Genomic DNA, 57671 nt, shown 5'->3' with positions numbered 1-57671 from the left:
CACGTACGGGCCCTACCAGAAGACGGGCATGGCCGGCGGCGTCGTGTCCATCTTCACGAACCGCGACATCCAGGGAGAGCCGCTGAAGATCTTCGGCGACGGAACCCAGACACGGGACCTGCTGTACGCGACGGACTGCGCCCGGTTCATCGTGGAGGGAACTTTCTCTGACGAGGCCGTTGGCGAGGTCCTCAACGCCGGTACCGGGACCGACATCTCCATCAACGAGCTCGCAGAGGCGATCGCGACTGGGGACACCGAGATCACCCACGTCGAGCACCACCACCCCCAGAGCGAGGTCCAGAAGCTCCAGTGTGATCCCACCAAAGCAAAGCGGGTGCTCGGCTGGGAACCCGAGGTTTCGCTCGAGGAGGGAATCGGTCGACTTCGCGAGTGGCTTCGAGACGAGGCCGACGCCTGATGTCACGCACACCGGCACACTACGGAGGCGAACCGATCCGCGACGAGGTGCTCGGGTACGGAAGCCAGAGCATCACCGACCGCGAGAAGGACGCCGTCGTCGAGGCGCTGGCCGGCGACTACATCACTCGGGGGCCGACCGTCGACGAGTTCGAGGAGCGTGTCGCGGAGTTAGTCGGCGTCGATCACGCCGTCGCGACGACGTCGGGGACTACGGCGTTGCAGCTGGCCGGTGACGCGGCCGGCTTCGGCCCTGGCGACGAGGTGATCACGACACCGCTAACGTTCGTCGCGACGGCGTACGCAGCGACGCACAACGACGCGACGCCGGTGTTCACGGACGTCGATCCTCACCGGCGAACGCTGGATCCCGACGCGGTTCGCGAGCAGGTAACGGAGGATACGGCCGGACTCGTGCCGATGCACTACGCCGGCCATCCGGCCGATATCGAGGGGCTGCTCGAGGTTGCCGACGAACACGATCTGACGGTGATATGGGACGCCTGTCACGCGTTCGGTGGTTCGTGGCGCGGCGAGGCGATCGGTGCCCAGCGGGACATGGCGGTCTTCAGTTTCCATCCCGTGAAGAACGTCACGACGGGCGAGGGCGGCATGGTCGTGACCGACGACGACGAGCTGGCCCAGCGGCTTCGTCGACTGCGGTCGTTCGACATGGATTACGATCCCGACAGTCACGAGGACGAACCCTGGTACCAGGTGGCCGAGGGGCCGGGGTACAACTACAACGTCACCGACCTTCAGGCGGCGCTCGGCCTGGCGCAGCTGGATCGTCTCGAGGAGTTCAAACGGCGGCGGGACGAGGTCGCCGAACGGTACGACGAAGCGTTCGCGGAGATCGACGGGTTTCGGACGCCACCGGAGCCGCTCGAGTCGGATCCGACGTACCACCTCTACGCGATCGAGGTCGACGAGTCGTTCGGATGCGGACGACAGGAGTTCGTGAACGCGATGCACGACGAGAACATCGGCGTGCAGGTGCACTACGTTCCACTGCACTTCCACCCCTACTTTCAGGAGGAGTTCGGATACGAACGGGGGCAGTTCTCCGCAACCGAGGACGTGTACGAAGGCTTGGTGAGTCTGCCGCTCCACGCCGAGATGAATGACGGCGACATCGACGACGTGATCACTGCTGTGCGGTCTTTGGTTCGACACCACCGAGAGTAGGTAGCTTTATCCTAATCGGACGATCCCAATTGCATATGGAGCCGTTCGACATCGGGGATCGGTCGGTCGGGCCCGGCGAATCTACCTACGTCATTGCCGAGGCCGGGTCGAATCACAACGGGGATCTCGATATTGCGAAAGAACTCATTGATGTCGCTGCCGAAGCTGGCGCCGACGCGGTGAAGTTCCAGACGTTTCGAGCCGAGGATCTGTACGTAGAGGAGAGCGGCGAAGTCGAATACCTCGACGACGAGCGGACGATTTACGAGATTATCGAGTCGATGGAGATGCCCTACGAGTGGATTCCAGAGCTATACGAGTACTGCCACGATCGGGGTGTGGATTTCATGTCTACCCCGTTCGACGAACGGTCGGCATCTGAGTTAGATGAGTACGTGCCAGCGTGGAAAATTGCGTCTTACACGAGTAGCCATCTCCCGTTTCTCAAACACCTAGCCACGACCGGGAAGCCGATCCTCATGTCGACAGGCGCCCACGAACTCGACGAGATTTCCGAATCAGTCTCTGCGCTCCGTGATTCCGGTGTTTCCGATCTGGCACTGTTGCAGTGTGTCGCAGCGTATCCCACCCCGCTGTCAGAGATCAACGTTCGTGTCGTCGAGACGCTTGAAGAGGAATTTGGTGTGGTCACGGGGCTGTCCGACCATACGCTCGATCCGACTACTGCGCCAAGTGCCGCCGTCGCATTAGGGGCGAGCGTCGTCGAGAAGCATTTCACCTTAGACAACTCGATGGAGGGCCCCGATCATGAGTTTGCTCTCGAACCCGACGAGCTGGACCGGATGGTCTCCGCGATTCGAAATACAGAGGCTGCGCTTGGAACGACGGAAAAACGCGTTCTCGATGTCGAAGAGGAACTCTACCAGAAGGCTCGTCGTTCTATTCACGCTGTTACCGATATCGAGGTCGGCGACGAATTCACGCCGGATAACGTCAAAGTTCTTCGTCCCGGTGAACAGGACGCTGGGTTGCCTCCAAAGTTCCTGGAGGATGTTATCGGCGAACGTGCTTCACGAAGGGTCGCACAGGGCGACGGGATCCAGTGGGACGACGTGGAGAAGTAGTTACTCTCGCGTAACGTCGACTTCGACATAGTACGTCTCCCCATCGAGTTCTATTCTGGCATTGTCGTACGGCGGAAACGTGAGGGCCCGAAGTCGATCCAGGAACTCTTTGACCTCGACGGTCTCGTCAGGATCCAGTTCACACAGATCCTCAAAGTCGGATGTCCGATGATAGGTACCGTCGTCCTCTCCCTGTTCTGTAATGGTGTAGCTATCGGTCAAAATCTCGGGCCACGTCTCTTTGAAGAGCCTGACTTGCGCATCCTCCAGACGCTCGTAGAGGTCTTTTCCACTATCGGAGAAGTCGACGGGCACCTTTCGACGGGCGACGATATCCCCCGTATCGATACCCGTGTCCATGAAGTGCAGGGTCACACCGGCGGGTGTCCCTTCGACGATACTCCACACGTTCGGGTTCGCACCCCGGTTGTACGGTAAATAGGAGGGGTGCAAGTTGAGGCACCCCTCGTTTGGAATTTCGAGAATAGCCTCGGGGACGATATGTCTAAACCCACACGAAAGAACGTAATCTGGCTGAAGTTCTTCGACAGTACTCAGTTGTTCCTCGGACGTGAGCATCGCTTGAACGAACGTATCGTCACGCTCGCAAAGCCACTCGTACACGCGCATTCCCGCGTCGTTGATGCCGAGAAAGACGACGTCCGTAGCTTCGCTCATGTAGTACTCCCTCCGCCGGCCAGTGATAATATTTTTTCACTGATTCGGTTCGCTCCTTCCGCGTCAATCAGCTCTTGGCCGTACTCCCGCTTTGCTCGTCGATCCGCTGTACTCTGGACGTACGTCTCGATCGCTCGCCGAAATTGCGCTTCAGTGGCCGCTCGCTCGAGTACGATCCCAGCATCACGTTCACGTAGTTCAGCTGCAATCGGTTCTTGATTGTCGACGATTGGAAGGCTGATTATCGGTGTTCCCAACGCGAGCAGTTCGTAGGTCGTGGTACTCGCCGTACTCACCGCAAAGTCGGCCTGGAACATTCGCTGCGGAAGATCTTCGGGATCGCGAACTGGACGTACATCTGCAGACACCTCTTCGGCCACGTGGCGAATATCTCGTTCCTGTTCCTCCGTGAATCCCGGTCCGATGATCGCGTCGACACGCAAATCGAGTCCATCGAAGGCTCTGACTGCGCGGGGAGTGATCTCTGTCGGATCACTCCCGCCCATCGTCACGATCGCTCGCATGGGACGTTCACGCCAGGGCGGTTCCTCCTCAGCTTGCTCTGAAATCGAGTCCCGAAGTAACAGGTAATCCGGACCGAGACACCAGACGGGCTCAGTCCCCAGAATTTCGTATTCCAGAGAAGGCGCGTACAGATTTCCGTTGACGAGCACATCTGCACAGACTGGATAGCGCGTATCGTCCGAAACGACAACGAGAGGCGACTCGTTCCGAACACGTCGTTGATAATATTCATCCGCGGTGTACGAATCGATGAGTACCACGTTGGTGGTGTCTCGAATCTGGGACACGAACGGTTCCACATCAGATCGTGATGCAAGTTCGGTGATTCCTACGGTTGATGGGGTTACGTGTGCGGCGTTGTCTGGTGTCGTTGTCGCGAAGTTCACCCGGTGGCCAAGTTCGAGTAATTCCTCGGCAATCGCACTACTACGAAAGAGATGACCGTATCCAATTTCTGCGCTCCCATCCGCTCGAATCGTAACGTGCATTAGACCTCCTTCTGTTTGACCGACTCATTGATTTCCATCAATCCGTTTTCGTCGACGTATCGAACAGCTTTACGCACAGGTAGAATTTCGTCATAGGGAACACTCTCATAGATTCGACGGAGGACTTCATAATCATCGGCTTCGTCGAGTGTCAAGCGAAGGTCCGTTCGGTCTTGCATCCACTCGACATCGTACACCTGTTCGGAGGATATATTTTCGAGTTTGAATACATTCGGGTGTTCACGAAAGTATGGGGTAACGTGTTCTCTGTGATGTGGTTTCGTCGCCTCGTCATATAGTTCGTTGAAGGCGTCTGTAGTGAACGCCTCGACATCGAACCCCCGCGGAAACGTGCGGTCCATAATGTTGGTGGCGTAGTCGGTAGATGTAGCCCTGAGGGACTCAACCACCTCATCTACGACCTCGGGGTCTATGAGAGGACAATCTCCTGTTATACGAACGACGATCTCGGGGTCATAGCGGTCCACAGCACGGGCGAATCGACTCAATACGTCGGACTCACTTCCGCGAACAAGATCACCACCGTAATTCCGTGTACAGTGTTCGATCACGTCGTCTTGTGATGTCGTTGAAGTCGCGGTTACAACGTTGGCCACGCTATCGGCTTTGTTGACTCGTTGCGTGACGCGCTCGAGAGTCGGCCGACCATCTAGGGGATACATCACCTTTCCGGGCAGACGTGTGGAGCCGACGCGAGCTTGGATTACCGCTATCGTTTTGACCATCTGCGGATGATAGCCGATAGCCCAGTAAGCCCTTACACCTATTGATTCTATGATTTACAAGTGGATGGCTTCTCTGATAGACTATGATAGATCTGGTTCACTATATCCACAATTTATACCGGATGATTAAATTGGGAAAGTTACCATGGCGAGGTTTCGGTCCTTCTGATTCTGTGCTAATACAGAAGAATTGTATTATGCCCAATTGATCAAGACAAAGTGGTATTTGAGGACTGCTTCAGTGAATCAGTAGATAAAAGACGACCGTTCCGAATTCGACCAATATGGTCTCTGTCTCTCGTCTCGGTTCTCGCTTCAGAATGGAGTTTCTGTCCACGCTCGTCGCGACGATATCAGGTGCACTTCTCGTCGTCGTTCTAGCACGCCTCCTCGATCCGGACGGATACGGGTTGCTTTATCTAACACTCGCTGTAATCGGTGTCACCAAACTCTTTGCGAAACTCGGTCTCGGTCGATCTACCGCTCGTTACATCACGGAATATAAGGAAAAGGATCCCACTCAATTGAGACATATACTGAAGTTTTCGGCAGGTATCTCACTTGCTCTCTTATTTATCGTGACGCTCGTCGTTAGCGTCGGACATCGACAGATAGCCACGCTAATCGGTGAACCGGACGTGGCGCCGTTCTTAGTGCTTGGATCACTTTTCTTGGTTTTCGGGACTACATTAGGATTTCTCAGAAAAGTCCTCCAAGGGTTCGAAGCAATACAGTTAGCGGCCTTACTTTCCATTATCAGATCGGTCACCAAGGCCGTGGTCGCGATTGGACTCGTCGTTGCAAGTTTCGGTGCGATGGGCGCACTAGCTGGCTGGGTCTTGGGCGCGTTCCTCGCCTCCCTTATCGGTATCATCGTCGTCTACTCTCGCTACTATCGCTCGTTAGACTTTAGTGCGCCAGTGGAATCCGGGCTGCGACGACGTATCGCAGAGTACGCCGTTCCAGTGGCTGCCTCGGAAGCAGCTGGGAACCTAAGTAGTCGTATCGATACCGTTCTTGTGGGGTTCTTCCTGAACCCTGTTGCGGTCAGTTACTACGTAGTGGCAGAACAAGTCGTGTCGATGGTTCAGAGCCCTAGCAATGCACTCGGTTTCACACTCGCACCTACGTTCGGTTCAGAAAAGAGTGCGGGGAACGCTGAGAAAGCAGCGCGAATTTACGAGGAAGCGTTTCAACACATGGCTCTCTTGTACTTGCCAGCTGCAGCTGGCATCATCCTCGTATCCGAACCTCTCGTCGAGTTGGTTTTCGGAACCGACTATCTCGGGGCAGTTCCGGTGTTACAGGTGCTTGGACTATATGCCTTCGTCAAGGCCAACATCCTGGTGTCCGCCAAAGCACTGGATTTTCTTGGCCGTGCCCGATCTCGAGCAATCGTCAAAGGGGTGACCTCCGTTCTCAACGTCCTTCTCAACATTGCCTTGATACCAACAGTTGGCGTGGTTGGTGCAGCAATTGCGACCGTCATCACCAGTTCCATGTATGCAATTGCCAACATCTATATCATATACGACGAGCTGCACCTTCGGATTGTCCACCTCATTTGGAGAACTTTACAGATTATTGGAATTACCCTATTGATGAGTTTAGTTGTTTTCGTATTGCTCGACCAGATCACGGGTTGGATTACACTATTACTCGTGGTCTGTGTCGGAGTCGCTGTCTGGGCTGCTCTCTCTGTTCTTAGTGGAATCCTCGACATCGAACGTGTTCTGTCTGCTGTGTTTTGACTCAAGACGTTTTCTCTGACCATCTGTACCGACGATGCTATAACGAATTTAATTACTGTGTGGGACATTTGGAACTCGACCACTCTTTCCACTGAGAACTGCAAATCTGATTTGGCCTTCTGAATGTCAAATACCTCGACCCTGTTTAGACACCGGAGATCGGCACGCAACGGCCCTCACTAGTAAATCATAGTGCTTTATCAAAGACTGCCACTTGTCTAATGTAGTAGGAATTGAAGCAGGACGATTCGGTTGTGTAATTGAAGATCGCGCGCTTAACCCAACGAGTTGTCTGGCTTGCCCAAGATTTTGGTCCCGTCCCAAAGTCGTCTAGAGTTCGCCTCTGGTAGCTTCAGTTGACACCTCCATTGTGATGGCTGTTTTGGCTGAGCGCTCGAGCAGTTCGTCGGCGAACGCCGCGAACTGCTCGGGATCGGCGTACTGCACCAGATTCAACCAGAGAAGCGACTCTAGCCCCGCTTCTGACCACCGCATCCATTGATTCTTACACCGTTTCGAAACTTCACCCATGGCTCGTTCGACCACGTTCGATGTCCACGGAACCTGCTGTTGGTCAAGCGCGAGTTCCGCGAACGTCACAGTTGCTTCCGCCCATTCCCGGAGGTACGCTGCTGCTTTCGGGGAGTCTTGGCGCACTAACCTCCAGGCTTCTTTCCGAAGGTTCTCGAGCGTTTGGTCGATCCGCTCGCGGATCGCCAAACGCTCATTCCTCGGTGCATGAAGTGCGACAGAGTTCTTCAGATGGAACAGATCATCAGTGACGCCAGCGACGATCGCTTTCCGCTCTCCGAGCGGAAACGCATCGTCTTTCCAGAGCTTGTACCCGAGCGTTCGACCGACGTGAACGAGGTCGAGCTGGTGAGACCGGTCACCATTCTCGAACGCATCGACAAGCGCGTTCTCGGCATCACTGACGACCGTCGCGTCGTCAGTGATCGCCTCGGTCTCCTCGAGAGTCGCTGCTGTTTCATCCCAAGAATCGTTGAGATTGACGTCTAGAAGCGTCGTTTCCGTGTCTTCCTCGGTGGTCTGTCCGAGGGTGACGTTAACGTCGTGGTACGTGCAGTGATCGTCCTGGCTATGACACTTCGTTCCGTCAGGAACGACAGTGTCTGCGTTCGTCCCAGGAAGCCGATCACGAACGAAGTCACCGAGTTTGCTGCCGTACTCGTGGACTCGCCGGTTGATCGTCGTTTTCGAGGGCATCGGAGTGAAGCCGTCGCCGTGGGCGACGGCATCACGAAAGCTGAGCGACGTAGCGAGGTCGGTACTCTGGAGCGAAACATCCTGTTGATAGATACGTTGTCCGTCGAATTCGACGAGATCCTCGAGTGGCCGGAAGTAGGTTGGATCGTCCTCAGTAGCAGCGGTATCTTTGACGTGGTGGAGCGTGAATTCGTGTTCTCCAGCAGTTGTAACGGCTGTTCGTGTCGTGGTGCCAGCGCGCTGGAAACGGCGGTCGCCGTTTCCGCGCGCGTGTTTCTCCCCGCAATACGCCTCGACGAGCGTCTCGTCGAGGCTTCTGACGATCTCCTCGAGGATAGTGGCCTCGAGCTGAATCTCGGTAAGAGATTCAGCGAGCGTGGCAAGCGGTAGCGTTTTGTCTGGGTCGAGACTAACTGTGAACTGCGCGTCGATTGTGGCGTGCATGGGTCACTTCGGGGTAGGTACCAGAGGTGACCCTGTTTCCACAGGAGTCAGTTACGACTCTAGACCAGTTTGGGACACGACCAAGATTTTGTCGCTGGACAGCCAAAATCGGCAGTACAACCGGGTGAAGACGGCTACGCAGACTGGGTTGATCTTCGTCCTACACGGTACCATGAGTCCAGAGAGATCAATTCAAAAGTCAGGAAGTACCGACTGTCTGGAGAAAATCAGTCAAATTTAGAACATTCCCATCGGAAGAATCACCCCAATCGACCGGTTCACTGATCTGGTACAATCCATTGATATATCGAAGAATTTCTTTTTCAGTGGGACTGCCTGAGTCCATGGCGGCAGCAATACTCGCTGGGAGTGCGTTTATGTCGTCTACGGACTCAACGAACTGAAGATCACTATACAGCGCATCACCGAGTGCAACAACTGGCTTACCCCAAATGATCGCTTCGTGCCCGACGGTATTATTGAGTGTGAGTATGGCGTTTGCTTCTCGGATAATGTCGTGTGACGAGACGTTTGGAGCGAGTAGGCCTGCGTATTGGGAGATATGTCGAACGTCCGAGGTTGACAAGGCACCGAGTTGCTGTGGGTGGTCTTTTACGTATAGATCGTTCGAACACGGGACACAGCGGGAAAGATACTCGACGAATGCTGCTTGGTCGTAGAAAGCTGGTGCACGCATTGTTACCCGGGATTCACGGTGATACTGGATCGAATAGAATACGTAGTCATTGTTCCGTATGAGGTCGTACGATTCGGATGCTGTTTTCGACCAGAACTGTTGTATTCTGGCCAACGCTCGCTTCCCCACTTTCCTTCGGAACCAATTTTCCACCTCGGGTAAGGCAGCCGTCTTTTCCCGGTGGATGATCTGCAGATATCGGTACGCGTTGTTCAGCATCTGTTTTGCACTATCTACATGGGGCCGTGATGTCGACGTACCAACTTGTGGCTTGGTATCGAGCACACCCTGCCGATATGATTGAGCTCGTTTTCGCTCCGACTCAGAGAGGGGTTCATCCATGGCTGTTGCTAGCTCAGGGAAGTCCATCGACTTGCCACGCTTTACGGTTACTCGCCCCGGGAGTGGATTAAAACTGAATCGTACGGACTTGATACCGTGGTAATTTGCGACTGCTTCCAATGCCTGTGTATGGATCCCGGCGCCTTGATTCTGTAGTGGGATAGCTTGGAAACCATCTTCGTAGACTCTGTCGAGCGTATCAAGTAACTGATGGAACCGATTTATGTAGGGCCTATACTCCGGCACAGAGGGCCTGTTGAAGAAGTATCCCTCACCCGAGGGTTTCGGGTACATATAACCGTACACCATATCCGGAAAAACCTGGGAGCGACACGACGAAATTTGGTATTTTGAAACCAAATATTCCAGTGATTGCGTTGGCTCGCCACAAAGGTGCTCTGAGATTATGTACTCTGAGCTGACCGTCCCATTCAATAACTTGAGATACTTCTTACTGTCTGGAAGGATGAGTGCTGATCCACTCTGCGATTCGATGCTATCAAGAAGCTTTTTTGAAAAAGCAATCTCAGCCTTGGAGCTAATCGCTAAAATAAATTTTTTCCCGGCTAGACTGTCTGACATAGTTGAGGCTTAGGGTGATTGTTTCTATACCTTTCGGTCAATCGGAAGAAGATTCATTGCGGCACTGTCTAGTTGAATCCCTTCTCGGCTTCTGTTCGGTCACCGAGGACTCGATCTAGTTGACCGTGGTTGTTATGCTGTTTGAATCCGCTGTGGGCTGGCGGACTCCCATGTCGGAAGGAGGTAAAACGGTTGTTCGCACTTAGGCCGTCCGAAATCACTTATTGGCATGGAGTTTCATGAGCAACTTTCGCTACCACCTGCTCGTTCTGCACCCCTCTAGACAGTATCGGTGCTCGTAGTTGTGAGGTAGTACGCGTCGAATTCCCCGCTCGAATAGACGTTGCTCGTGTCTCTGGTCGAATCAACGTACGCGAAGTCCTCTTCAGAGAATCTAAATTCGTTGTACACCCCTATTTCGTCAACTCGATTATCCTCGGTGACAATCAACAGCTTATTCTCACCGTAATGGCTAGCGAGGTTTCTATCCGCAAACCCGTCCGGACTTTGGTTGCTTGGCGGTGACGAGTAGCTATCTCTCCCGTGTAAAGCGTCTCCGAACCGCCTCGGGTGGTCACGAATTGTGACAATCTCGGAGGATCCGACGACGTCTATCGCTGTTTCGTATCCGGCCATCTTTTCGGCCGTCACATGTGGGTTCGTCTGATAGATGTACGGTGACATGTGAACGAGTGGGAGTGATACGAGTATCAAAAGGATGAAGCCGATGGATACGATACGCTTCACAGTTCGCTCACTTACCCTCTCGATGCCGTAGTCATACAGCTGGAAGAGACAGAAACTCCCGAGAACGGTTCCAATCACCATGAGGAATCCCAGGTGCCTGAAGTACTGTGAGGAAAGCAGCATATACGCGACGAAGAGGAAGCCGACGGGAACGAGCCCCAGAGAAAGCTGCGTGGCAAACTCAGATTGAAGCGGCGGCCAGCCGAGAGCGGTCTTTCTCATCGCGCTCAGAACCAATACCCCGATCAGTCCGGCAGTGAGGAACACGTAGAGGAGGTCAACGACAAAGAGCTTGACAAAGAGCTCGACGATGCTTCCCCCAACCCCTTCCAGCGAACCGGACGCACTCTCGACGTCTCCGGTCGTACTGTTGTCGAACAGTATCGAGACGACGAGACCTGAAACGCTGCTCTCGAACCGTGGTCGAGTTGCAGACCAGCCCCAGAACAGGACGCCGAACAACGCCGCTGGAACGGTTACGCTCCGCCACCGAACGTCTATGGACAGCAGACGGGTGACGAGGGGGCCCAGCGCGGCTACGGCTAGGATGAGAACCAGGAAATTCGCCGCCTGCTGAGGATGGACGAGCAGGAGCGAAAAACTGCAGACCAGAAACAGTACCAGCCCTCGCTTCGGTTCTCCGTCGATCACGTACACGACCGACAGCAACACGAATGGGAGGAAAAACAGGGCTGCAACGGTTGGATACGGCTGCAGAAACACGCCGGCGCGACTGATCTGGTTGACCGGGAGGAGGAGCAGGGCCGAAAGAAACCCGATGGCGACGAGGAGCCATGTGTTTCGAACCGATCGAACGAGGACCGGGACGCCGACCATGAAGACGATTGCGAACAGGACCGGAACGAGCAAGAAGGCGTGTCTGAGTCCGATTCCGGTTATCGCGTCGATAAACAGCGAGATAAGCATAATTCCCGGATATATAATGTCGAAGCTGCTGGTCACGCCGGATTGAATGTCTTTGGCCCATCCCCAGTAGCTCATCGCGTCGCCGGCGCCGGTGTAGTAGTAGCCGCGAATGACCGGAAGCGCGACGATTGTCGTCATGGACGTCACTCCGAGCGAAACGGCTGCGAAGCGGTGTTTGGCGTCGGTCGAATAGAGTACCGTACAGACGACGATGACCAACGCGCTGATCGCCCCGAACCAGAACAGAAGGTGTGTTGCATGATAAATCGATTCCTCGTATCCTGTTGCTGGGTTCAATCGGCTGACGAGGGTCCCTATGCCCAGGAGAGAAAACCCGAGCGCGAGAGCGAGAGTTAGGGCCCGGTCAGTATCCATCATTCGAGCGCACTTTTGTAGACGTCGAGAAGCTGGTCACCGTTCGCGTCGAGACTGAGATCAGCAACGTACTCTCGTCCATTCGAACGCCGGTCACTATCAAGAACGTCACCTAGCCGCTCCACAAGTTCTCTTTCAGAGTTGCAAACAAAACTGTTGTCAACATCCTCGAGTCGGCTTCGAAGCCCACCGACGTCTGTCGAAACAACCGGAAGATTACAGGCCATCGCCTCTTTGACAGAGTTGGGGAATCCTTCTCGTTTAGACGTAAGCAAAAGCGCATCCGCTGCGTTCATGTACGACTGTACGTCGTCATGACTTATATCATAAACTACCTGCAGTTTGACGGGATCTGGTACCTTGACTTGAACTTGCTTAACCACCCGTTCGGCAAGAGGGTAGTTTTTGACGCCCCTGTCCGGGTCGTACGGGAAGAGAACGTGTTTCACCCCTTGGTCCCACCCAACCGAATCTTGTGCTTGTTGCTGATCCATGGGGCTGAATTGCTCCATATCTATACCGTGTGGAATCACGTGTGCGTCCATACCCAATCGCCGTTCCATCTCATCACTCATCACGATGATTTCATCACAGAAACCTGCGAGTTGTTTAGTGACTTTGCCAACCCGGCCAGTCAAATCTGACCCCCACAGTGATAACACGACTGGTCTTTGAGGTTGTGCAAGTGCAAAAGGGGACGTAAGTCCAAAGTTTGCATGAATTATGTCGTATCTCTCTCTACTCGACCGTAGAATATCAGCATATAGTTCAATATAGTCGAATTTATTTCTTGATATTGCTTTTCTTTCCATACGATCTGGGCTTTGGCCCGTTGGCGATATACTTTTGACTTCGCACCCTTTGTCTTCTAATGAATCAACTTGTTTTTGATAGAAAGTTGCATATTCGTTAGTAACAATTGACAGAACCTTCATTGGTATCGCCTCACTCTAGACACCATGTTCTTCAAAAGCACAGTTGACGCAATCTCACACTCATATGTTTTATCTAACGGATTGTAATCGCCTAACTCTTCGGGCTTTTCGGGTTGAAAATCTGCCGAAGCCGCCTTTTTAACACCTTCGGCTAAAAGACTCTCTTGACTGTCATAGACTTTTTCATAGACATCCCACAATGTGTCTGTTTCAGAAATATTGACACAGCCTTGGCATATTATCTCGCCACGGTCAACTTTTTCATTCAGTCTTTGAAGAGTCGGTCGTATTTCGGCTTGGTTATCGAAATACGCCATTACAGGACCGAGACCTCTGTACCTTTTCACATCTGCAGGGTGATAACTAAGCACACCATATTCGGCGGCTTCTAGAATATCTCCTCGGATTAGTCCAAATCCGAACCGGACAACGATATCACATTCATCTTCAATTAACTCAATTATGTTTGGCGGGAACTCAGTCCATTTACTCTCCCCAACCGGATTTACATAATGTGTATTTCCGGCTTTATAAAATTCTTCATTTTCAACAGGTGTTCTGGATCTGAGAGATTTTTCCTTCTCTAACATATTTACAATCTCTCTTTCCAATAACACGAGTGCCCAGATTCTTTTCCGAATAATGGATTCAAACCCAATTTTCACTTTTGACCATGATACTGCATTATTGATTGCCTTTGCTTCTTCCCTACCAGTAGCTTGTTCAGATGCGTCAACCACAACTGTGGATATTTCAACACACTCCGATTCGAGAAGTTGATTTAATGCATTTGCTTCCCACTCTTTAAGATATGGGTCGCAAAGAACCCCTACGGTAATACTGCTAAGATGGTCTTTTCTGGAGCGCTCGAGTTCACTCACGCCAACCACCGTTTGTAGAAGTCAATTGCAGTCCCTACGCCGCGAGCCGTACGTTCAGCTACGTAGTATTGTTCGAGGGCCGGGTTGAACTTGCCCTTGTACCGGCAGAGACGTGGTGTGTTCGCGCCGACGAGGTCGAACTCGTCGGCACCGTGATTGATAGCGTCGACCATCGTCTGCCAGTTCAGCAGATCTCCCACCGGCACCGTCCGTCGGCGGTTCTTCGCGGCGGCCATGCCTTTCCAAAACGACGCACATCCGTCCGTCTGCAGGACGACCCGCCCCATGATCGGTTCTGCGTCAAGTTCGGCGACATAGGTTCTAACCGAGTCTGCTGGCAAGGCGTCGTCGAGATCCCGCAAGTACGAGAGTGGTGGAGTGAACGTTCGATCCTGCTCATCGTATCGCCGTTCCAGCGTTCGGTATACGAATCCAAGTCCATCTTGGTCGTCGCGGTTGACGACTACATTCGCGTCTTGGTTACGTTTGATCGATCGTCGAGCGCTCTTGGTTACGTGCCGCATCAATTCGTCTTCATCTCCCGCTGGGATCCGATAGGTGTGTTTCGGATCGATGTCGTATCCGTTCCAATCGAACGGACGCGGATCGTCGAACCGCCACGAGGTCACGATCCGACTGTAGTGGGGATCAATCGTTTCTTCGATCCACTCGAGACAACCCTCCACGAAGCGTTTGTTGGACAGGTCTGTCTTCCGCTGTTTCATCTTTTGGTAGTTCAGCAGCAACGGGCCGAGATACGGAACCCCCAGACCGTGTGGTGGTGAGGTGACGAGTCGAAGTGGCCCCTTCCGTTGCTCAAAGATCGGGAAGATTCCTCGCGGCTCCTCGCTCTTGTAGCCGATCAGCAGGTGGAGATCAGCCGCCGCATGGTCGGCGAGAACCTCAAGGAACTCGATGCGGTGATAGATCGTTCCCTGGGGAGACTCCGCGACGAACTCGTTCCAATTAGCACGTTCTTCGGGCGTCACCGGTACGACATCTATTGTCATTGTTAGTTCAGGTACCCCTCGTACAGCTTCTCACACGAACCGATCCAGGCATCTCGTTTCTGAGCGTTGCGGATCAACCACCGATACAACTGACGATATCCCGGAAACTCGTCGTCGTTAAAAAAGCGCGGATGCCACAGTACAGTTATCACTGCGTGCTGCTCGACTGCTTTCTCCAGTAGCCGTTCCACCCGTTTTTTCGCCACCTCGAGGCCCCCATCCATGACTGCGACCTCCATCGCTGTCAGTGGAAATACGACGAACTCGTCGTTGAATGGTCTGACCGGTTTGTGGGCGTGCTGGAACCCGAACTCGGAGGTTGAGCCCAGACTGGCGTCGTACTGCAGTCCGATCTTTCTGTGGTACTCCCACGTCTCGGGCTCGTTCAGGTTCAGATAGTGCTGCCGCCCGCCGGTTATTTCATGACCAACTATGTCCTCAAGTGTCTCCTTCTCGTACTGAAGCCGCTCCGGATCAGTGTACGACTCGTACGAGCCATGTAGCCCGACCTCCCAACCGCCCTGATCTAGTGACCGGATCACGTCGACTAGCTCCTCGTTTGTAATGTCGTACCGACCCGCAAACAGCTTCCAGTTCTTCGGTTTCACCCAGTCACGTGGCCCCTTGTCGCGAAATAGATCCTTCTCGGTCAGGAAGTAGAACGATGATCGGACCCCGAGTTCCTCTTCTAACTCCATGATTTCCTCGAACTGCCAGTACGGTTGCTCGGAACTCACTAGCGACCGGAGGTGGGACGGGTCGCGATCCCGTACCGCGTAGAACGGCGACTGGAACGTCTTGTACACCCTGTCGACATCGTGGGTGAGACAGAGGGCAAATTCGTAGTCCTCAAGCATCCTCGACCGACCTCGCTTCTGTCGTCGGTTGTAACGCTTCTTCGATCACCGTCACAATCTCCTCAGCTGCGCTCCCGTCCCCGTACGGTGACGGCTTCTCCTCCAGATACCGATTCGTCGAGAGCTCCTTCTCGATCGCCTCATGGTCCGCGCCGACGAGCACGTTCCAGTCGCTCTCGACGGTCTCGATCCACTCCGTCTCGTCGCGCATCGTCACGCAGATAGTGTCGAGGTAGAACGCCTCCTTCTGGACGCCGCCGGAGTCCGTCGCGACCCGTTCGGCGGCGTCGAGCAGACGGACGAAGTCCAGGTAGCCCACCGGATCGATCACCTCGAGCTCGCTCCTGGCTCGCTCCCACAGCCCGTGCTCCTGGAGTTTGTTCTCGGTCCGCGGATGGACCGGTAACACGACGGGCAGTGGCGCCGCCGAGATCCCATCCAGGATCGACTCGAGTCGATCTGGCTCGTCGGTGTTGTTCGCCCGGTGGACCGTCGAGAGGACGAACTCGCCCTCCGAGACCCCCAGGTCGTCCAGTACCTCGGACTCTTCCGCAGCGACCTCTCGCGCCCACAGGATCGAGTCGTACATCACGTCGCCGACGACGTGAACTCTCTCTGTGATCCCCTCCTCGGCGAGTGTCGCCGCCGCCGACTCGCTCGGCGGGAACAGCAGGTCCGACGCGTGGTCGGTCAGCACCCGGTTGATCTCCTCGGGCATGTCCCGGTTGTAGCTCCGCAGTCCAGCTTCGACGTGGGCCACCAGGGGATCGATCTTCGCTCCGGCTATCGCTCCCGCCAGCGTGGAGTTGGTGTCGCCGTAGAGCAAGACGACGTCTGGCCCCTCCGTCTCGATAATTTCCTCGATCCCTTCGAGCATCGCGGCGGTCTGTCGGCCGTGCGTGTCGGAACCAACTCCGAGGTTGTAGTCGGGTTCTGGAATCCCGAGTTCGTCGAAGAAGACGTCCGAGAGTTCCTCGTCGTAGTGCTGGCCCGTGTGAACCAGAATCTCTTCATGATCCGTCCGAAGTTCGCGAGAGACGGCGAACGCTTTGACGAACTGTGGGCGGGCGCCGACGACAGAACAGACCTTCATTCGCCCACCTCCGCGATCACGTCGAGCATGAATTGTGTGACATCTATCTTGTCGTCAAGTAATTTATTTCGTTTCTGTTTCCACACTTCTTGGATATCCGTCCGCGTACTCAAATCCCGGACGAGTTCCAGCGCCCGGTCCTCGTCGCCCGTCGAGTACAGCAGGTCGTACTCCTCCTCCAGCGTCACAAAGTTACTCATGTCGTCGCCGCCGGCGAACGTATTGGACCGAACACTAGGAGTTCCCAGCACCGCCGCCTCGGTCGCCATCGTCTGGGAGTCGCCGACGTAGAGGTCAGCGTGATAGAGTAGCTGGTGGATGTGTTCCGGCGGAATCGGCAGCCGGTACTCCTCGAACTCGTCCGGGAGCGGATCTTCCGAGGTGATGTAGACGGATCCCCGTTCTGCAAGTTCCGAGACGATCGTCCGTTTCATCTCCCGCGAGAGCCCGCCCTGTCCCACGTCGTGGTGTGCGCCCCAGGAGACGAACCTGAGGACGAAATATTGCTCGTCGACGTCGATCCCGAACTCCGAGAGCACGGACGGATCGGGCTCGAACCAGTCGCGGTGGAGGTAGGCCAGTTCGTGAAAACCGTCGTAGCGTCGCTGCCGCGACCCCAGGTCCACCTCGAAGTCCGCCGGCGTGCAGATCACGTCCGAGAACGGGTTTGTGAGTTTGCCGACGAGCTGGGCGACCTCGCTGTCGTCGTCGAAGACGACGTTCGGGCATCGAAGCACGCTCGAGACGTGTGCCGCCGCCGGATTGAGCCGGCTCACGACGACGTCCGGGTCGAACTGTCTCGCAAGCCTCAGCAACCGCACCTCGTACTTTACCAGCTCGACCCCGTGGCCCATCAGGGAGCCTCCCTCCCTCCAGAGCGGCTGGTGCGGGAGTTCGTAGGCCTCCAGCAGATCGATGGTCAGGTCCTTCTCCCGCGACGCCACGAGCACCTCGTGGCCGTCTCGTCGTAGCTGGTCGATCGCGTTCTTGAACAGGTGCACGTGAGCCGGGTGACTCGCACAGAAGAGGACGTTCATTGGTTCGTCCTCCATCGTTGCTTCGAAACGGCCTCGTAGTTGGTCGAATGTCTCATGTATATCACAAAACGTCGTACATACCGATCGTTGGAGGGAATAGACGATCGGCGGGGACCGATCGGCTGTCGCCACATCGATTCCACATGATCGTCTGGCGTTCGATCGACGCCCACTCCGCTCCTGGATCTCGATCTGACATCATCACGAGCAGATCGTAGCCTGCAGTAGCCGTGTGGCGCTCGATTCGCGTCACTAGTCGGCGGTAGATTGTTTCGGAGGGGGCGACCAGATCGAGCACGCGCGCCTCGAGAACGCCGTCGTTCTCGTAGGGTCCGACGACGGCGAATCCGACGATATCGGAGTCTTGGCGTGCGACGAGTACGTCTGCGCCGGGGTACGATAGTAGGTGCTCCACGTCATGAAGGTCGCGCCTGAAGGTAGGCGCACCTGCGCGAGAGAGCCGATGCAGCTCGACCATGGTCTCCCGTTCCTCGTCCGATACTGCATCCGGTTCGAGAACGTCGACGCCGTCGGCCCGACCGTTGGAGGGCGCTCGATTCCCACCCCCGGTCAGGGAGAGGTCGCCACTGGCGAACAACCGCGCAGCGGTCGGGATCGTTCGCGCAATCTGCCCGTTGCTTGCTGCCTCCACGAACCTCGCGACTGCGCGAGGTGACGCCGAGACTTCGAGCCGAAGACTGTCGGGCGTGCGTTCGGTCCCGAAAATCGACGCGATCGGAACCCGCCGGCCGTCGACTTCGAGTACGAACCGATCTCCGATTCGATCGACCACGGGGTCGATAGCCGTACCGTCGGGCAACGCCATCTCGGCGTACTGGCTCAGCACCGTCTCGTACGAGTGTACGTACAACCGAAGCGGCAACACACTGAACTCCCAGCCCCGTTTCCGGTTGGCCTTGAACGTGACGTTGTCGGCGTTGTTGTACGTGATCGTGGCTTCGGCTCCGACGTCCTCGCAGTAGTTGGTGGTTCTCTCGTGGAGGTTCGAGTAGAGCCCCTGTCCTTGGTGGTCCGGAGCGACTGCGGTGTCACCGAGAACGAACGTCGTCACTGACTCACCTTCGTAGACGAGTTCCTTGCGGAACACCCGGCGGAACGCCGCCAGTTCGTCGTCGACGACAGCGAACGTATGTTCTTCCGGATCGTACTCGGGATACTGGTCGTACTTCCATCGGAAGTACTCCTCGTCACCCCAATCGTCGTACGCCTCGTTGAGCAACGAGAGTACCTCGTCCTCTCGTCCAGTAACGGTATCTACGTTCGGGTCTGCCGTCATGCCTTACCTGGCTCCGTGGAGTGGTGGGAATCGGATTCCTCTGCTACCTCGTCGTCGTCTCCGTCCGTCACGGATTCCGATTCGACTTCCTCCTCGTCGTAGGTCAGAACAGTTCCCTTCGACTCCGCGTGCGTCTCGTAGATGTCGGTCATCGTCCCGAAGGAGTACCCCTTCTCTCGCAGCAGCGAGACGCTCCACTGGAGGAGTTCCTCGGACCGATCCATGTTTCGTTCGAACAGGAACCGCTTGGGCTGGCCCAGGTTTCCGTGAGAGTCCGTCCGGTAGATGTCCTGCAGGTGAGTGTTGTAGACCACGACTGGCGGCAGCGTGGCACGTCGCATGTACGCCTGGAACGGGCGCCCGAGGAGTTTCAGGTAGCTGTGGGAGAGCGGGATCCGGGTTCGGGGCGTGGCACCGATCGGGAACTCCAGCAACTCGTCGACCACGTCGGGTCGGTACGGCGTGAGGGGCTTATCGAGGTTACTGTAGACTCCCGGTCGGTACGACGGAAAGATGCTGGAGTCGAACGCGAACCCCTCCTCCTCGAGGACCTCGAGTTCGTAGGGTTCGATGTTCCCTTGCGGTGCTCGGTAACCGGTCGGCTCCGCTCCGAAGTGTGATTCGAACGCGTCGACCCCTCGACGAATCTCGGTCCGGAAGTCGTAGTCTTTGGACGTGTCGTGCTGGTAGGAGTGCAGGTGAAATTCGCAGTCGAGTTGCGTATCGAGTTCGTCGATCACTTCCGGGAACCGTTCGAGGGTCCGTCCGACCACGAAGAACGACACCGGGACGTCGAGGTCCTGGATCAGTTCGACGTAGTCGTCAACGTACTCGAGGGTCAGATGGTCGTATCCGGGTTTGTCGAAATACCAGTCGTTCTCGAGGTCAAGCGTGATGCAGGCGAGTTGCTCACTCACGCACCTGCACCTCCTTGTGCTCGTTTGCCTGCATGTCGAATAGCATCGCGAACATGACGAACATACTACCGAGCGAGAACATCAGCAGACTCGCGGTCCCGCGGAGGAACAGCGAGTCGCCGAACGTGATCTTCGCGTAGATCGACCACCCTCCTCCGAGCAATCCGAGCGTCGCCATTCCGGCCCCGAACAGGTAGAACAGCGCGAGCGGGTGGAAGTCCAGCGCGAGGTACTTCACTTTGAGCCGCCACAGAAAGTTCTTCAGTAGCATCCAGGAGACTTTCCGGATGTAGGTCCGGTACGTGATCGAGGACTCCTCGTCGCCGTACACCGCCGGCATCGCGACGTCGGCCACGCGCATCCCCTTGGCGTTCAGCTTCACCAGGATGTCGTTGCAGTAGCCGTAATACTCGTACATCCCCTGGATGCCCACGTTCTCGAGCGCGTATCCTGAGATGGCGGTGTAGCCGTTCTGGGGGTCCATCGTCTTCCAGTAGCCCGAGGCGATCTTGGTGAGGAATGTCAGGATCGAATTTCCGAAAAAGCGGAAGGCGGGCATCTCGTTGCGGAACTCCTTGTACAGCAGCCGGTTGCCCTTCGCGTAGTCGGCCTCTCCCTCGACAATCGGGTCGAGCAGCTTGGGAAGCTGCGAGAGGTCCATCTGGCCGTCGCCATCGACGGTCGCGGTGACATCCATTTCGTACTCAAGTGCAGCCAAGTAGCCCGTTTTGATCGCCCCGCCGGCACCCAGGTTCTCGCGGTGGGCGATCGGGACGACGCGACCGACCGGGTTGTGGACCTCGGCCCGCCGCTCAAGCATCGAGGTCCCGCCGTCGGTGGCGACCGGCTCGTCTGCGTCTATGGGATCCCCGCGTTCCTCCGATTCGCTGTCATCGTCGTACGTCAGCTCCGTCTCCTTGGCGTCCTCGCGAGCTGCTTCGCGGATCTCGTCCCAGGTGCCGTCGGTCGAGCAATCGTCGACGACGAACAGCCGATCAACATAATCGGGCATCTCCCGGATCACGCCGCCCACGAAGCCCTCCTCGTTGTAGGCGGGGATCACGACCCCGATTGAGTGCTCCCGGTACATCAGAGGTGGTTGTAGACGAAATCGTGGTCAGTCACTCGCGATTCGAACGTTCCGTCAACGTCGACAAGCACTGGGCTCTCAGTCATCTCATAAGCCAGGTCGTCGAAATTGAGCCCGTGGAACTCGTTGTGGGGCGTCCCAATCACGAGCCCGTCGAAGCCCTCGGCGTCCAGTTCCTCCTGGACCGGGATGCCGAACTCGTCGACGATGGCGTCGTCCTCAGCTCGCGGATCGAAGCCGACGACCTCGACGCCGTACTCCTCAAGAGCATCGATGGTCCCCCCGATCGCGGAGGTCCGGATGTCGCCGACGTTCGGTTTGTACGCTAGCCCGAGCACGAGCACCCGGCTGTCCCGGAGCACGTTCCCGGCCTCGTTCAGGGCCTTGATCGTCATTTCACCGACGTGGGTCGGCACGTACTCGTTGACCTCGCGGGCCTTCTGGATGAGCTCCGGCGAGAAGCCGTGCTGTTCGGTCTCGTAGATGAGGTAGAACGGATCCACCGGAATGCAGTGGCCCCCGACGAGTCCGGGGCTGTAGTCGTGGAAGTTCCACTTCGTCCCGGCGGCCTCGAGGACGGCGTCCGTATCCAGGTCGAGGTGCTCGCAGGCGACCGCGAGCTCGTTGACCAGCGCGATGTTGAGATCGCGCTGGGTGTTCTCGACGACCTTGGCGGCCTCGGCGGTCTCGATTGTCGGCGCCCGGTGGACGCCGGCGTCGACGACAGTCTCGTACAGTGCCGCCACCTCGTCGAGGGTTGCCTCGGAGAGTGCGCTCACGATCTTCACCACGTTCGCGAGTCCGTGCTCGTCGTCGCCCGGAACCATCCGTTCGGGCGAGTAACCAACGCCGAACTCTTCGCTGGCGGTCAGTCCCGAGGTCTCCTCGATTGCGGGGACGAACTCCTCGCGAGTCGCGCCCGGATACACCGTCGACTCCAAGATCGCTATCGCGCCGGGCTGGAGGTGTTCCCCGACGGTCCGGCCGGCGCTCTCGACGAGGGTCAGGTTCGGCTTCTCGAGGTCGTCGACCGGCGTCGGCACCGCGACGATCACGTACTCGGCGTCGGCGATCAGCGCGGGATCGGTCGTGAACGCGATGTCGCCGTCGCGGATCGCCCGGTCGCCGACGTCGCCAGTTGGGTCGGTGCCCCGCTCGAGCGTCCTCACCTTCTCCGGGTCGACGTCATAACCGCTGACGTCGTGACCGGCCCGGTCGAGCGCCGACGCGAGCGGCAGGCCTACATAGCCGAGGCCGACGACGCAGATGTTGGCGTAGCCGCTCTTGGGCGTTGCCTGGATCCCGTCGCCAGTCGATCGCTGCCCTTCACTCATCGGTTCCCACCTCGTCCGGAGTCACCGAGTTTGCCACCACCGCCGATCGTGTAGACGGGTGCCTCGATCTCCTTCCCAGCAAGCGTATCTCGGCCGTCAATTACGACTGAGAGGTCATTATCGTTGCGATGAAACTCTCCCCAGTTTATGTCATCGAACTCCTCGTGGGGGGTCACCATCACGACGGCGTCCGGATAGAGCTCCGCCACCTCATCCAGCTCGACCTGGTCCAAGGCGAACTCCTCGACCGAATCCAGCATCGGATCGACACCATAGACGTCGACCCCTGCGTCCGACAACTGCTCCGAGACCGGGATCGACGGCGATGCCCGGATCTCCTCGACGCCTGGTCGGTAGGTCAACCCCAGCACGACCACCGTCGACTCCGCCAGGGACTTCCCGTCGGCCTCGAGGCCCTCCCGTACCTTCTCAACGGTAAAAGAGGGCATCGCGTCGTTGACCGCGCGTGCGGTCTCGAGCAACGACGTCTCTGTCTCGAAGGGCTCGATCAGGAAGTAGGGATAGTACGGAATACAGTGTCCCCCAACGCCCGGACCAGGGTCGTGAATGTCACAGAACGGCTGGGTGTTCGCGATTTCGATGGCCTCGTTCACATCAACACCCAACTCGTCGGTGAACCGCGCCAGCTCGTTGGCCAGCGCGATATTGACGTCCCGGTACAACCCTTCGAACACTTTCACGCATTCTGCGGTCGTCGCGTCCGAGACCGTCAATACGCCTTCTGAGTTGATCGCCTCGTACACGACTTCCGCAGCTCGCGTACTTTCCGAATCCACACCACCGACGACTTTCGGATACGCACCGCGGATGTCCTCGAGCGCTCGCCCGGAGGACGTTCGTTCGGGACAGAACGCCACCCCGAACTCACCAACCTCTAACCTAGAACCCTCTTCTAACCGCGACACCACCCGCTGTGTAGTCGTCTGGGGAGGAACAGTACACTCGATCAGCACCAGATCACCCGACTCGAGACCCGCCCCGATGTCCTCGATCACAGCATCCAAAATCGCGAGATCTGGCTCCTTCTCGTCAGTGATTGGCGTCGGGACGATCACGACGTGGATCGATGCCCGCGAGGCTGCCTCGGAGGGCTCTGTCGTCGCCTCGAGCGCACCCTCGCTCACGACCGAACCAACTAACTCCTCGAGGCCGGGCTCGCGTTTGACGTGACAACCACCACTGTTCACCGTCGCCACCACGTCGGGGTCGATATCGGCGCCCACGACGTTGCCGGAGACGTCGGCGAACACCGACGCCAACGGCAACCCCATCTTGCCCAGCCCGTACACGGCAACTGGCACGTCACCGTTCAGGAACGCCTCACGCTGTACCTCCTGTTCGGCAGCTGCCCCATACAGCGAGTCGACGGTCGATCGAGCCTCAGTCATTCGCAACCACCCGGCCAACGGACGCCTCCAGTGCAGTGTTTTCGATCTCGAGGGCGACTTCCAGGGCTGCTAGCCCATCCGAGACCGTAACTTCAGGAACACGATGGGAGTCCACTGCCTCGACGAACGACTCCAGTTCCTTCCGCAGCGGTTCGCCGTTCGAAATCTGTGGTCGTTCGACGATGCTCTCGTGTTTGAATCGGACGTCGCCGTTCTCCTCGATGTACTCCGGGACCGAGTCCCGATGGATCTCGACGGACTGATCGAGATAGTCGACCTCGACGAAACACTCCTCCGCGGTGACCTCCAGCGTCCGAACCTTCCGCTGGGTCTTCCGACTCGCGGTCAACGACGCCATCGTCCCGCCATCGAACTCGAGCAGCGCCGAGGCGTGCCGATTACCCTCGACGCCGGCACTGTGTACCGAGATCGGTTCCCGACCAAGTAACGACAGCACGATATCGATATCGTGGATCATCAGATCGAGCACGGCACTGTCCTCGATCTCCCGGTTCGGTTCCGGCCCCAGCCGCTGGGCGCGAATACTCACTACCGAGAGATCCGAAATGATCTCTTCGAGGGCCTGCACAGCCGGATTGAACCGCTCGATGTGCCCGACCTGAACCGGCACGTCGGCCCGCTCGACTCGAGACTGCAACTCGTCGGCCCGTTCCAGATCACCAAGCACTGGCTTCTCGACGAACGTCGCGACGTTCGCATCGAGACACGTCGTCACGAGATCGTAATGATACTGCGTCGGGACGACGACCGACACTGCATCGACGACGCGTAATAACTCGTCACGTGCCATCACCTCGGTGTCGTGTTTCGCTGCAACCTCCTGTGCTTGCTCGACGTCAACGTCGGAGACTCCCACGAGGTTCGCTCCCGGGAGTTCATCGTAGACACGTGCGTGATGTTGCCCCATCGAGCCGACGCCGATCACACCGACGTCGATCCGTCGCGTATCAGTGGTCATAGTCGTTGATCACCTCGATAATGTGGTCGAGATCGTCCGCAGTCACGTTCGGATGCACGGGCAGCGATAGTACCTCCGCTGCAGCACCCTCCGCCTCGGGCGCTGAACAGCTCACGTCATCGTAGGCCGGCTGCTCGTGGATACAGGTCGGATAGTAGACGCCGGCGCCGACGCCGTGGTCCTCGAGATAATCGACGAGGTCGTCGCGGTTCTCGGTCCGAATCGTATACTGGTGATAGACGTGTGTCGCGTCAGCGGGTTCGACCGGACACGTTACCACGTCGTTTGCAATCCCCTCGGTCAGCCGCACTGCGTTCGCCCGTCGCTGGTCGATAAATTCCGGCAGTCGCTCGAGTTGTGCGCGACCGATCGCCGCTGCAATCGAGGTCATCCGGAAGTTGTGCCCGACGGATGCATGGTCGTAGGAGTCAGTTCGGCCGTGGTTGATGAACTGCTCGAGGCGGTCGACGAGATCCGCACGATCCGTCGTGACCATCCCGCCCTCGCCGGTCGTCATGTTCTTCGTCGGGTAAAACGAGAAACAGCCGACGTCGCCGATCGATCCGACGCGATCACCGTCGTACTCTGCTCCGTGGGCCTGCGCAGCGTCTTCGATTAACGGTACGCCGAGATCATCAGCCAAATCCCGAAACACCTCCATTGCGGCTGGGAGCCCGTACAGATGGACGACGACGATCGCATCGACGGCCTCCTCACGAGCGATCTCCCACGCCGCGTCGGGATCGAGATTGTAGGTTGCGGGATCGATATCCGCAAAGACCGGCTCCGCGCCGGCAAGTCGGATCGCGTTGGCCGTTGCGATGAACGAAAACGGCGTCGTCAGGACGCGATCGCCGTCGCCGATCTCGAGTGCTTCAAGCGCCGCGTGTAAGGCCGTCGTGCCGTTCGACGTTGCGACGCCGTGATCAGTGCCACAGTAGGCGGCAAACTCGGCTTCGAACTCACGAACTTCGGGTCCGTCCGCGAGCATGCCGCTGTCGAGGACGTCCTCAACACGATCTGTCTCTTCTTCCCCCAGTTCTGGATCCGCGATTGGTATCATTAGATGTCGTTGCCCCCCTGAAGAGAGTCAGGTAATGGTTCATGTTTCGCTGGTGCACCGAGAGCTAATGTTTCTTCCGGCACATCTTCGGTGACGACGGCGCCGGCTGCGATAAACGAGCCACGCCCGACGGTTACACCGGGGAGAATCGTCGCGTTCGCGCCCACTGAGACGTGGTTCTCGAGCGTCGGACCTGCTAACTCGACATCTTGCCGAATCGGGTACGGATCGTTTGTCAGTACCGCGTGTGGCCCGAGAAAGACGTTATCTCCGATTTCGGTCTGTGACGGGACGTACACTCCCGTCTGCAGGCTTACGTGTGACCCGATCGTCGACCGGCCATCGATCACGGCGTTCGTGCCGACGAGGACGTCATCCCCAATGTCGGTTAGTTCGCGAACCAGCGCGTGATGGCCCGTCGAAAACCCATCCCCGATTACGACGTCGTTGTAGATAATCGTCCCTGCCCGAATCGCCGCAGCGTCTCCGAGTACTGGCGGACTCGAGTCCGAATCGTACTCGTATCCAACTGTCGCCCCTGGATCACCGTCCGACTCTGTTGTTACTTCTGTATTATTTGAACCATCCATTTCACAGATACACCATTAAACCGATATTTCTACTGAAAGTTACTGTCGATCCAACCCACTAATAACCTCTGGTTTTCAAATTCGCTGTTTAAGTGTTGGAACTGCAATACAGCGTGAGGGTATCCTAAACGAACTATTCAAAAAGAAAGTAATTGGGAATCAGAAACTCTTAGAGAGAGTAGCGTCACGTGTCGCTATGCGCTCAGGTGAGTTAACTGATCAAACGGTGGTAATCACGGGGGGTGCTGGCTTTATCGGGAGTCATCTCGCAACTGCACTCGATTCGGCAAGCGGAGTTCGCATTCTCGATGATTTGACCACGGGCCAACGGGAAAATATTCCTGATGAAGCGATCCTCTTCGAAGGTGACCTTCGGGACGAGGACACGCTCGTTCAGGCAACCGACGAGATCGATATCATCTTTCATGAAGCGGCGCTTGTGAGCGTCCAGCAATCGATCGAAACGCCACTCACAAGTCACGAAATTAACGTCGACGGAACACTGTCGCTCCTCGAGGTTGCACGAAAACAGGACGCACGTATCGTCCTCGCCTCGAGTGCGGCGATCTACGGGCATCCTATCCACGTACCGATTACGGAAGTTCATTCGAAGAACCCAACTTCCCCATACGGTCTCGACAAACTTACCATCGACCACTACGCCCGCTTGTACCACGACCTCTACGACCTCGAGACGATTGCGCTCCGCTATTTCAACGTCTACGGTCCCGGACAGGTGGCCGGCGATTACAGCGGCGTCATCAGCGTCTTCATCGATCAGGCGCTCTCGGGCGAGGACATCACGGTCCACGGCGACGGCGACCAGACCCGCGATTTCGTCTTCATCGACGACGTCGTCCAGGCCAATCGGAAAGCCGCAACCACTGATGCGGTCGGCGAGGTCTACAACATCGGGACCGGTGAGTCGATTACGATCCGCGAATTGGCCGAACTCATCCAGGACATTACCGACACGAACTCGGATATCGTCCACACGGAGGCCCGAACGGGCGATATCGACCACTCCGAAGCGGATATATCGAAAGCCAAGGAGCACCTCGACTACGAACCCTCCGTCTCGATCCGCGAAGGACTCGAGCAGACCATCGAGTGGTATCGGATCCACAAAGAATGACATCCTCCTCGGCGTAACCGCTGAGGTTTCCTCTCGCCTGGAACCGTGGTGGGATTGGTCGCCGCTGTCGCAACCATTTTCGGGATGGTGGCAGCCGCTGCCGCTTCGGTCGGCCCACCACAACGACGATAAGAGGCAATCCAACCTCCCGATATCCGAATTTGAGGATCCTCCTCGAGTATGGCCTCGACACAAACGATGTGAGTCGTATCGCTCACAGCAAACCCATACGACCAGTACTGAAGTGAACGATTTCAGAATCCCTATCACAGAGCAACTAGAGAATCGAATGCGATGATCGATGAGCTCTCCAATCACCGCGGCAGACTCCTTCTGATTCTCCTCCTTCTCGGAGCCCTCTTTGGACTGTTGGTCTGGTACGGCACACAACCATCGTACCAACCGGAACTGAACGACTATCCCGACGAAGATCAGGTTGCCCCTAATCCCGACGCCTACGTCGGCCAGCTGGTCACACTTGAGGGCGAGGTCACCGCCACTGACCCGGTCGTCCTCGAGGTGGACCACCCGGAGGCGCCCACTGTCACAATCCTGAACGCAAACGCCGCCCTCGAGACCACGGACGACCCACTCGAGCCCGGTGATGAACTCACAGCGTTCGGGACACTCGAGGAGACGGATACACTCGATGCCGACCGGACGATAACCCGAGAGCCCTGGGAAGCCTATTACATGTACGTCATCTCGTTCATCGGCGGCATCTTCGCGCTTGGCCACTTCGTCCGCCACTGGCGATTCGACCGCATGCAACTCGCCTTCGTCCCACGAGAGCAACCGCTGTCACTCCCTGACCGAACCCACACGCAGCAGACGCCTGACTCGACTCGAGGTGACGACTGATGGCGGACGTCTTCACTCACGCCCTCACCGGCTTCATCATCGGCGTCGGTCTCTCCTGGTGGGTCGACTGGCTGCGGCCAGCCCACGTCTCGCTCGTCGTGCTCGGCGCGATCGCACCGGACGTTGTCAAAATCAACCTCGTCGTCCCCGATGCCGCAGTCGCAACGACGCTTGGCATCCCGTTCTCGTGGGACCCACTCCACACCCTCGGGGTCGCCGTTCTCATGGCCGTGCTCTGTGCACTCGTCCTCGCACCCCAGTATCGAGCCCAGGCGATCGCCCTCTTCCTAATTGGGGCTGCATCCCACCACGTGCTGGATATGGCGCTCGTCAACGCCTCGGGCTACTCGTACGACGTGCTCTGGCCGCTCTCTGGGTATCACTTCCCGTCGCCCAACCACTACCGGAGCAGCGATCGATGGCCCGCGATCATCGCAACACTGCTTGCCATCTGCGTCTGGTATCTCCGATACCGGTGGCCACACCGATCCACTCCTCGAAAACGGGTCGAAAACTAACATTCTCACGTAATGTCATCAACTGGATACAAAGAGAGTGGCGAGTTCCTCGGGAGTATACAGATAGGGATCCGAACGTTCGGACACAAGCGTTTCTAAACGAAAAGCAGCGCGAGTTCCCCGCCCCACCGTGGGCGGGGGTGAAGCGCGTCACTCCGGCGTATGTCCCGTCTCCTCGATATACCGTCCAACCACTTCCTCCGATACTGCTCCCGTCGTTCCCACGTAGTATCCGACCTTCCAGAATCAACCGCCCCAGAAATACGACTCAGGAATCTCGGGATACCGTTCCAGCAAGTGCTTTCCAGAGTACGACTTGAACTGCCGTGCTACCTCAGCAGGGCTATGTTTCGGGTCTGTTTGCACGAACAGATGAATGTGGTCGTCTGCAATCTCCAACGCCAAAATCTCGTGGCCGAAGTGGTCGGCAGTCTCCGCAAACAACTCTCTCACGTCCTCCTCGACCACACCGAGAACAGGGTGTCTATACTTCGGCCACCACACGAAATGATACTTGCTGGAACTAACCGAATGTGCGTGACTGCGGTACTCCTCCATCCCTAATCCCTACATTTATGACAGTCTGGAACGATTATCAAAGCATGGGTGAAGAAGCCACGAAGACGATCCAGACGCGCCTCCACATAGCGTCTGGTGAACGATCGTGGCTTCACGACGCCCGTCTCGCCTCACGCGAGATCTTCAACCAAACCATCCGCCTCAAACAACAAGGGTACAATCGCACCGAGATACAGAAGGAGGTTGACCGCGACGACTTCTTACGGAACAACAAGTGTGCTGTCGTCGGCAAAGCCCTCCAGACGTGGGACTCCTACCAATCACTCAAAGACTGGTGGGAAGAACAGGATGACCCTGACGGCGGGAAGCCGACGCCGCCGAGTACGGACAAATCTGGTGCATACCCGCTTGTGATGGCGCACACGGAAGGCTACCGCCTCACCGTGAACGACAACACGAACCGCGTCCAGTTCCGCATCAGCCCGAAACCCTACAAGAAGGTGAAGGGCCATCTTCGCGGTGAACCGGGCGCGATGGAGGAACTTCGAGACGCTATCACGTCGGATGAGGTGGATGTGGGGCAGGCCGAACTCCTGTACCGCGATGGCGTGTACTGCCTACACGTCACGGTCACACGCGAGTTCGACGTGCCCGAACCCGATACCGCCGATACGGTAGTCGGTGTGGACATCAACGAGCGCAACGTCGCTCTCACCGCCCTTGACCGCGACACGATGCGAACGAAGGGCACGCTCGTCCTCGACTACGGACGGGTGAAGCAGGAACGCCAACGCTACCACACCATTACGAAACGTTGTCAGGAACACGGCAAGACGAGCATCCACCAGAAACTCAGTGACAAAGAAGAGCGATTCACCGAGTGGGTGTTGCACCGTCTTTCCCGTGCTGTCGTAGAGTTCGCAGAGCAGTTCCCGAACCCGGTTATCGTGTTCGAGGATATGAGTGGTATCCGCGAGGAGATGCAGTACGGGTCGTATATGAACCGCCGGTTGCACAAACTGCCGTTCCACAAGTTCGAGAAGTTCGTCTCGTACAAGGCGACGTGGCGGGAGATTCCGACGGATACGGTGGACGCTTACTACAACTCGCAGACGTGTTCGTGCTGTGGTGAGCGTGGGTATCGGCAGGGTCGGCGGTTCAGGTGTCCGAACGACGGGTGTGACGTGGCGCAAGACCACGCCGACCGGAATGCGTCGGTGAACATCGCGTGGCGCGAGAAGGCGAAACTTGACGGTAATACTACGGATTACCGGACTCACAAAACCCAGCCGCAGGTGCGGTTGGTGCGTCTGTCCGGGTCGGGGCGCGTAAGCCGCCCAACCTCATCCCGCTCGCTTGCCGAGCAGGGAGTGCTAGCACACAGTTGAGGGAACCAACAAAAGCCTCGGGCCACCGCGCCCGAGGCTGTTTACCTCGTCAGTAAACCCAGAACGTGAAAACAGTGCATACTCAACGGTACGATCATCTCCCTGCCATCGAACGTTTTCCTCAAGTTCCTCGAGATCAGTTAGCAAACTGGTTCCGACAGGAGTATTGGTCCACTTGCACTCGCCGAGTAGCAGTGTGTTCGTTTGTGGATTGAGTCCGACGACGTCGATTTCTGCTTCCTTGTACCACCACCGACCGACACGTGAGCAATCGACCGGAACGGCCGCTGACTGAACTGCTTGCTGACATACGTGTTCAAATGTCTGGCTGGTATGATCCGAGAGCGAATCTGCAAGCGAGTCTCGAACTGCCGCTGTTCGGCCCTGCTCGAGTGTTCCCTTATTCGGGGCGACGAACCGAAACCAGAACCGGAGAAAATCATCTGCGATCCGGTATACACCACGTCCGTCTGGATCAGTCACCGGTGTCTCCCGTTCGACAAGCGCTAACTTCGAGAGGTTTTTGAGATATCGAGAAATACCGCTGGCATCTTTTCCGATCGTGTTCGCGATATCTGTCACACGGGTCGAACCCGCAGCAATTGCCTCGAGGATAGCCATGTACGTTGCTGGTTCCCGAAGCTCCTGCCGAAGGAGAAATTCTGGCTCTTCATACAGGAACGCTCCTTTTGAGAGGATGTGTGTCTCGATATTCGATAGCAGTGATTGCTCAGGATCGAACTGCTCTAGGTATGCCGGAATTCCACCGAGCACACTGTACGTCTGGATTTGTGTGTTAATATCGTTGTCTTGAAAAAACCCTCGCATGTCCGCGAATGAGAGCGGGGCTAACTCCCATTGTCCGGTTCGTCGACCGTACAATGGGCTTTCGTAACTCAATACGCCTTCTTCCATCATCGAGATCGAAGATCCGAGAAGAACAAGGGAAATTTCTGTGTCTGCGAGCACCTCATCGACGATCGTTTGAAACACAGAGGGGATCGTCTCATCAGCCTCAACCAGATACGAGAATTCATCCAGAGCAACAATACATGGTCCATCAACTCGGTTTTTGAGATACTGAAATGCATCAACAAATCCATCGACATCGGGTGGGATGTCATCGAACGCCTCTGCACATTGGGTAGCGAACTGTCTAGCATTATGTGCTGGGCCACGCTGATCGCATAGATAGTATATACACTCTGTCTGAAGAGTTTCTAAGACCTCTGTCACCAGCGTAGTTTTTCCAACGCGACGCCGTCCATACACAACGAGCAGCTGGCGCTCGTCTCGAGTGAGATGTGACCTAAGCCACTCTACCTCTTTGGCGCGGTCGATCATTATACACGCGATAATATTATCTCATGCATAATAAACCGATCGGGTGGCCGGACTGAGATCACTGGTCGGCTTCCTCCTCGAATCTCTATGCCACCGTCGTCGGGTGAATACTGTTGGTCGGCTTCATCCCACCCAGAAGGACGAGGCTTTCGCCTCGAATTTTCCGTAACACGCTGTCGACGACCGAAACGCTGTTCCAACTCCCCCGCGTCCGTTCGCCCGTGCCGACCTTCGCACGCACCGGCTCGGGAAAGTGGCACGTCGTCGGTCCCGACGGCTGCCGGTACGGGAAGCGGTTCGCCGACGACACCGCGCCCGACGAAACCGTCACGGCAACCGACATCGTCGCCTACGAGCCGCCGGAGACGCCGGACGACGGCCGGTCCGGGTCGGTGTCGGTCTCGCTGTCGATGGGTGGGAGTTCGTTCCCTCGCGGGCGCACCGACGACCAGCGCCTCGTCCTCCCGGCCCCCATCGAGGACGGTGACGCCGGCCTCTGTGGATCGTGTCGGTCCGTCCTGGATCGCCACCAGCGCCGCCGGTCCCGGATCATCGCGGGGCTCAAGCTCGTGACGACCCGCCGCGACGTCGACTGGGACCGGGTGGACCACGACCCCCGCCGCAGCTGTGACTGGTGTCGGTCCCACGAGTCGACGATCTATCGCGGGCTCGGGGCGAGGGTGTGTCCGGCCTGTCGACGGCTGTTCGAGACGCCACTCGGCGAACCGGCCGACGACCGCGCTCCCGAGACCGATCGGCTCCCCGAGACGCCCGACCAGCCGATCACGCCGATCGTCTTCGGAACGACGCTCCCGGAGTACGATCCGACCGATCTGGTCGGGAGCAACCGGCCGCTGATCAAGTACCGCGAGAAGCACAAGTATGCGGACTTAGTGTTCGAACTCGAGCGCACGGGCCACGGCTTCGCCGCGGCGGGCATCGAGGCGTTCGGCGATATTCGTGCCGACTACGCCGAGCGGGTCGCCGACGACGGGACACACCAGACCGACGTCGCGATCGACGTCGGGAGAACGCCACGGACGGTGACGCTCGAGGGGATCCGCCCGGACGACCGGGTCGACGTGATCGAACGGTGCTGGGAGGTCGCGAGCGATCCGGCCTACTGGGTTCCGCTCGGGTGGCCACAGCAGGGGTACATCCATCGCCGGGGGACCGATCCCGAGATTCCGGGCGACGATCCGGTCGTCGCGGAGTTCCCCCGGCTCGACACGCGGGAGCCGTCGTCGTCGGTCGATACGGACGCCCTTCGGTCGATGACCGAACCCGGCCGGTACGACCGGGGACGGAGCTACTACGAGCGCGGGGCCGTGACCGACCTCGAGCACGTCGACGACGTGGTCCAGGCGACGGTCCAGGGCAGCCGGCCCTACGACGTCCGGGTCACCCTTTCGGACGGACGGTACGTCGAAGGGCGGTGTAGCTGTCCCGACGACGCGGTTCCCTGCAAGCACATCGTCGCAACCGTGCTGGCAAGCGGCGACATCGAGACCGCCGGCGGCGACCAGTCGCTGGAGGACGTACTCGCGTCGGCGTCCGCGAGGGAGTTGCGCGCGCTGTTGCAGACGCTCGCCGACGAGGACGTCGCGGTTCGTAAGCGAATCTACGACGAGTTAGCCTGCTGATTGACCTCCTCCTCCGCGTTCACGCGGAGGAATCCGACCATCGGATTTCCGCCGAGTGCAGCGTTCACGGTTCCAACCCGCACTCAGAGGGAACCGGCAGCATACCGGCGAAACTCTCGTTTTCTTCCTCGCTGTAGGGCTGTGGCCCGGTCAATGAGGTCCCATCGGAATCCGTGTCATTGCTGTGTGAACCACCGCAGGTCCACCGTCCCTTGTGGTTCGGGGCCAGCATCTCACCGATCCCGTAGCAATTTGTCATATCCGGCCCACAAGTAAAATAATCCCCTACGAGGGCCGAGCGTTCCGGAACAGGTTGTCACGTTCCAGTACTGATATCGTGACAAAGCATTCGCGAGATCGGAACTCGCAGCGGTAATTCTTTCTGGTCAGCGTTCGAGCCAGTAGTGCCAGTCCTCAATGGCTTGCTCGGTATCACTGCTGGCCTCTACGGGTTCCAGTTGGCTCAGCGGTACGCCGAACTCCCGATCCATCCACTCGATGGTGACGAACTGTTGACGGAGAGATGGTTCAGACGAGGGCTTACCGACTACACGAACTGTTTCGCCTTCCTCCAGCGGAGAAACTTCTTGTTCGTCGATACAACGCGCTTTGAAGGGAAAATCCATCGTTTCCTCCAGATAGATGTGCCATCCCATCGCTTGCTCTTCGGGCGTGTACGCATCGACGATGATCTCCATATTGATTCGTTCGTCTCGTTCTTCATCTCGATCTCTCGTTGTCATGGCTCACCCCCAGTACGGGCATGAAATGCTTGCCCTGATTTGAACTCGGTCAACTCCCCGATTCGACCTTCGAGTTCTTCTATCTCCTGACGAAGCTCTTCGGCTTCCTCACCTTCGGTGGCAGCGAGTTGTTCCTTGAGACCTTGCAGGCGCGTCTGCTTGCGTTCCTCGTCTACCTCAGCCTTGCGAACGTACTCGCGTTCGTCGATTTCGTATACGTCACTCTCAGCCAGTTCCGTCACCTCGAGCGCGTCATCGACCTTTGTGCGGTCGACACCCATGACACGCTTGCGCTCGATGCCAGCGTCCTCGAGCGCCGCCAGCACCTCCTCGTCATCCTTGAGCGTACGGTTGCGTCGAGTCGTCCGTTGGACAGAGCCAAACGGGCCATTGACCGGCCGATCGTGGTGGAGACGATTGAGGAGGACGTCGGCGACGTCCTGGCGCAATTCGTTGGCGTTGCGCTGGACGTCCGAGAGCAGCGTGTACAGATTGACCAGCGCATCCGTGTCCATCTCCTCTAGCGTGGTGACGTTGTGGCGCTCGAGTGCATCTACGAGCAAGAGCGCGTCGGCGTACACAGCAAGATCGGGCTCCGCCCGGTCACCTGTCTCCGGCGCAGTCTCGCCCTCGAGCAGCTGTGTCGACGTTGACGTCGGCCCATCCTGCTCGACGATCACACCAGCATCCCCGTTGATCTCAAAGCGCGGATGCAGGCTCCATACCGCCGGATACGGGTCGGCATCAGGCGGGAGCCGATCGAGTTGGAACCCAGTCGGCGCATCAGTGATCCGCCGGTACAGCGTCTCGAACTGATCGCGCTGGAGTGGTCGCTTTTGCTCGTTATCTTCGAAGCTAATGATAACACGTTGCTCCTGGACATCGGTGATTCGGAACCGATTGTGCGATAAGGGTGTAACGAGCGCCGCTCCGTCGGGGAGATCCTCGAGTTCGTCGAGGAGCGTCTGCCAACTCACACTGAACGGCATATCTAGAGTGAGGTGGTCAGGTGCCAAAACCGTGTGGGATATCTCGGACTGGACAACGTCGTGTCCCACGAAACGGTGGTACTCTCACGATTGATCTTCGTTGGGTTGGTTCACTGCCGACGGTGACGATACACCGCTTCCCTATCCAGATCACCAATCTAATCAGGGAGTATTCATTTGAACTATTATATAAACTCAGCACTTGGAGACAAAGAGTGGTGAGTTCCTCGATCGTATGGAGATGACAACGATCAACCATAGTATTTTCAGTTCTACAGACCGTATTCCCGAACTGGCGGGAGTGGACGCATCTGCCATACACTGGTGCCCCACGTGACAGACAATCCCGCCGTTCATTGACTCCCTCCTCCACGTTCACGCGGGGGAGGAGTCAAGTCGTCGCGGTCGTACTCCGATCCGGTGTTGAAACCGCTCTCGGCGGTCTGTGTGATGACTGACGACCCCTCGAGATCCGTCCCGACAATCTCCGGATACTGGCCACACTGACTGTGTCACCGTTGAAAATAACTTATGAGTATTTTCTTCCACAGACCTTCGCAAAGCCTGGGAGAAACGAGAAACCATGCCCGAGGTGTGCAGAAGATTAGTTGTGGGTTGTTGATAATTGAATTTTTACAATAAGTATATTGTACAGTACTGCCAATGAACAGACAGGTAGGGATGGGGGACTCGTCAATAGCCCGTTGACACGTCATCCCTGCCTGCCACCCCTTCCGAACACCCATCCAGGGGTTATCGTCGTTGCCCATCAGGTTCATCACCCCCCTGATAGGCAACGCTCCGTTCGAACACGTATTGGGGTGGGTCATCCACCGACCCTGGATTTTTGCGTCGGTAGCTGTTTCTGCCCAGTCATGCCCGAGCGGGCTGTTCGAGAGCTGTCTCGGCTGCCTGGTCCTCGAGACATCGATCGTACGAGGTCCGTATCCTAGAACTCCGTCTTCGGTAGCGCGTATCATCGAAGAGATCTCATACTGTGTTGGTTCTTCACAGGGATGACCTGTCATGTGGCCCTGTCTCCCATCAAAAGATATCCATTACGGCAATTATCCTTTGGGTAAACTTTAACATCCCTGCATTTAAGGGAATGCGTGTATGTCAAAGCCACTCAAGGTATCCGGATTCCTGGGACTGACAGTGATGATGGGCGTCGGGATGTACCAGAACTACTTGAACGCTATTGGGGCAGGAAATCCTGCGTGGCTGATTGGCGGGCATGCCCATCTCGGTGTGCTTTCCATTCTGGCTATCGTCCTTGGGTTTGCCATCCCCGCGTTCGGTGTAACTGGGTCGCTCAAACAGGTGGTAACGTGGACGTTTATTCTCGGCCAATGGGGTCTCCCCCTCGTTCCGTGGTTGGCGGTCGGTGTTGGTCTCTCGTTCCTTCATCCGACGGCCTTCCTCTGGGGTGGGTTGTTGATTGTCTCGATGGTGATTATGACGTGGCAAGCCGCCGTCCAGACCGACACATCGTTCGGTGGAAGTGGCGCAGACGCCGCACCTGCAGACGACTAATACGTGTGCGACGTTGTGAACGCCTCTCCAACTGGTTTCTTTTCACCGATCAGTCCCCAATCTGATACACCGGTTGATTCCATTAGAGTCGGTGGAACCGATCACTGACTGGCAATACGCTGGCCCCGTCGCCACTCCGGAACGAATTTCCCCTCGAGGGTCCTCTCCCGAACTGAATGCGTCCATCCGTCCGACTCGCCGCGATCGTTCTCCTCTTGGGCGTCTCTCTCGGATTGTTCGTCGGCTACGGCACACTCGAGCCCGTACCAGAACACAACGTGTACCCGGACGAGGACGACCTCGCCGAAGACGCCGACGCCTACGTCGACCAGCGAGTCGAACTCGGGGGAACGGCCGTCGACACGGATCCGGTCGTCATCGAGACCAGTCACGCGGACCGCTACATCGTTGACGAGGCGCCGCCCGCCGACGTCGGGCAGCAACTCCGCGTGTTCGCGACCCTCGAGACTGACGGCACGCTCGAGGCTCACGAGACGCTCGTCCGTGAGAGCTGGGAACCGACCTACATGTACGCCATCTCCATCGTCGCAGCGCTGTGGGTGCTCGGGAGAGCCATCGCTCACTGGCGGGTTGACACCGACGACTGGGGGGTCGTTCCTCGAGGCGGTGAGTCGGATGGCTGAACTGCTCACTCACGTCCTGGCTGCGTACGTCCTCGCGACGGCGCTCTCCTGGCGCTACGAGTGGATCACCGCGCCGTTCGTCACGGTCGCGATGGCTGGGGCGATCACACCGGATCTGAACCGTCTCGAGTTGCTCCTCTCGGCGGAGACGATCGAGTCGGTCGTCGGGGTGCCGTTCGACTGGGGTGCGTTTCACACCCTCGGTGGGACGGCGGTTGTCGTCGCGATCGGCGCGTTGCTCACGCCACAGCGCTACCGACGTGCGGTCGTCGCGATGCTCGCCCTGGGTGCGCTCTCTCACCATGTCCTCGACGTGTTGTTGATCAGTCCCTCGGGCTACTCTTACTCCGTCTTCTGGCCGCTCACCCCATATCGACCGCCGACGCCGAATCTCTATCTCAGTACTGATCGCTGGCCGGCCCTCGTCGCTGGCTCGGTTGCAGCGGTCGTCTGGCTGGGTGACCAGCGATAGGGTGGTTCTGGATAATCTGGTTGCTGGCGTCCCACAAAATACAGGTCGATACAACTATTTCTTTACAGATATGCCTGCCAGACATAGTCTAATTCCCGACAGTTAGAAATAATGTGAAAACTATTTTACTTGATGGATGATAATGAGAGTCAACTCTCAATGGCGTTTTCCGATTCCCAGATAACCGAGTGCTCGTCCACCGACTGGAGCTACACTCTCGAAGAGTTCGATAGGATCTGAACGAACACATTCAATGGAAAGACATGTCCTCTACGTCGATTTTGACGTGAGTCGTGCAGAGACAGCCACACACCTCGAGCAGACGCTTCCGGAGACGCAGGTGTCGACAGCAGCAACTGCCCGAGACGGACTCGCTAGCTGTGTTGAGCAACAGATCAACTGTGTCGTAAGCGCCTACGAACTCCCAGAGGCGAACGGGGTCGAATTCCTCGAGAGCGTGCGCGAGGAATATCCGACGCTCCCGTTTATCCTCTTTCCAGCTGCTGGTTCGGAAGACGTTGCCAGCGATGCGATTTCTGCTGGTGTCACTGATTACGTTCAGCAAAACGGCTATGAGAAATATACGCGGCTCGCAACGTCTATTGACGAGGCGATCGAGCAGCACCACTCGCGGACCAAGTATGAGAAACTGTTCGATGCGATCGATGATGCCATCATTATCCATGACCCCGATACTGGCGATATCATCGATGTCAATCGAGCCGTCTGTCACCGGTGGGGATACGCGTACGACGACGCATGTGAATGCGACGTCGAGGAACTGAGTGCGACCACGCAACCAGCAACCGGCCAGTCTGCTCGGGCACTCATCAAACAAACAGTTGAGGAGGGACCCCAACGCATCGATTGGCTGTGTGAAACCAACGATGGCAAGACGTTCTGGGCAGATATTCGGCTGAAACCCGTTACGATTGACGGACAACAACGGGTGGTTGCGCTTATTCGCGATATCACTGAGAAGAAACACCGCGAACAGGAGCTAGAGGCGTTTCGAGAGGCGGTTGAACACGCTGGCCACGCGATTTACATAACGGACATGGATGGAGAGATCCAGTACGTGAACCCGGCGTTTGAGGAGGCCACCGGCTACAGTGTAGATGAGGCAATCGGCAACACACCGAAACTTCTCAAGTCCGGCGAACACGACACCGAGTTCTATGAAGAGCTCTGGGAGACCATCCTTGATGGCGACGTCTGGCAAAGTGAGCTCATCAATGAGCACAAAGACGGCAGTCGATACACCGTCAATCAGACGATCGCACCGATCACGAACGAAACAGACGAAATCGTTCGCTTCGTCGCAGTCAATGCCGGAATCACCGAGCGTAAACGTCGTGAACGCCAGCTCCAGACACTGTATCGCGCAACGACTGGCTTGCTAGATGCGGAGTCAAAAGACGACGTATTCGAGTTTGCAAGCGAGCAGTTGGCGGATCTACTGGAGTTCGACCTTCACGGCTTCTATCAGTACAATGAATCAGCACGACGGCTCGAGCCTGCTGTCACTTCGGAGTACGCCGAGACCACTCTCGACGAGAAACCGGTGTTTGAGGAAGGAGAAGGAATCGTGTGGACAGCGTTCGAATCGGGAGAATCCAAGCGATACGACGACGTTCGAACTCATCCGGACATCTATAATCCGAGCACAACAATCCGAAGTGAACTCTTGCACCCACTTTCGGATCACGGCGTCTTACTAATCAGCTCCGAAAACGTTGGCGCGTTCGACGACACCGACGAAACCCTCACAAAAGTGCTGGCGTCAGGGGTTACCGAGGTTCTCAATCGAATTGATCGAGAAAACGATCTCCAGAAACAAAATAGTCGGCTTGAGGAGTTTGCAAGCGTTGTCTCACACGATCTGCGCAACCCACTCACGGTTGCGAATGGGAATCTCGAGCTCGCCCAGGAAACCGGTGATGACGCATATCTGGACGAGGTCGCGCACTCTCACAGTCGCATGGAACGGATCATCGACGATCTACTGTGGTTGGCCCACGAAGGAAGAAAAATTGGTGAGACTCGTCCGGTGGAACTCTCTCAGATCGTCGACGATGCGTGGCGACACGTTGGGACAAAACACGCAGACATGATCGCTGACTGCGACCGAATCGTCGAAGCTGATCCGAGTCGACTCCAGCAACTCCTCGAGAACCTGTTCCGAAATGCGATCGAACACGCTGGTGAGGACGCGACTGTCCGCGTTGGGTTCGAAGACGATGGTTGGTACGTCGAAGATGACGGCCCTGGAATCCCCGATACTGAGCGACAGAACGTGTTTGACGCCGGCTATTCGACAGAAGAGGGCGGAACAGGTTTTGGTCTCGCAATTGTGCAAACGATTGCTGACGCACATGGGTGGGATATTGCACTCACTGATGGGATGGATGGCGGTGCCCGGTTCGAGTTTCGTGGTCTCGAGTTTGCTGACAGGAAGCTAACCAACGGCTAAAGTCGTTGGCTTTCAGCGTGGACTCCCGCTCTGGCCGAATCTTCGGCAGGAGGTTCATACTTTCCGTTCGCGTTCAACGTCCCGCTGTTCAAGCGCACGCCTGCGGGTGCGCCTCCGCCGTCCCCAGTTTGGTTCCAACGGAGATACCGCAAACCGATGTTCTTCGCGGCGTTGTAGTCGGCGTGGTTCTCGTAGCCGCATTTCAGGCACCCGAACTCACCGTCCTCGCGGTTGTCTGGGTGCGTAAACCCACAGTGTGAGGAGCGCCGCGACGTGTTCTCCGGTTCAACCTGTTCTACGTCGATACCGTACTCGGCAGCCTTGTACTCGACGCATTCGCAGAGGCGGTTGAAAGCCCATTTGTATCCCCACGATGCACCAGTGCGTTTACGAATATCGGTCAAGTCCTCGAACGCAATCACCGAACACCCGTACTCGCGGGCTTCAGCTACCAGCTCGTTCGATATACGGTGGTGAGTTATTTTGAACCGACCCTCTTCTTTGCGGCCGACAGACTGGATATTCTCGTGTGACCACCGTGTGCCGTGTTCCTGCAAGTCGCCACGTCGCTTCTCCCGCGATGACTGTCGCCACTGAAATACAGGGATGAATCGTTATAGCTCAGTGTTCGAGAGAACTTCAGCGCCACGCTCGAAGATCGACGAACGATTCGGACCCGCTGGCCGCGATCCATTCGGTACAGCGGGCGAGGTCGTCAGTGAAAAGGACGACTTCGTCCGGTTCGTCTCCATTCTCGACACGGAGTGTTTCGACGGGGAGAGAGTAACAGCCCGTTCGCTCCGAGTCGTCGATCTGTACCCTAGCGTCTTCACCGTCGCTCATACCAAATCTGACGATACCAGAGCCCGTCAGTATTCTGGCCACCCTCGTAGGCGTCAAAGCCGGCGTGGCGATGATACCGGAATCTATTCCGCGTAGTGACGAAAGACCAGGGGTTTTCGAACCACTTGACCCCGAGGCGACTCACGCTGGTTCCAGTGTAAACCTCTATCTGAACGACCGCAGATGCGTCGAACCCGACGTCTCGTCGATCCCGAGCGGTCTCTCCGATCCGGAACGAACGCCCTCTCGAACCATCGCGTACACCGCACCGAACACGGTCCCGTACGCGACGAGCGCGACGAGGCTCCCCCCGTGGAGCAACGGTGGAGCAACGCTTTCGACGCCGATGGCCCCGAGCCACAGCGGGGCCAGACACACGACGCCGACGAGCCAGCACAGACCGCCGGTGAGAACGGCCCAAGCCGCTGCCGTCGTCGGCTCGAGGCGTCGGTCGAGTCCGTAAATCTCCAGACCGATCGTGTATACGAGCCCGAGCCCGCCGCCGATGGGAACGAGCAGGAGGCCCCCGACGAGGAGGCTCTCACTGCCGACGAGTGTGCTGACGGCACCGAAGGCCTGTTGTACGCTGACGACTACCCACAGGACGACCGTCGCGTACGCTGTTGCGAGCAGGCTCGAGCCGGCTGTGACGATCGCTCGAGTCGACCGCCACCATTGGCCGGTGGCGCGCACCCGTGGCGTCACCCAGAGGGCGATTACGGCGACGATGAACGCCGCGATCGAGCCGAATACGCTCGCGGTGTAGCGGGCGCGGACGATGGGCCGATCCAGCGTGTAGTGAAGCGCGAACAGGTCCATCCAGGCCGTGTTGTGTATCGCGTACAGTTCGGCCTGGAAGACGGGCGTGATGTGGTGGACGTCCGGGAGCAGTCCCCAGACGCCACCGAGTGGGATTAACCAGACGGCGTGTTCCCGGCCGAGGTCGTATCGGATCGCGATGGGGACGAACGCGAACACGAGGAGGGTCGCACCGACGAGAAAATGTGTGATCGCGGGGGCCATGGTTCGATCTCAGCCCGAACGGACATAAAATCGGCTGTCCGGCCCAGAACCGACCGGCGAGCACCGGCGTTACCGATCGCGCTCGAGCGTCTCGCCGGGGTGTGTCGTCTCCCCGGAGCTCAACGTAACGCCTGGAAGCAGGCTCGTGTTGATGCCGGTACTGACGTCGTCGCCGACGACGACGCCGAACTTCCGTCGCCCGGTCGACACGCGGTCGCCCTTGACGGTTACCGCGACGTCGTCGTCGTCGTGGCGCAGGTTTGCGACCACCGTTCCAGCGCCGAAGTTCACGTTCCGTCCGAGGACGCTGTCGCCGACGTACGAGAGGTGAGAGACGGCCGTCTCACGGCGGATGACGCTGTTTTTCACCTCGACCCCGTTGCCGACGGAGACGTTTCGGCCGAGCAGCGTCGCCCCGCGAACGTACGCGTTTGGGCCAACCGTTGCGCCCGAGCGAACCAGAATCGGCCCCTCGAGTACGGCACCAGCGTTCACCGTGGCACCGTCCTCGACGACGACGGGGCCGTCGACCGTCGCCAGCTCGTGGACGTCGCCATCGAGACGACGGTCGAGTTCGGTGAGTTTCCACTCGTTGGCCTCGAGCAGTTCCCAGGGGCGACCGACGTCCATCCAGCGGTCGATCGATACCGGCCGAACGGTGAACTCCGTGATAACTCGATCGAGGACGTCGGTCAGTTCGCGTTCGCTGCGGTCGCTCGCCGGCACCTCGAGCCAGTCGCGAGCTGGAGCCGGAAACGCGTACGCGCCGGCGTTTGCAAGATTCGTCGGCGGGTCAGATGGCTTTTCGACGATGTCGGTGACCGTCCCGTCGGCCGTGCTGAGCACGCCGTAGTTGCGTGGATCGTCGACCTCGATTGCACAGACGGCCGGACAGCGGTCGAACAGCCGCTCGACCGCGGCCGGCTCGTACACGTTGTCCCCGTTGAGTACTGCAAAGGGGCCCTTGAGATGGTCGCGTGCGGCTGCGACGGCATCCGCCGTTCCGATCTGTTCGGACTGCACGCTGTAGGTAACGGGCACCCCACGGTAGGACGACCCGAAGTACTCTCGGATCGTTTCACCTTTGTATCCGATGACGAGGATGATCTCGTCGGCACCCGCGTCGATCGCTGCGTCGACGGTGTGTGCAACGAGCGGTCTATCCGCGACCGGGAGCATCGGCTTCGGAACGCCTCGGGAGAGTGGTCGCATTCGCGTTCCTTCACCGGCGGCGAGGACAACAGTTTGCATGATACGTCCACTTTGTGGGAGTTGCCGTTTATGTATTTGTGCTCGGCCGACGGTGAGGGGGATTGCTCGAGTCGATCACTCCCTGGAGTTGCCTGCGGTGATTGTTGATACGTACACGCCTGAAATTTCGCCTAATAAAACATATTGGTGGAAATTAGTTTTATAATATAAGACAAATTTAACCGAGTACTTCTGTAAACATATTCGCTCTTGATGGTGAGGATACTGCTCTCGGCGAAACGACGTTTCGACCCTACGAGTGACTGCCACGATCGAGCGACCACCACAGCCGCTGCTGGTCGGTGATCGGTATCAGGAACGACGATAGAGCAGACCTGCAGACGAAACGACGAGATGAGCGTTAGGAAACTGAGGCAGAGTCCGTCCGTGGCTGGACGTCGGGGACGTCGACCGATTCGATGACGTCGGCGACGACGTCCGCCGGTCGAACGTCGGAGATGTCCGCCTCCGTATTCAGTACGAGACGGTGGACGAGGACGGACCGGGCGAGTTTTTTGACGTCGTCCGGAATCACGTAATTTCGCCCGTTGATCGCGGCACGTGCTTTCGCCCCGTGGAGGAACGTGAGGCTTGCCCGCGGCGACGCACCGTGTGCGACGTCCGGGTGTATCCGAGTTCGTGAGACGAGATCCAGAATGTATTGCTTGACCGGTTCTGCCACGAAGACGTCGTAAATCTGTTGGCGGGCGCTGACGAGCACAGCGGGGTCGACGACCTGGTCGATGGCAGACGGCCCAAGATTCGGGTCCGAATCGAACCGGTCGAGCAACTCCGCTTCGACGTCCCGGTCCGGGAGGTCGACGGTGAGTTTGAACTGGAAGCGATCACGCTGTGCTTCGGGTAACTCGAAGACGCCGTCCATTTCGATCGGGTTCTGCGTCGCGATTACCATGAACGGATCCGGCAACTCGAGGGTCGTCCCTTCGATCGTGACGTGGTTTTCCGCCATCGCCTCGAGGAGGGCGCTCTGTGTCTTCGGTGTCGCACGGTTGATCTCGTCGGCGACGATGAGATTGGTGAAGATCGGTCCGCGTCGCAACTCGAACTCACCGGTGTGTTCGCGGTAGACGTGCGTGCCGACGATGTCTGCGGGCAACACGTCCGGGGTCATCTGGATGCGGCGATAGTCGAGGCCGCTTGCCCGCGCGAAGAGATTGGCCATCGTCGTTTTCGCAACGCCGGGGACGCCCTCGAGGAGAAGATGACTCCCTGTGAGAACGGCGATCGTCAGCTGCTCGATCGCGTCGTCGTTGCCGATGAGCACCCGTCCCACCGTTGTATCGATTCGCTCGTAGATCTCCTGGGGGGTGGGGATGTCGTCTCCAGGATCCCGATTCGTCCGAGTCATTCGTCGCCGTCTTTCGACCGTGATCGGTTAAACGCTGCTATCAACTTGTGGGCGCGCTCGTCGGTTAGCTCTGGGTGCCGATTCCGGAGGGTAACAGCCAGCTCTTCGTCGCTACGTTCTCGTGTCTCGGGTCTCGAGTCATCCCTTCGAGACGAAAGATATCGTCGACTTACAGCCCGAATACCGCGTGCCCTCGCGCTCGAGGCGATGGCAATGGTCACGACCGTAAAGAGCCCGAGAGAACCGTGTGCAAGCGGTGAGTGACGCACCGTCTCGCGGATGGCGATCAGCGGTGGAACCATCCCGGTGTGTGAACTATCGAGTAGCACGTACTCACGATCTGTATAGAGATTCGAGACGAACTCACTGTTATCGGACGTCTCGTACATCGCGTTGATCGCGATACTCGGATCACTGACGACGACGACCTCGCCGTCGGAGACGGACTCGACCGTCGCCACCGGATAGCTCGTCAGATTCGAATCGCTATCGAGTTCCGCGGACGGTGAGGCTGCGAGGTACGCGTAGTCGCTCGTCGAGACGATCGGCGTCGCCGTCTCCGATTCGACGACAGCAGCGTGGTTGAGCGTCAGTCGGTCGACGTCGCTCGTATACCCGTGTTCACCGGTCGGTGAGACGACCGGCATCGCGGGGCCGTTGTCGTAGTATCGATCGTCTAAGACGACGCCCGCTTCGATACGCGCGTCACTGCCGATCGCCGAGAGAAGCGGGTTTACCGTCTCCCGGTTGTCGAGGACGACGAGGGTGCCACCGTGGTCGAGAAACGTCTCGATTGCGTCGATACTCTCGTCGTCGTACTCCTCTTCAGGTGCGATGATGAACGCGACGCTCTCGTTTGCCGTGTCAGTTGGATAGTCGACCGCCGCCTCGAGTAAGAGTAACTCGGTGTCGGGATCGTCCTCGATCGCACCCCGGAATTCGGACGTTCCGTCCCACGAGGGGTTAAATAAGCCAAACGCCGCCCCCGACGTACTGACGGCGACGAACAGCGCCACCAGCAACACCCCGACGAGAGCGACGAGGAGAACGGTCGGCCACTCCAGATCGCGTCCGGTTTTCCGTCCCAGCCAGTTGCGGACGCTCATCGGCTCTCACCCATCCGTCGCCCGCGTACCTCCGAGCGCCGGCTCACCAGGGGAGCACCTCCGGTGGGAGTATCTCGAGGATACGCCGGACGACGATGATTCCGAAGCCGACGAGCCCCAGGGCGATCAGCCACCGAAGTCGTCGTCTCCACGCGGGTGTGACGTTGGCCGGTGCGGTCAGTTCGGTCACGATCAGTATGCCGATCAACGAGAGGACGAAAAACAGTTCGTAGGAGAGCGAATCGAGCACGACGAGCAAAAACGCGGTCGCCACCATCCACGCGAACTGGCCGTAAATGAACTGTTGGCGACGACGTGTCGGCATTGGGTATCCTAGGTGAGAGAACCACTGTAAATCTCTCGGGCTACGTCCGAAATCTGGTGAACAGTGCGACCGCGGTGAGACCGACCAGTATCAGCGACGGACCGGACAGCGGAATCGAGTCCGAACTCGAGTCGTCGTCTCCCTCGTCGTCCGGGTTGGGTTGGACGACGGTCTCCGACTCCTGGTCGTCGTCTTCGTCTGACGAGCTACCGTCCGTTTCGGTGGTCTCATCGTCGCTCGTCCCATCGCTGTCGTCGTCAGTGTGTGTGCTGTCGTCTCCCTGCTCCTCGTCGTCTGATTCAGCGTCTGCGTCGTCGGACTCATCGGGTTGATCGTCTGAGTCCGGTTCGTCGTCGCCGGCATCCGGCTCGTCGGTCTGATCGTCCGACCCGTCGTCGCCGTCACCGGGTGGTGGTCCGTCACCGTTCTCGGGAGGCTGGTCGTCGGTAGACTCGGTAATCGTCACCGTCCCGTCGTCGCTGACACCTAACAGCTCGTGTTCCCCGATTAGATCGACTTCTTCTGTCCCCTGTGCCACAGCGTAGACGCTGTACTCCGTGTCGACGTCGAGTTCCGAGGTGGATATCGTCGCCGAGTAGACGTCACCGGAGTCGTGTGTTGCGTCCGTGTGAACGACGGTGTCGTCGTTCCAGACGGCAACCTGAACGGTTCCGAGTTCCGCCTGACTTGCATCCTGGCTTACCGTGACGTCGATGTCGATCTCCTCATCGGCGTCGGCCGTACTGGGATGGCTAGTCTCGAGGTCGTACGCGGAGACGACGACGGGATACACGTCCTCGTAATCGACACCTGGAGCGTCGATCGCGACGACGTACGAGCCGGGCTCAAGCGACGACGTCTCGAACGTCATCTGTGATTCTAGATCGTGGGTCGCGACGAGATCACCGTCTGCGTTGAGCAGTTCGACGGTTCGGTCCGTTCCGGTCCCGGTGACGTGTATGGGATCTCCCTGGTCGACGATTCCGACCGACGAAATTTCGTACGTGCGCTCACCGGGGGAGACGGTCTGTTCGGGCGTCTCGACCGAGTCTGCCATCGAAAGGCTGTACCCGCCGGCGAATGCCACCGACGAGACGCCGACGATACCCCCTACTACGACTACGACGACCACGAGCGCGGCGAAGTAGGATGGCGAGGATTCGTCCATACTGCGGTACTGAGTCGCTGGGTATATTACAGGTATGGTTTTGACACTCTCTCATCGAAACGAGTGTAAACGGGGGTACCGAGCCCCTGATTGCCAACAGAAATAGTGGAACGAACTCGCCCACGAGTTATTTTCTGTCACCACCCTGTTGTACCGACCGCCACCACATTTGTGTGAAAGTTATTATATGTGCAAGTAGAAAGAAATAACTAACAAGAAGATAGTGATGCGAGCATGTCTAAACTAGCTGTCACAGGTGGCATGGTGCTGGTCATGCTACTGGCACCACTGGCTGGTGTTGCGGGTGCGGCACCGACACCGGCACAGGAACAGGTGTCCACTGACGAACAGGAACTCTCCGTCGACCAGCAGACTCCGTTTACGCTGCAAGCAGACTACGAGAGTGCGGACGGAGCCACTGTCGTCGATAATCAGGACATTTTGATCGATGTCAACTTCGGAAGCGCAAACTCCCTCGAGCGCGACTCCATCGGGGTGTTCACGGCGGGAGAAGCAGTTCCACTCACCTTCGATGAGGCCATGGCGAACACCGACGAGGACGACGACCTCGAGTTGTTCATCGGCCAGACCAGCTCGGAGGGGACCGCTTTCGATCAGGGTGAACTGCTGGGTCTGTTCGATACGCCGACCGAGTCACTCAACGAGAACGTCGAGTTCGAGGATAGCTGGTCGCTCGAGGACAGCAACGAGGTCTCGTACACGGATGCAGAGACGGGACAGTACGTCGCGGTCGTGATCGGAACGGACGCTGCCGAGGACGTCACCCTCTCCGATGGCGATCTGGTTCTCCCGTCCGACGGCGGAACCCTCCACGGAGTTGAAACGTTTGCCGTCCAAGATGGCACCTCCTCTCTCGCTGGTACTACAACGACCGCACCTGGTGACGACGTCGAGGTTGTCGCCGATACGGACATCGTTGCGACTGACGTCCACCACGCCGTGGTTCTGTACGACGGCGACACGTTCAGCGACCAGAGTACTGTCATCGGCGTTGATTCGACCGATATGGACGATATCTCCGTCGACGATCTCTCGATCGAGACGTCGATCGAGGAGGTCTACGGCGTGACCAGCGTCGACGACGACTTCGATCTCTTCGGGAACGCTCCCGGTGAGAGACACGCTGCTGGGACGACCTCGTTCGAGGAACTCTTTGCACTTGCCGCCGGTGAGCAAGACGAACTCGACGACGTCGAATTCGAGGCAGACGGCGTGACTCTCCAGGCGTCGGCAACTGGACTGGTCGGCGACAGTGATCATCAGGATATCACCGTCGGAACGCCTGAGGACTGGGACGAGGGCGAATACCAGTGGGTCCACATCGCCGTCGACGACGATGGAACGCAACTCGAGACGAACACGGGAACGATCTCGATTCAGGAACGGACATCCACAGGCAGTAGCGGTGGTACCGGCGGCGGTGCTCCGGCTGCGCCATCGGACGACGATGACGATGACGTCCCCACTGACGACGACCCAGTCGAAGACGATGACGCCCCGACTGACGACGACCCAGTCGACGACGATGATGCCCCGACCGACGACGACGAACCCGTCGAAGACGATGATGCCCCGACTGATGACGACGAACCCGTCGAAGACGATGATACGGTCCCTGGATTCGGTGTGACTGCGGCGCTGGTTGCGTTGCTCTCGATCGCGTTGCTCACGATTCGCCGGATGGCGTAGGCACCGAGCCGGCGTCGACCCGCGTCATTTTCTTTGGGATTATCGCCCCTCGACCGTCGACGTGAGACGAAGTCTCGCTCGGAGGTGTCGAGTCGGCCCCGGACGACGTCGACTGGCCCGTCTCAGGCCGGTTTCTGTCCCGATTGACCGGCGCGCCCGCCGGCCGGGTCGCAGGTATACGGGACCTGACCGACAGTAAACCGTCTCAAAGATGTTCGAGCGGCGGCGTCCGACTGATTCGCCAGCCGGCGATCGCCGCTGCAATCGTCCCGATCACGACCGCGATCGTGACCGATCCACCGACGATTCGAGGCTCGAACTGCACCAGTCCGTCGAAGCCAACCACTGCGGTCGTCAACCGATTCAGGAGGGCGACGCCAGCTGGTGTGAGCGCCCCGCCCAGAACCCCACCGATCACACCGATTGCCAACCCCTGCCCGATGACGGTGAGAATCAGGAGACTCGAGGAGATCCCCTGGGCCTTGAGCACTGCGAACGCCTGTCGCTGCTGGTAGATGATGAGTCCGAGGAGGTTGACCGTCAACGCGATTCCTGTCCCGACTGCGAGTACCACCAGGGTAAACCCAGCGGCGAGTACCAGGACCTGTTCTTCTAACACCGCATCGAGTTGTTCTTGATTCGAGCGAATCTCGTACTCCGGATACTGTGCTTGCAGTTCACGCTGGACGACCTCGCTTTCTGCGTCGTCTTCGAGCGTGATCGTGATGAACGTCGCGGGCTCGGTCTGGGTCGATCCGGTTACCTGATGGAGTTCGCTCAGTGGCATCACCACGGTCGGTGTCCCGAGCATCTGTCCGAACGTCGGTGAGATACCGACCACGGTCATCTCGTTGTCCCTCGCAGCGGCGTGGGAGCCGCCGACGTAGACCGTATCACCGACCTCGACGTCGAGGCTCCGTGCCGTCTCCTGATCGATCAGTACGTCGTTCGTCCGTTCGCCGTCGTACGTCCCGCCAGCGTAGTATGGATCGCCGTCGAGGGACTCTCCTTCGATCACCTGAACGCTCGAGCCGCCCCCGGGCGTGCCGCTGCCGACGAACGTCTGGAACTCGTCTCGATCCTCGGTCGTGACGTAGACCGTTTCGAACGCGAGCGGGACCGCGTTCCGGACGCCCTCCTGTTGTGAGACGGCGGCGGAGACGTTGCGTGAATCGTACAACGTGTTCTCGAAGCCACCGCCGCCCGTCGGTGTCAGTCGCGTCTCGCCTGCCGTCATCCACAGATCCCGATCCGCAGCGTCGAACTGTTGTCCACCCGTCTCGAGGACACCCACGCCGGTTCCAGCGAGGAGCGTCATCGCGAGGACGGCCAGACAGATCCCGATAATTGCGAGACCGAGCCGAAGCTTTTGATGGCGAAGTTGGCTGAGTGTGATCCCTCCCGCGACCCTGATGCGTACGCCCCATCGTCGGATCCGACTCACGACGGCACACCCCCGGTCACGCGACGTGTAAGAACCAGAAGATACGGCAGCGAGACGACGCCGATGACGAGAGCGACGAGGACGCCGTAGGCGACGAACAGCGGATGGGAGACGGCGATCGGCTCGGTCGTCAGCGTCTCCATCGCGACGGTATTCGTGAGCCAGATCAAGCCGAGCCCACCGATCGACCCGACGAGACCGCCGAGACCGGTCAGTATCATCGTCTGTACCCCGGTGAGCACCAGCTGACTTCGCGTCGTAACACCGATCGCAGACATCGTGGCCAGTTGGGTTCGATCTGCGACGATCTCGAGACCGGCCGTGGTCAACACGAAGAGGGTTCCGATGACGAGTGACACGACGAAGGCGGCGAGCGCGAGTGCGAGCGAAATATCCGAGTCGGCGATCTCCGCCGCAGTCATCTCACCGCGTGTGTGGACGTTCGACTCCGGATACAGCCCCTCGAGGTCGGACTGGACCTCGGGTGTGGTCGTTCCAACGACGAACTGATCCGCCTGATCGTACTCGTCGGCTCCGGTCAGTTCCTGGAGTTCGCTCAGTTGGACGAGCGCAATCGGAACCCCACCTGCGCCCATGTTTCCGGCGTCCGTGTGCTCGACGGTGAACTCCTCGTTTGCGATCGTTATCCGTTCACCGCGCGGACTCTCGAGTAACTCCGCGCCGCTTTGTGAGAGAACGACCTCTCCCGTCCGTTCTCCCCCGTCGTAGTAGGGATCGTCGGCCGAGAGGCCGGTCGTCGAAATCCCGGCAACCTGGTCGAGTCCCTCTGAGTTAATCACACCGACGACGAGGACAAACTCGGACGTATCGCCGTGTTCGGCCCGTAACACCTCGGCTAACACCGGTGAGGCAAACGTGACGTCGTCGTGATCTCGAATTCGATCGTTCGCTTCGTGAACGGAACCGAACTGGGGCTGGTCGGTCGCAACCAGTAGCGATCGATCGCCGTCCGTTTCGGGGACGATCCAGTAATCGACGTCGTCGTCGTAGACGGTCGTACTCGTCGCCAGTCCGACCCCGATTCCGGTCACGACGACAAGCAGGGCGATCGTTACTGCGACGCCGAGAACGGTAAACTGAATGCGCTGTTGATCCGTATCGGTCGCCCGTGAGAGCGTCCGACGGACGCTTACGGTGACCAGCCCGCTCCAGCGGGTAAGACGGGTTCGAAGACTCATTCGTCGCCCTGTTCGACGATCGTTCCGTCGTGTAACCGCACGATCCGGTCGGCGATTGCAAGTGTTTCACGGTCGTGGGAGGCGAGCACGACGGTTCGTTCCGTTGCGACGCGTCTGAACTCCGCGAGGATCTGTTCTCCGGTTTCGGTGTCGAGTTCGCCCGTCGGTTCGTCAGCGACGACGAGCGCTGGATCGGTGACAAGGGCCCGGGCGATCGCGACCCGTTGTTGCTCACCGCCGCTGAGTTCTCTGGGTTTGTGACCAAGTCGGTCGCCGAGGCCGACCCGATCGAGCATCTCCGTTGCCCGTTCCCGGCGTTTTCGTCTCCCGACACCCAGTTCGACCAGCGGGAGCGCTACGTTCGCTCGAGCCGATAACGAATCGACGAGGTGAAACCGCTGGAAGACGATCCCGATCTCCTCGAGGCGGAGTCTGGTTCGCCTTCGCGTCGAGTACGACGCGATATCCGTCTGTTGGAACCGTACTGATCCTTCCGTCGGCACCTCGAGTCCGGCGAGCAGGTGCAAGAGCGTCGATTTTCCGCTGCCGCTTGGCCCGGCGAGGCCAACGATCTCGCCGGGTTGAATCGTAAGCGAGACGTCGGACACCGCCTCGACCGTCGGCGGCTCCGACCGTCCGAGTAATCGACCGAATCGACCCGGTCTGGATCCCCGTGTGTAGACCTTCGTAACGTTGGTGGCGGCGACGATTGGAGGATGCGTCGTGCGGTGGTCGGGCGCGGGGATCGCCATGTGGGTGACAAGGACTCTCGAGACAGGTAACTGTCTCGATTTGTCAAGGTCGAGGCAGCTACGTTTCTTCGACGTCGACCCAGAGGTGAACGGTGTACTCGGTGTCATCCATCGACGGCTCCTCGGGAACGTCCTCGGGGAACAACAGCCACACGATACGCGTATCGTCGCCGGTGATCGTCGGTTCGAACTCGTGGCTGTGATGCCAAGATTCGTTGTGCTCGAGACGCGTCTCGAATCGATCGAGTTCGTTCTGTTCGGTGACGACGGTCTCGTTTACCGGTGGATCACTCGAGTCGGTGGCCGTCTCGTTCGGTACGATTTCGACGTCTTGCTCGACAACGACCACCGTGTACTCGACGGTACGGTGTTCGTTGTTGTCGACACCGACGACGATCTCTGCGGAGTCGCCCGACTCAACCGCTGTTGGATACCCGTCAGCGACGAGGTCGCCGTCGTCGTCTTCGGTCAGGATGTACACCGCAGAGAACTGTTCGCCCTGCGGGGGAACGACGACTGCGAACGTTACGCTGCCGACTGCCAGCAGAATCGAGAGGACAAGCAAGACGTTCAGCAGGCCGTCTGCTCGAGATTCGGGCTCGAACATCTCCGATCGTCCCGTCTCGTACCACTCCCGGTAGGGGACGGAAAACCGGTCCTCCGGTGGCACTTGCCAGCGCCGTATCGTCGCGATGGCCGCCGCGAGAAGCGTAAATCCCGTCGTTGCGATCATGATGGGGACGAGTCGGATGCCCCACGGAGTGAAATTGAGTGCGAGACCGATCAGCGGAACGATCGCGATACTCAGACCGAACGAAAGCGCAACGCGCTCGATGCCGTCGATACCCTCCCGACTGTCCATCTCGCCTGCGACGAACGAACTCGTCTCCTCGCTTGTCGTCGAGCGATCGTCGCCCCACGTCGATTCCGATCCCCACTCCCCGGTCGTTCCGTCGTCGGTCCCGTCCGTTTTCTTCGGGTCGACCACGCCTGCCGGTGACTCACCCGCCTCGGGGAACAGGGCAGCGACGAACACGTAGCCGGGAACGAAGAGGACGAACACGAGTCCGACGAACACTCGAAGCGGCGTCTCGCGAACGACCGGAGCAAACACACTGACGTTGACCGCGAGTGTCGCTATAACGACGGCCGCCAGATCCGCCGGGAGAGCCCGAAGCGGTGCGGGAAGAAGCAACCAGAGAGACCGTCGATCGACCATTCACCTACTGTTGGGACCGGCGGTATCAAAAGTCGGTCGATGTGTTGGATGCGACGACGGCTATACACGAGTCCGCGCAGTAGTATCGTAGTCACTGCACGTCATTGTACATCTAATCGCCAGACAGATCGGCGATCAATGTGTCTATCGTTGAATTTATTACTATAGTTGTCATTATCCCACTCTCCTCGCTGTGTGCTGCCTCGAGGCCCGGTAATCCTCCAGACGTTTTGGGTCAGGCAACGGTAGTCGAGCAACAATACTTACTTATCTAATTATTTGGCCAACCAATAAATATTAGTGTTAAAAATTGTATCGATGGTTGTTATATTCTCCGTCCCTTATTTCGCCATATAATCAATCTTGAATGTCGTAGAACACGAAACGTATCACAGAATCGACAATGGCGATATCCCTGCAAACGTCGTCGTAGACGCCGTCGGTGTTGTCGAAAACCAGGGCTCGAGGAACCGACCATCGACCGACAACTGATTGTCGGTTGATCGTCCGCCGTTGTTCAATCGACCGGTCCCGACTCATGGCAGTCCGTATTAGTCCAAATGCGATAACAAACCGTTCTCTGAACTGACCTCCGCTTTCAGTTCACGAAGAGTCGAGTGAATATCATCGGGCTGGTTCTCGAACTCTCGGAGGATGTCCCCGTAGATGTCATCTCCTTTCTTTGAATACGTAAAGCGAAGATACAGGTCATCGATAACGTTCGTGATATCATCTATCGACTCGTGGCATTGCAATAACTGGATTATCGGAGTGAGATCTTCGTCAACCAAGTCCCGCTTGACATCACGGATGTCTTTGAACAACAGATGCCGGCACCGATAGGCGCGGAGATCATGGAGCAGTTGCTGCATCTCTTTTGGGTCGAGATCATAAAATTTCGCTGAGATACGGACGAACCCATCGATATCTCGAGACCGGTATGCATACATTTGCTCTGCAGCCCGTCGTTGTTCGCTCTGGTCGTTCGATTGAGCCAGTGACGAACACAATTGTTGCTCTACTAACGGAATTTGAAAAAGGATAGTGAAATAATCGCGGAGCTCTTCGGCGAGTTCGTTACGTCTGTCTGACGGACAGTTCTCCGCGAGTAATACGGATGAAAACGCCACGTTGGTCGTTAGTGCGATTCTGGTTTCCGGGGAAAGTTCTCGTGTGTCAATGATATCATCTAAGACGTTGACACTGGCATCAAGACCCGTGAGTAGCCGTTTCAAGGAATCGTCAATTGGGCCCTCTAGTTGACGGGCATAGGCGTTACAGACTGGGATGGTCCGAAGTGATTTCCGCCCCGTTTCCCAGTCCTCGACGATTTCAGTTAAATGAGTGTGAATCTCTGCGGTCGTGTCAACCGGAAGTTCTTCCTGAATCTCTCCTTCCCGTATACGTATGTCCTCAACGAGATCCACGTAGATTTGAGTAATCTCGTTCGACGAGACTGGTCCCCTACCCATTCTACCAGAGGGATTGTACTATCGAATCATTATTCTTATGGGGGTGTTGACAGCGTTAGAGACGGACGTTCTATCCGAGAACGGTTTTCACGTTCGTCAGGTGCTGGCACCAGCGGCATTGACGATCTTCTACAGGATTCATACTCGGGTAACTGTTTACCAGGAAATAGGCGCTAATGCCCCTTCCTCAGCGAGTGCCGAAGGCGCGAGCAGGGAGGGGATACAGCGTTCACAAGAGCAAGCTCTTGTGTAGCCCATCAGAAACGCGAGCGTTTCTGAGGACGTCCCCAGAAATCGGAGATTTCTGGTGTGCGAACGAGACGCGAAGCATCTCGTCAACGCCGCTCGTGTTTTTTGGACTGTTCTACAGCAGGTACGCAGGCCCACGCTACCGGCAGCTTTATGTTTCTACGTAGTTTAAACATTGGTAATGGATCGGTACGAGGTCGAAGGACACGAAGTCCACGAAGCCGAAGTCAAACCAACCGGAAACGGTGCTCACGTACTCGTTCCCAAGCGATGGCGAGGTGCCACTGTCAAAGTCGTCCGCGTGACCAATCCAAACGACGAAGACGAGTAAACCATGCGATACAACTACAGGTATCGGCTCAAGCCGACCGACGAACTCCACGAGCGGTTAGCGTGGACTGTCGATACCTGCCGACAGGTCTACAACCACTTTCTGCACCGGCTCAACCGAAAGGACGACACATCGGCCTACTCCGAGCAGTCGGTGCTCCCCGACCTCAAGGACTGGTGGACCGACCTGAAACAAGTCCATTCGAAGGTGCTGCAGAAGGTCGTGCAGCGCTTGTACGACAATCTCTCGACGCTGAAAGCGCGGAAGGACAACGGATACCGCGTCGGCGAACTCAAGTGGAAGGCCCCGCAGGAATACCGCTCGATCAAGTACAGTCAAACCGGCTTCGAACTCAACAACACGAGTGGCTGTACTGTGCTTTCTCTTTCCAAAATTGGCGATATTCCGATGGTCTACCACCGCAACATTCCCGACGACGCTACGATCAAAGAGGTCGTCGTCAAGCAGGAACCGACCGGCGAGTGGTTCGCCGTGCTCGGGATCGAAACCGAAGACGATGCACCGTCGAAACCGGATACGCTCGAGAAGTGCGTCGGGATCGATGTGGGTATCCTGAAGTACGCTCACGACACCGACGGCACCGCCGTCGAACGCCCCGACTTGTCCGACGAACGCGACCGGCTCGAACGCGAGCAACGGAAACTCTCACGCAAAGAGCACGGATCGGCGAACTACCGCAAGCAACAGCGTTCCGTCGCCAAACGTCACGCCGATCTGCAACGGAAACGTCGGGACTTCTTGCACAAGCTCTCGAACCACTACGCTCGAGAGTACGACCTTGTGGCCGTCGAAGACCTTGACGCCAAGGGGTTGATGGAACTCCCGTCGAACAGCCGCAACCGTGCCGGGGCGGCGTGGGGAACGTTCCTGCGGATGCTCGAATACAAGTGCGAACGCGAAGGCACGCACTTCGTTGCTGTCGATCCGGCCGGAACGACCAAAGAGTGCGCGGCCTGCGGTGTCGAGACCGACAAGCCGCTGTGGGTCCGCGAACACTCCTGCCCATCGTGCGGGTTCACCGCCGATCGGGACTGGAACGCGGCCTACAACATCTTGGTACGTGGACTGAAGCAAGTAGGGACGGGCTGTCCCGAATCAACGTCCTCAGAATCGCATAGTGATTAACGCAACTTCTGGATGAATCCGTCGAGGTGATTTTCGATCCAGGAGCCTGCGAAACTCAGCTGATCGGTCAACTTCGTGAAAATCT

52 protein-coding genes and 1 pseudogene (1 of these 53 running past the window's edge) are annotated in these 57671 nt (G+C 57.8%); 16 read left to right on the top strand and 37 right to left on the bottom strand.

What is annotated here, in order from left to right:
- The 3 genes in view from GRS80_RS09870 to GRS80_RS09860 are tightly spaced (at most 35 nt apart) and all read left to right on the top strand, a layout consistent with a single transcriptional unit that may run on beyond the window.
- Positions 1-421, top strand: the 3' portion of a protein-coding gene (locus GRS80_RS09870) for an SDR family NAD(P)-dependent oxidoreductase (protein WP_160047412.1). The gene continues 527 nt to the left of window position 1, outside the view; only the last 421 of its 948 coding nucleotides appear in the window; its start codon lies beyond the left edge, outside the window; its stop codon occupies positions 419-421.
- Complete coding sequence (locus GRS80_RS09865; RefSeq protein WP_160047411.1) at positions 421-1608, top strand: DegT/DnrJ/EryC1/StrS family aminotransferase; 1188 nt, start codon at positions 421-423, stop codon at positions 1606-1608. Before GRS80_RS09870 ends, GRS80_RS09865 begins: the two co-directional genes overlap by 1 nt.
- A 35-nt stretch (positions 1609-1643) precedes the next feature.
- Positions 1644-2693: an N-acetylneuraminate synthase family protein gene (locus GRS80_RS09860; protein WP_160047410.1), complete on the top strand. Its 1050-nt coding sequence runs from the start codon at positions 1644-1646 to the stop codon at positions 2691-2693.
- On the opposite strand, the gene GRS80_RS09855 is transcribed toward GRS80_RS09860, so the two are convergent.
- From GRS80_RS09855 to GRS80_RS09845, 3 genes are read right to left on the bottom strand one after another with little or no spacing between them, the layout of a single operon-like run.
- Positions 2694-3371, bottom strand: a complete 678-nt coding sequence (locus tag GRS80_RS09855; RefSeq protein WP_160047409.1) for a formyltransferase family protein — start codon at positions 3369-3371, stop codon at positions 2694-2696.
- Positions 3368-4384, bottom strand: a complete 1017-nt coding sequence (gene pseG, locus GRS80_RS09850; RefSeq protein WP_160047408.1) for a UDP-2,4-diacetamido-2,4,6-trideoxy-beta-L-altropyranose hydrolase — start codon at positions 4382-4384, stop codon at positions 3368-3370. The genes GRS80_RS09855 and pseG overlap by 4 nt, the downstream gene beginning before the upstream one ends.
- The gene (locus GRS80_RS09845) at positions 4384-5130 is read right to left on the bottom strand and encodes a glycosyltransferase family protein (protein ID WP_160047407.1); all 747 of its coding nucleotides are present in this window, start codon (positions 5128-5130) and stop codon (positions 4384-4386) included. Before GRS80_RS09845 ends, pseG begins: the two co-directional genes overlap by 1 nt.
- A 284-nt stretch (positions 5131-5414) precedes the next feature.
- Here GRS80_RS09845 and GRS80_RS09840 point away from each other — a divergent pair, with 284 nt between their 5' ends.
- Positions 5415-6881: a flippase gene (locus GRS80_RS09840; RefSeq protein ID WP_160047406.1), complete on the top strand. Its 1467-nt coding sequence runs from the start codon at positions 5415-5417 to the stop codon at positions 6879-6881.
- Between the two features lie 330 nt (positions 6882-7211).
- Here GRS80_RS09840 and GRS80_RS09835 read toward each other — a convergent pair whose 3' ends face one another.
- The 17 genes from GRS80_RS09835 to GRS80_RS09755 all read right to left on the bottom strand — a co-directional run bounded on the left by GRS80_RS09835 (position 7212) and on the right by GRS80_RS09755 (position 26714).
- Positions 7212-8552, bottom strand: coding sequence for an ISH6 family transposase (locus tag GRS80_RS09835; protein ID WP_160047405.1), 1341 nt, complete (start codon positions 8550-8552; stop codon positions 7212-7214).
- 199 nt (positions 8553-8751) lie between these two features.
- Positions 8752-10173 (bottom strand): hypothetical protein, encoded by a 1422-nt coding sequence (locus GRS80_RS09830; protein WP_160047404.1) that lies wholly within the window; start codon positions 10171-10173, stop codon positions 8752-8754.
- A gap of 279 nt (positions 10174-10452) precedes the next feature.
- Entirely contained in the window at positions 10453-12225 is a 1773-nt protein-coding gene (locus GRS80_RS09825) for a hypothetical protein (protein ID WP_160047403.1), read from the bottom strand.
- The gene (locus tag GRS80_RS09820) at positions 12222-13157 is read right to left on the bottom strand and encodes a glycosyltransferase (RefSeq protein WP_160047402.1); all 936 of its coding nucleotides are present in this window, start codon (positions 13155-13157) and stop codon (positions 12222-12224) included. Before GRS80_RS09820 ends, GRS80_RS09825 begins: the two co-directional genes overlap by 4 nt.
- On the bottom strand, positions 13154-14038 hold the full coding sequence (locus GRS80_RS09815) for a formyltransferase family protein (protein ID WP_160047401.1): 885 nt from the start codon (positions 14036-14038) through the stop codon (positions 13154-13156). Before GRS80_RS09815 ends, GRS80_RS09820 begins: the two co-directional genes overlap by 4 nt.
- On the bottom strand, positions 14035-15048 hold the full coding sequence (locus GRS80_RS09810) for a GNAT family N-acetyltransferase (RefSeq protein WP_160047400.1): 1014 nt from the start codon (positions 15046-15048) through the stop codon (positions 14035-14037). The genes GRS80_RS09815 and GRS80_RS09810 overlap by 4 nt, the downstream gene beginning before the upstream one ends.
- Before the next feature lie 2 nt (positions 15049-15050).
- Entirely contained in the window at positions 15051-15905 is an 855-nt protein-coding gene (locus GRS80_RS09805; protein WP_160047399.1) for a polysaccharide deacetylase family protein, read from the bottom strand.
- Entirely contained in the window at positions 15898-16998 is a 1101-nt protein-coding gene (gene wecB, locus GRS80_RS09800; RefSeq protein ID WP_160047398.1) for a UDP-N-acetylglucosamine 2-epimerase (non-hydrolyzing), read from the bottom strand. The genes GRS80_RS09805 and wecB overlap by 8 nt, the downstream gene beginning before the upstream one ends.
- Entirely contained in the window at positions 16995-18050 is a 1056-nt protein-coding gene (locus GRS80_RS09795) for a DUF354 domain-containing protein (RefSeq protein ID WP_200840359.1), read from the bottom strand. Before GRS80_RS09795 ends, wecB begins: the two co-directional genes overlap by 4 nt.
- A gap of 46 nt (positions 18051-18096) precedes the next feature.
- The gene (locus GRS80_RS09790) at positions 18097-19332 is read right to left on the bottom strand and encodes a GNAT family N-acetyltransferase (RefSeq protein ID WP_160047397.1); all 1236 of its coding nucleotides are present in this window, start codon (positions 19330-19332) and stop codon (positions 18097-18099) included.
- Positions 19329-20249: a polysaccharide deacetylase family protein gene (locus GRS80_RS09785; RefSeq protein ID WP_343161519.1), complete on the bottom strand. Its 921-nt coding sequence runs from the start codon at positions 20247-20249 to the stop codon at positions 19329-19331. Before GRS80_RS09785 ends, GRS80_RS09790 begins: the two co-directional genes overlap by 4 nt.
- Positions 20242-21339: a glycosyltransferase family 2 protein gene (locus GRS80_RS09780; protein WP_160047396.1), complete on the bottom strand. Its 1098-nt coding sequence runs from the start codon at positions 21337-21339 to the stop codon at positions 20242-20244. The genes GRS80_RS09785 and GRS80_RS09780 overlap by 8 nt, the downstream gene beginning before the upstream one ends.
- Positions 21339-22673, bottom strand: coding sequence for a nucleotide sugar dehydrogenase (locus GRS80_RS09775; RefSeq protein ID WP_160047395.1), 1335 nt, complete (start codon positions 22671-22673; stop codon positions 21339-21341). The genes GRS80_RS09780 and GRS80_RS09775 overlap by 1 nt, the downstream gene beginning before the upstream one ends.
- The gene (locus tag GRS80_RS09770) at positions 22670-24082 is read right to left on the bottom strand and encodes a nucleotide sugar dehydrogenase (protein WP_160047394.1); all 1413 of its coding nucleotides are present in this window, start codon (positions 24080-24082) and stop codon (positions 22670-22672) included. The genes GRS80_RS09775 and GRS80_RS09770 overlap by 4 nt, the downstream gene beginning before the upstream one ends.
- Positions 24075-25061, bottom strand: a complete 987-nt coding sequence (locus GRS80_RS09765; protein WP_160047393.1) for a Gfo/Idh/MocA family oxidoreductase — start codon at positions 25059-25061, stop codon at positions 24075-24077. Before GRS80_RS09765 ends, GRS80_RS09770 begins: the two co-directional genes overlap by 8 nt.
- Positions 25051-26124 carry a DegT/DnrJ/EryC1/StrS family aminotransferase gene (locus GRS80_RS09760; RefSeq protein ID WP_160047392.1) on the bottom strand — a complete coding sequence of 358 codons (1074 nt, stop codon included), beginning with the start codon at positions 26122-26124 and terminating at the stop codon, positions 25051-25053. The genes GRS80_RS09765 and GRS80_RS09760 overlap by 11 nt, the downstream gene beginning before the upstream one ends.
- Entirely contained in the window at positions 26124-26714 is a 591-nt protein-coding gene (locus GRS80_RS09755; protein WP_160047391.1) for an acyltransferase, read from the bottom strand. Before GRS80_RS09755 ends, GRS80_RS09760 begins: the two co-directional genes overlap by 1 nt.
- Before the next feature lie 196 nt (positions 26715-26910).
- Between GRS80_RS09755 and GRS80_RS09750 the strand changes: the two genes are divergently transcribed.
- From GRS80_RS09750 to GRS80_RS09740, 3 genes are all read left to right on the top strand, one after another.
- Complete coding sequence (locus GRS80_RS09750; protein WP_160047390.1) at positions 26911-27849, top strand: NAD-dependent epimerase/dehydratase family protein; 939 nt, start codon at positions 26911-26913, stop codon at positions 27847-27849.
- Between the two features lie 294 nt (positions 27850-28143).
- Positions 28144-28710, top strand: coding sequence for a hypothetical protein (locus GRS80_RS09745; protein ID WP_160047389.1), 567 nt, complete (start codon positions 28144-28146; stop codon positions 28708-28710).
- The gene (locus GRS80_RS09740) at positions 28710-29228 is read left to right on the top strand and encodes a metal-dependent hydrolase (protein WP_160047388.1); all 519 of its coding nucleotides are present in this window, start codon (positions 28710-28712) and stop codon (positions 29226-29228) included. The genes GRS80_RS09745 and GRS80_RS09740 overlap by 1 nt, the downstream gene beginning before the upstream one ends.
- Positions 29229-29378: 150 nt before the next feature.
- Here the strand turns inward: GRS80_RS09740 and tnpA are convergent.
- Positions 29379-29786, bottom strand: a pseudogene (gene tnpA / locus GRS80_RS09735) (IS200/IS605 family transposase).
- A gap of 44 nt (positions 29787-29830) precedes the next feature.
- Here tnpA and GRS80_RS09730 point away from each other — a divergent pair.
- Entirely contained in the window at positions 29831-31135 is a 1305-nt protein-coding gene (locus GRS80_RS09730) for an RNA-guided endonuclease TnpB family protein (RefSeq protein ID WP_160047387.1), read from the top strand.
- Here the strand turns inward: GRS80_RS09730 and GRS80_RS09725 are convergent.
- Complete coding sequence (locus tag GRS80_RS09725; protein ID WP_160047386.1) at positions 31121-32479, bottom strand: ATP-binding protein; 1359 nt, start codon at positions 32477-32479, stop codon at positions 31121-31123. The genes GRS80_RS09730 and GRS80_RS09725 overlap by 15 nt on opposite strands.
- A gap of 221 nt (positions 32480-32700) precedes the next feature.
- Here GRS80_RS09725 and GRS80_RS09720 point away from each other — a divergent pair, with 221 nt between their 5' ends.
- Positions 32701-34122, top strand: a complete 1422-nt coding sequence (locus tag GRS80_RS09720) for an SWIM zinc finger family protein (protein ID WP_343161518.1) — start codon at positions 32701-32703, stop codon at positions 34120-34122.
- A 386-nt stretch (positions 34123-34508) separates the two neighbouring features.
- On the opposite strand, the gene GRS80_RS09715 is transcribed toward GRS80_RS09720, so the two are convergent.
- Positions 34509-34865, bottom strand: coding sequence for a calcium-binding protein (locus GRS80_RS09715; protein ID WP_160047385.1), 357 nt, complete (start codon positions 34863-34865; stop codon positions 34509-34511).
- A complete protein-coding gene (locus GRS80_RS09710) occupies positions 34862-35854 on the bottom strand; it encodes a DUF2800 domain-containing protein (protein WP_160047384.1) in 993 nt (330 codons plus the stop codon). The genes GRS80_RS09715 and GRS80_RS09710 overlap by 4 nt, the downstream gene beginning before the upstream one ends.
- Before the next feature lie 1116 nt (positions 35855-36970).
- On the opposite strand from GRS80_RS09710, the gene GRS80_RS09705 reads away from it, so the two are divergent.
- The 4 genes from GRS80_RS09705 to GRS80_RS09690 all read left to right on the top strand — a co-directional run bounded on the left by GRS80_RS09705 (position 36971) and on the right by GRS80_RS09690 (position 40979).
- Complete coding sequence (locus GRS80_RS09705) at positions 36971-37390, top strand: hypothetical protein (RefSeq protein WP_235019705.1); 420 nt, start codon at positions 36971-36973, stop codon at positions 37388-37390.
- 176 nt (positions 37391-37566) lie between these two features.
- Positions 37567-38034, top strand: coding sequence for a hypothetical protein (locus GRS80_RS09700; RefSeq protein ID WP_160047383.1), 468 nt, complete (start codon positions 37567-37569; stop codon positions 38032-38034).
- On the top strand, positions 38027-38506 hold the full coding sequence (locus GRS80_RS09695; protein ID WP_160047382.1) for a metal-dependent hydrolase: 480 nt from the start codon (positions 38027-38029) through the stop codon (positions 38504-38506). The genes GRS80_RS09700 and GRS80_RS09695 overlap by 8 nt, the downstream gene beginning before the upstream one ends.
- 253 nt (positions 38507-38759) lie before the next feature.
- The gene (locus tag GRS80_RS09690) at positions 38760-40979 is read left to right on the top strand and encodes a PAS domain S-box protein (RefSeq protein WP_235019704.1); all 2220 of its coding nucleotides are present in this window, start codon (positions 38760-38762) and stop codon (positions 40977-40979) included.
- On the opposite strand, the gene GRS80_RS09685 is transcribed toward GRS80_RS09690, so the two are convergent.
- The 8 genes from GRS80_RS09685 to GRS80_RS09650 all read right to left on the bottom strand — a co-directional run bounded on the left by GRS80_RS09685 (position 40976) and on the right by GRS80_RS09650 (position 48064).
- A complete protein-coding gene (locus GRS80_RS09685) occupies positions 40976-41536 on the bottom strand; it encodes a transposase (RefSeq protein ID WP_235019703.1) in 561 nt (186 codons plus the stop codon). The genes GRS80_RS09690 and GRS80_RS09685 overlap by 4 nt on opposite strands.
- Positions 41537-41618: 82 nt before the next feature.
- Complete coding sequence (locus GRS80_RS09680) at positions 41619-41822, bottom strand: hypothetical protein (RefSeq protein WP_160047380.1); 204 nt, start codon at positions 41820-41822, stop codon at positions 41619-41621.
- 165 nt (positions 41823-41987) lie between these two features.
- A complete protein-coding gene (locus tag GRS80_RS09675; RefSeq protein ID WP_160047379.1) occupies positions 41988-42845 on the bottom strand; it encodes a hypothetical protein in 858 nt (285 codons plus the stop codon).
- A 69-nt stretch (positions 42846-42914) separates the two neighbouring features.
- Positions 42915-44096, bottom strand: a complete 1182-nt coding sequence (glmU, locus tag GRS80_RS09670; protein ID WP_160047378.1) for a bifunctional sugar-1-phosphate nucleotidylyltransferase/acetyltransferase — start codon at positions 44094-44096, stop codon at positions 42915-42917.
- Positions 44097-44457: 361 nt separating this feature from the next.
- Positions 44458-45465, bottom strand: coding sequence for a MoxR family ATPase (locus GRS80_RS09665; RefSeq protein WP_160047377.1), 1008 nt, complete (start codon positions 45463-45465; stop codon positions 44458-44460).
- Positions 45462-46571, bottom strand: a complete 1110-nt coding sequence (locus GRS80_RS09660; protein ID WP_160047376.1) for a DUF4350 domain-containing protein — start codon at positions 46569-46571, stop codon at positions 45462-45464. The genes GRS80_RS09665 and GRS80_RS09660 overlap by 4 nt, the downstream gene beginning before the upstream one ends.
- 43 nt (positions 46572-46614) lie before the next feature.
- Positions 46615-46896, bottom strand: coding sequence for a hypothetical protein (locus GRS80_RS09655; protein ID WP_160047375.1), 282 nt, complete (start codon positions 46894-46896; stop codon positions 46615-46617).
- 40 nt (positions 46897-46936) lie between these two features.
- A complete protein-coding gene (locus GRS80_RS09650) occupies positions 46937-48064 on the bottom strand; it encodes a hypothetical protein (RefSeq protein WP_160047374.1) in 1128 nt (375 codons plus the stop codon).
- A gap of 234 nt (positions 48065-48298) precedes the next feature.
- On the opposite strand from GRS80_RS09650, the gene GRS80_RS09645 reads away from it, so the two are divergent.
- Positions 48299-49774 (top strand): PGF-CTERM sorting domain-containing protein, encoded by a 1476-nt coding sequence (locus tag GRS80_RS09645; protein WP_160047373.1) that lies wholly within the window; start codon positions 48299-48301, stop codon positions 49772-49774.
- 205 nt (positions 49775-49979) lie between these two features.
- Here the strand turns inward: GRS80_RS09645 and GRS80_RS09640 are convergent, their stop codons facing one another.
- The 5 genes from GRS80_RS09640 to GRS80_RS09620 form a co-directional block, all read right to left on the bottom strand.
- On the bottom strand, positions 49980-51209 hold the full coding sequence (locus GRS80_RS09640) for an ABC transporter permease (protein WP_343161521.1): 1230 nt from the start codon (positions 51207-51209) through the stop codon (positions 49980-49982).
- 5 nt (positions 51210-51214) lie between these two features.
- Complete coding sequence (locus tag GRS80_RS09635) at positions 51215-52417, bottom strand: ABC transporter permease (RefSeq protein WP_160047372.1); 1203 nt, start codon at positions 52415-52417, stop codon at positions 51215-51217.
- Positions 52414-53169: an ABC transporter ATP-binding protein gene (locus tag GRS80_RS09630; RefSeq protein ID WP_160047371.1), complete on the bottom strand. Its 756-nt coding sequence runs from the start codon at positions 53167-53169 to the stop codon at positions 52414-52416. The genes GRS80_RS09635 and GRS80_RS09630 overlap by 4 nt, the downstream gene beginning before the upstream one ends.
- A 58-nt stretch (positions 53170-53227) precedes the next feature.
- On the bottom strand, positions 53228-54388 hold the full coding sequence (locus GRS80_RS09625) for a DUF1616 domain-containing protein (RefSeq protein ID WP_160047370.1): 1161 nt from the start codon (positions 54386-54388) through the stop codon (positions 53228-53230).
- A 551-nt stretch (positions 54389-54939) separates the two neighbouring features.
- A complete protein-coding gene (locus tag GRS80_RS09620; RefSeq protein ID WP_160047369.1) occupies positions 54940-55860 on the bottom strand; it encodes a hypothetical protein in 921 nt (306 codons plus the stop codon).
- Between the two features lie 430 nt (positions 55861-56290).
- Here GRS80_RS09620 and GRS80_RS09615 point away from each other — a divergent pair, with 430 nt between their 5' ends.
- Positions 56291-56440 (top strand): DUF2080 family transposase-associated protein, encoded by a 150-nt coding sequence (locus GRS80_RS09615; RefSeq protein ID WP_160047368.1) that lies wholly within the window; start codon positions 56291-56293, stop codon positions 56438-56440.
- A 3-nt stretch (positions 56441-56443) separates the two neighbouring features.
- Positions 56444-57586 (top strand): transposase, encoded by a 1143-nt coding sequence (locus GRS80_RS09610; protein ID WP_235019702.1) that lies wholly within the window; start codon positions 56444-56446, stop codon positions 57584-57586.
- Positions 57587-57671 lie beyond the last annotated feature (85 nt).

Source organism: Natrialba sp. INN-245, assembly GCF_009807105.1.
Classification (GTDB): domain Archaea; phylum Halobacteriota; class Halobacteria; order Halobacteriales; family Natrialbaceae; genus Natrarchaeobius; species Natrarchaeobius swarupiae.
The sequence above is the reverse complement of the archived record's forward strand: the minus strand, read 5'-3'. Positions and strand labels throughout refer to the sequence as shown.

What these genes read in the sequence shown, in the direction of transcription:
- GRS80_RS09865 (WP_160047411.1), top strand. Translation starts at nt 421, where the DNA reads ATGTCACGCACACCGGCACACTACGGAGGCGAACCGATCCGCGACGAG.
- GRS80_RS09860 (WP_160047410.1), top strand. Translation starts at nt 1,644, where the DNA reads ATGGAGCCGTTCGACATCGGGGATCGGTCGGTCGGGCCCGGCGAATCT.
- GRS80_RS09855 (WP_160047409.1), bottom strand. Translation starts at nt 3,371, where the DNA reads ATGAGCGAAGCTACGGACGTCGTCTTTCTCGGCATCAACGACGCGGGA.
- pseG (WP_160047408.1), bottom strand. Translation starts at nt 4,384, where the DNA reads ATGCACGTTACGATTCGAGCGGATGGGAGCGCAGAAATTGGATACGGT.
- GRS80_RS09845 (WP_160047407.1), bottom strand. Translation starts at nt 5,130, where the DNA reads ATGGTCAAAACGATAGCGGTAATCCAAGCTCGCGTCGGCTCCACACGT.
- GRS80_RS09840 (WP_160047406.1), top strand. Translation starts at nt 5,415, where the DNA reads ATGGTCTCTGTCTCTCGTCTCGGTTCTCGCTTCAGAATGGAGTTTCTG.
- GRS80_RS09835 (WP_160047405.1), bottom strand. Translation starts at nt 8,552, where the DNA reads ATGCACGCCACAATCGACGCGCAGTTCACAGTTAGTCTCGACCCAGAC.
- GRS80_RS09830 (WP_160047404.1), bottom strand. Translation starts at nt 10,173, where the DNA reads ATGTCAGACAGTCTAGCCGGGAAAAAATTTATTTTAGCGATTAGCTCC.
- GRS80_RS09825 (WP_160047403.1), bottom strand. Translation starts at nt 12,225, where the DNA reads ATGATGGATACTGACCGGGCCCTAACTCTCGCTCTCGCGCTCGGGTTT.
- GRS80_RS09820 (WP_160047402.1), bottom strand. Translation starts at nt 13,157, where the DNA reads ATGAAGGTTCTGTCAATTGTTACTAACGAATATGCAACTTTCTATCAA.
- GRS80_RS09810 (WP_160047400.1), bottom strand. Translation starts at nt 15,048, where the DNA reads ATGACAATAGATGTCGTACCGGTGACGCCCGAAGAACGTGCTAATTGG.
- GRS80_RS09805 (WP_160047399.1), bottom strand. Translation starts at nt 15,905, where the DNA reads ATGCTTGAGGACTACGAATTTGCCCTCTGTCTCACCCACGATGTCGAC.
- wecB (WP_160047398.1), bottom strand. Translation starts at nt 16,998, where the DNA reads ATGAAGGTCTGTTCTGTCGTCGGCGCCCGCCCACAGTTCGTCAAAGCG.
- GRS80_RS09795 (WP_200840359.1), bottom strand. Translation starts at nt 18,050, where the DNA reads ATGGAGGACGAACCAATGAACGTCCTCTTCTGTGCGAGTCACCCGGCT.
- GRS80_RS09790 (WP_160047397.1), bottom strand. Translation starts at nt 19,332, where the DNA reads ATGACGGCAGACCCGAACGTAGATACCGTTACTGGACGAGAGGACGAG.
- GRS80_RS09780 (WP_160047396.1), bottom strand. Translation starts at nt 21,339, where the DNA reads ATGTACCGGGAGCACTCAATCGGGGTCGTGATCCCCGCCTACAACGAG.
- GRS80_RS09775 (WP_160047395.1), bottom strand. Translation starts at nt 22,673, where the DNA reads ATGAGTGAAGGGCAGCGATCGACTGGCGACGGGATCCAGGCAACGCCC.
- GRS80_RS09770 (WP_160047394.1), bottom strand. Translation starts at nt 24,082, where the DNA reads ATGACTGAGGCTCGATCGACCGTCGACTCGCTGTATGGGGCAGCTGCC.
- GRS80_RS09765 (WP_160047393.1), bottom strand. Translation starts at nt 25,061, where the DNA reads ATGACCACTGATACGCGACGGATCGACGTCGGTGTGATCGGCGTCGGC.
- GRS80_RS09760 (WP_160047392.1), bottom strand. Translation starts at nt 26,124, where the DNA reads ATGATACCAATCGCGGATCCAGAACTGGGGGAAGAAGAGACAGATCGT.
- GRS80_RS09755 (WP_160047391.1), bottom strand. Translation starts at nt 26,714, where the DNA reads ATGGATGGTTCAAATAATACAGAAGTAACAACAGAGTCGGACGGTGAT.
- GRS80_RS09750 (WP_160047390.1), top strand. Translation starts at nt 26,911, where the DNA reads ATGCGCTCAGGTGAGTTAACTGATCAAACGGTGGTAATCACGGGGGGT.
- GRS80_RS09745 (WP_160047389.1), top strand. Translation starts at nt 28,144, where the DNA reads ATGATCGATGAGCTCTCCAATCACCGCGGCAGACTCCTTCTGATTCTC.
- GRS80_RS09740 (WP_160047388.1), top strand. Translation starts at nt 28,710, where the DNA reads ATGGCGGACGTCTTCACTCACGCCCTCACCGGCTTCATCATCGGCGTC.
- GRS80_RS09730 (WP_160047387.1), top strand. Translation starts at nt 29,831, where the DNA reads ATGGGTGAAGAAGCCACGAAGACGATCCAGACGCGCCTCCACATAGCG.
- GRS80_RS09725 (WP_160047386.1), bottom strand. Translation starts at nt 32,479, where the DNA reads ATGATCGACCGCGCCAAAGAGGTAGAGTGGCTTAGGTCACATCTCACT.
- GRS80_RS09715 (WP_160047385.1), bottom strand. Translation starts at nt 34,865, where the DNA reads ATGACAACGAGAGATCGAGATGAAGAACGAGACGAACGAATCAATATG.
- GRS80_RS09710 (WP_160047384.1), bottom strand. Translation starts at nt 35,854, where the DNA reads ATGCCGTTCAGTGTGAGTTGGCAGACGCTCCTCGACGAACTCGAGGAT.
- GRS80_RS09705 (WP_235019705.1), top strand. Translation starts at nt 36,971, where the DNA reads ATGTCAAAGCCACTCAAGGTATCCGGATTCCTGGGACTGACAGTGATG.
- GRS80_RS09700 (WP_160047383.1), top strand. Translation starts at nt 37,567, where the DNA reads ATGCGTCCATCCGTCCGACTCGCCGCGATCGTTCTCCTCTTGGGCGTC.
- GRS80_RS09695 (WP_160047382.1), top strand. Translation starts at nt 38,027, where the DNA reads ATGGCTGAACTGCTCACTCACGTCCTGGCTGCGTACGTCCTCGCGACG.
- GRS80_RS09690 (WP_235019704.1), top strand. Translation starts at nt 38,760, where the DNA reads ATGGAAAGACATGTCCTCTACGTCGATTTTGACGTGAGTCGTGCAGAG.
- GRS80_RS09680 (WP_160047380.1), bottom strand. Translation starts at nt 41,822, where the DNA reads ATGAGCGACGGTGAAGACGCTAGGGTACAGATCGACGACTCGGAGCGA.
- GRS80_RS09675 (WP_160047379.1), bottom strand. Translation starts at nt 42,845, where the DNA reads ATGGCCCCCGCGATCACACATTTTCTCGTCGGTGCGACCCTCCTCGTG.
- glmU (WP_160047378.1), bottom strand. Translation starts at nt 44,096, where the DNA reads ATGCAAACTGTTGTCCTCGCCGCCGGTGAAGGAACGCGAATGCGACCA.
- GRS80_RS09665 (WP_160047377.1), bottom strand. Translation starts at nt 45,465, where the DNA reads ATGACTCGGACGAATCGGGATCCTGGAGACGACATCCCCACCCCCCAG.
- GRS80_RS09660 (WP_160047376.1), bottom strand. Translation starts at nt 46,571, where the DNA reads ATGAGCGTCCGCAACTGGCTGGGACGGAAAACCGGACGCGATCTGGAG.
- GRS80_RS09655 (WP_160047375.1), bottom strand. Translation starts at nt 46,896, where the DNA reads ATGCCGACACGTCGTCGCCAACAGTTCATTTACGGCCAGTTCGCGTGG.
- GRS80_RS09650 (WP_160047374.1), bottom strand. Translation starts at nt 48,064, where the DNA reads ATGGACGAATCCTCGCCATCCTACTTCGCCGCGCTCGTGGTCGTCGTA.
- GRS80_RS09645 (WP_160047373.1), top strand. Translation starts at nt 48,299, where the DNA reads ATGTCTAAACTAGCTGTCACAGGTGGCATGGTGCTGGTCATGCTACTG.
- GRS80_RS09635 (WP_160047372.1), bottom strand. Translation starts at nt 52,417, where the DNA reads ATGAGTCTTCGAACCCGTCTTACCCGCTGGAGCGGGCTGGTCACCGTA.
- GRS80_RS09630 (WP_160047371.1), bottom strand. Translation starts at nt 53,169, where the DNA reads ATGGCGATCCCCGCGCCCGACCACCGCACGACGCATCCTCCAATCGTC.
- GRS80_RS09625 (WP_160047370.1), bottom strand. Translation starts at nt 54,388, where the DNA reads ATGGTCGATCGACGGTCTCTCTGGTTGCTTCTTCCCGCACCGCTTCGG.
- GRS80_RS09620 (WP_160047369.1), bottom strand. Translation starts at nt 55,860, where the DNA reads ATGGGTAGGGGACCAGTCTCGTCGAACGAGATTACTCAAATCTACGTG.
- GRS80_RS09615 (WP_160047368.1), top strand. Translation starts at nt 56,291, where the DNA reads ATGGATCGGTACGAGGTCGAAGGACACGAAGTCCACGAAGCCGAAGTC.
- GRS80_RS09610 (WP_235019702.1), top strand. Translation starts at nt 56,444, where the DNA reads ATGCGATACAACTACAGGTATCGGCTCAAGCCGACCGACGAACTCCAC.